This is a genomic window from Duganella sp. AC917 (genome assembly GCF_979258245.1).
In genome coordinates this window covers 57,672-115,217 of sequence record NZ_OZ409848.1, presented here as the reverse complement: position 1 = coordinate 115,217, position 57,546 = coordinate 57,672, and the positions used below count along the sequence as shown (strand labels likewise).

49 protein-coding genes (2 of these 49 running past the window's edge) are annotated in these 57,546 nt (G+C 64.7%); 24 read left to right on the top strand and 25 right to left on the bottom strand.

Features of this window, described 5'->3' with window-relative positions; translation table 11 throughout:
• The 3 genes from ACZ0BA_RS00495 to ACZ0BA_RS00485 form a co-directional block, all read left to right on the top strand.
• Positions 1-638, top strand: partial view of a bifunctional 2',3'-cyclic-nucleotide 2'-phosphodiesterase/3'-nucleotidase gene (locus ACZ0BA_RS00495; RefSeq protein ID WP_463449424.1) — the end only. 1,468 nt of this gene lie to the left of the window's left edge; 638 of the gene's 2,106 nt are visible here — the last part of the coding sequence; its start codon lies beyond the left edge, outside the window; its stop codon occupies positions 636-638.
• A 15-nt stretch (positions 639-653) separates the two neighbouring features.
• Positions 654-1,400, top strand: a complete 747-nt coding sequence (locus tag ACZ0BA_RS00490; RefSeq protein ID WP_463449423.1) for a tetratricopeptide repeat protein — start codon at positions 654-656, stop codon at positions 1,398-1,400.
• A 167-nt stretch (positions 1,401-1,567) separates the two neighbouring features.
• Entirely contained in the window at positions 1,568-2,077 is a 510-nt protein-coding gene (locus ACZ0BA_RS00485; RefSeq protein WP_463449422.1) for a hemerythrin domain-containing protein, read from the top strand.
• Between the two features lie 21 nt (positions 2,078-2,098).
• On the opposite strand, the gene ACZ0BA_RS00480 is transcribed toward ACZ0BA_RS00485, so the two are convergent.
• The 9 genes from ACZ0BA_RS00480 to ACZ0BA_RS00440 all read right to left on the bottom strand — a co-directional run bounded on the left by ACZ0BA_RS00480 (position 2,099) and on the right by ACZ0BA_RS00440 (position 11,835).
• The gene (locus tag ACZ0BA_RS00480; RefSeq protein ID WP_463449421.1) at positions 2,099-3,382 is read right to left on the bottom strand and encodes a ferritin-like domain-containing protein; all 1,284 of its coding nucleotides are present in this window, start codon (positions 3,380-3,382) and stop codon (positions 2,099-2,101) included.
• Entirely contained in the window at positions 3,360-4,220 is an 861-nt protein-coding gene (locus ACZ0BA_RS00475) for a phosphate/phosphite/phosphonate ABC transporter substrate-binding protein (protein ID WP_463449420.1), read from the bottom strand. Before ACZ0BA_RS00475 ends, ACZ0BA_RS00480 begins: the two co-directional genes overlap by 23 nt.
• 17 nt (positions 4,221-4,237) lie before the next feature.
• Positions 4,238-5,356, bottom strand: coding sequence for an acyl-CoA dehydrogenase family protein (locus ACZ0BA_RS00470; protein ID WP_463449419.1), 1,119 nt, complete (start codon positions 5,354-5,356; stop codon positions 4,238-4,240).
• Between the two features lie 156 nt (positions 5,357-5,512).
• The gene (gene coaD, locus ACZ0BA_RS00465) at positions 5,513-6,673 is read right to left on the bottom strand and encodes a pantetheine-phosphate adenylyltransferase (RefSeq protein ID WP_463449418.1); all 1,161 of its coding nucleotides are present in this window, start codon (positions 6,671-6,673) and stop codon (positions 5,513-5,515) included.
• A 31-nt stretch (positions 6,674-6,704) separates the two neighbouring features.
• The gene (locus ACZ0BA_RS00460; RefSeq protein ID WP_463449417.1) at positions 6,705-8,096 is read right to left on the bottom strand and encodes an ATP-binding protein; all 1,392 of its coding nucleotides are present in this window, start codon (positions 8,094-8,096) and stop codon (positions 6,705-6,707) included.
• On the bottom strand, positions 8,093-8,752 hold the full coding sequence (locus tag ACZ0BA_RS00455) for a response regulator (RefSeq protein WP_463449416.1): 660 nt from the start codon (positions 8,750-8,752) through the stop codon (positions 8,093-8,095). The genes ACZ0BA_RS00460 and ACZ0BA_RS00455 overlap by 4 nt, the downstream gene beginning before the upstream one ends.
• Before the next feature lie 47 nt (positions 8,753-8,799).
• The gene (locus tag ACZ0BA_RS00450) at positions 8,800-10,329 is read right to left on the bottom strand and encodes a DegQ family serine endoprotease (protein ID WP_463449415.1); all 1,530 of its coding nucleotides are present in this window, start codon (positions 10,327-10,329) and stop codon (positions 8,800-8,802) included.
• Positions 10,330-10,550: 221 nt separating this feature from the next.
• Complete coding sequence (locus tag ACZ0BA_RS00445; protein ID WP_090314987.1) at positions 10,551-11,009, bottom strand: Hsp20 family protein; 459 nt, start codon at positions 11,007-11,009, stop codon at positions 10,551-10,553.
• Positions 11,010-11,157: 148 nt separating this feature from the next.
• Entirely contained in the window at positions 11,158-11,835 is a 678-nt protein-coding gene (locus ACZ0BA_RS00440) for a hypothetical protein (RefSeq protein WP_463449414.1), read from the bottom strand.
• Between the two features lie 265 nt (positions 11,836-12,100).
• Between ACZ0BA_RS00440 and ACZ0BA_RS00435 the strand changes: the two genes are divergently transcribed.
• Positions 12,101-13,981, top strand: coding sequence for a M61 family metallopeptidase (locus tag ACZ0BA_RS00435; RefSeq protein WP_463449413.1), 1,881 nt, complete (start codon positions 12,101-12,103; stop codon positions 13,979-13,981).
• Between the two features lie 49 nt (positions 13,982-14,030).
• Entirely contained in the window at positions 14,031-14,378 is a 348-nt protein-coding gene (locus ACZ0BA_RS00430) for a hypothetical protein (RefSeq protein WP_463449412.1), read from the top strand.
• Positions 14,379-14,414: 36 nt separating this feature from the next.
• Here ACZ0BA_RS00430 and ACZ0BA_RS00425 read toward each other — a convergent pair whose 3' ends face one another.
• From ACZ0BA_RS00425 to imuA, 4 genes are all read right to left on the bottom strand, one after another.
• Positions 14,415-15,449 (bottom strand): thioredoxin fold domain-containing protein, encoded by a 1,035-nt coding sequence (locus ACZ0BA_RS00425; RefSeq protein ID WP_463449411.1) that lies wholly within the window; start codon positions 15,447-15,449, stop codon positions 14,415-14,417.
• Between the two features lie 83 nt (positions 15,450-15,532).
• The gene (locus ACZ0BA_RS00420) at positions 15,533-16,300 is read right to left on the bottom strand and encodes an alpha/beta hydrolase family protein (protein ID WP_463449410.1); all 768 of its coding nucleotides are present in this window, start codon (positions 16,298-16,300) and stop codon (positions 15,533-15,535) included.
• Between the two features lie 64 nt (positions 16,301-16,364).
• Positions 16,365-17,843, bottom strand: a complete 1,479-nt coding sequence (locus ACZ0BA_RS00415; protein WP_463449409.1) for a Y-family DNA polymerase — start codon at positions 17,841-17,843, stop codon at positions 16,365-16,367.
• Positions 17,776-18,474: a translesion DNA synthesis-associated protein ImuA gene (gene imuA, locus ACZ0BA_RS00410; protein ID WP_463449408.1), complete on the bottom strand. Its 699-nt coding sequence runs from the start codon at positions 18,472-18,474 to the stop codon at positions 17,776-17,778. Before imuA ends, ACZ0BA_RS00415 begins: the two co-directional genes overlap by 68 nt.
• A gap of 200 nt (positions 18,475-18,674) precedes the next feature.
• On the opposite strand from imuA, the gene ACZ0BA_RS00405 reads away from it, so the two are divergent.
• Together ACZ0BA_RS00405 and ACZ0BA_RS00400 are read left to right on the top strand one after the other, a co-directional pair.
• Positions 18,675-19,958 (top strand): putative Na+/H+ antiporter, encoded by a 1,284-nt coding sequence (locus ACZ0BA_RS00405; protein ID WP_463449407.1) that lies wholly within the window; start codon positions 18,675-18,677, stop codon positions 19,956-19,958.
• 113 nt (positions 19,959-20,071) lie between these two features.
• Complete coding sequence (locus ACZ0BA_RS00400) at positions 20,072-21,073, top strand: alpha/beta fold hydrolase (RefSeq protein ID WP_463449406.1); 1,002 nt, start codon at positions 20,072-20,074, stop codon at positions 21,071-21,073.
• Positions 21,074-21,282: 209 nt separating this feature from the next.
• On the opposite strand, the gene ACZ0BA_RS00395 is transcribed toward ACZ0BA_RS00400, so the two are convergent.
• Positions 21,283-22,488, bottom strand: a complete 1,206-nt coding sequence (locus tag ACZ0BA_RS00395) for an extracellular catalytic domain type 1 short-chain-length polyhydroxyalkanoate depolymerase (RefSeq protein ID WP_463449405.1) — start codon at positions 22,486-22,488, stop codon at positions 21,283-21,285.
• 89 nt (positions 22,489-22,577) lie between these two features.
• Positions 22,578-26,819: an ATP-dependent RNA helicase HrpA gene (hrpA, locus tag ACZ0BA_RS00390; protein ID WP_463449404.1), complete on the bottom strand. Its 4,242-nt coding sequence runs from the start codon at positions 26,817-26,819 to the stop codon at positions 22,578-22,580.
• A gap of 54 nt (positions 26,820-26,873) precedes the next feature.
• On the opposite strand from hrpA, the gene argA reads away from it, so the two are divergent.
• Together argA and ACZ0BA_RS00380 are read left to right on the top strand one after the other, a co-directional pair.
• The gene (argA, locus tag ACZ0BA_RS00385) at positions 26,874-28,184 is read left to right on the top strand and encodes an amino-acid N-acetyltransferase (RefSeq protein WP_315223018.1); all 1,311 of its coding nucleotides are present in this window, start codon (positions 26,874-26,876) and stop codon (positions 28,182-28,184) included.
• A gap of 34 nt (positions 28,185-28,218) precedes the next feature.
• Complete coding sequence (locus tag ACZ0BA_RS00380) at positions 28,219-28,491, top strand: Fe(2+)-trafficking protein (RefSeq protein WP_463449403.1); 273 nt, start codon at positions 28,219-28,221, stop codon at positions 28,489-28,491.
• A gap of 58 nt (positions 28,492-28,549) precedes the next feature.
• On the opposite strand, the gene rpiA is transcribed toward ACZ0BA_RS00380, so the two are convergent.
• Positions 28,550-29,227, bottom strand: coding sequence for a ribose-5-phosphate isomerase RpiA (rpiA, locus tag ACZ0BA_RS00375; RefSeq protein WP_463449402.1), 678 nt, complete (start codon positions 29,225-29,227; stop codon positions 28,550-28,552).
• Positions 29,228-29,481: 254 nt separating this feature from the next.
• Between rpiA and ACZ0BA_RS00370 the strand changes: the two genes are divergently transcribed.
• The 3 genes from ACZ0BA_RS00370 to ACZ0BA_RS00360 are packed head-to-tail and all read left to right on the top strand — an operon-like array spanning position 29,482 to position 31,463.
• The gene (locus ACZ0BA_RS00370; RefSeq protein ID WP_463449401.1) at positions 29,482-29,859 is read left to right on the top strand and encodes a response regulator; all 378 of its coding nucleotides are present in this window, start codon (positions 29,482-29,484) and stop codon (positions 29,857-29,859) included.
• A complete protein-coding gene (locus tag ACZ0BA_RS00365) occupies positions 29,856-30,482 on the top strand; it encodes a chemotaxis protein CheC (protein WP_463449400.1) in 627 nt (208 codons plus the stop codon). The genes ACZ0BA_RS00370 and ACZ0BA_RS00365 overlap by 4 nt, the downstream gene beginning before the upstream one ends.
• Positions 30,483-30,494: 12 nt before the next feature.
• Positions 30,495-31,463: a diguanylate cyclase gene (locus ACZ0BA_RS00360; protein ID WP_463454682.1), complete on the top strand. Its 969-nt coding sequence runs from the start codon at positions 30,495-30,497 to the stop codon at positions 31,461-31,463.
• A gap of 74 nt (positions 31,464-31,537) precedes the next feature.
• Here ACZ0BA_RS00360 and ACZ0BA_RS00355 read toward each other — a convergent pair whose 3' ends face one another.
• A complete protein-coding gene (locus tag ACZ0BA_RS00355) occupies positions 31,538-32,389 on the bottom strand; it encodes a helix-turn-helix domain-containing protein (protein ID WP_463449399.1) in 852 nt (283 codons plus the stop codon).
• 112 nt (positions 32,390-32,501) lie between these two features.
• On the opposite strand from ACZ0BA_RS00355, the gene ACZ0BA_RS00350 reads away from it, so the two are divergent.
• Entirely contained in the window at positions 32,502-33,929 is a 1,428-nt protein-coding gene (locus tag ACZ0BA_RS00350; protein WP_463449398.1) for a cytochrome P450, read from the top strand.
• Here ACZ0BA_RS00350 and ACZ0BA_RS00345 read toward each other — a convergent pair.
• Positions 33,920-34,432, bottom strand: a complete 513-nt coding sequence (locus tag ACZ0BA_RS00345) for a hypothetical protein (RefSeq protein WP_463449397.1) — start codon at positions 34,430-34,432, stop codon at positions 33,920-33,922. The genes ACZ0BA_RS00350 and ACZ0BA_RS00345 overlap by 10 nt on opposite strands.
• An 801-nt stretch (positions 34,433-35,233) precedes the next feature.
• Complete coding sequence (locus ACZ0BA_RS00340) at positions 35,234-35,452, bottom strand: DUF7661 family protein (RefSeq protein ID WP_463449396.1); 219 nt, start codon at positions 35,450-35,452, stop codon at positions 35,234-35,236.
• A gap of 67 nt (positions 35,453-35,519) precedes the next feature.
• Between ACZ0BA_RS00340 and ACZ0BA_RS00335 the strand changes: the two genes are divergently transcribed.
• On the top strand, positions 35,520-36,038 hold the full coding sequence (locus ACZ0BA_RS00335; protein WP_463449395.1) for a hypothetical protein: 519 nt from the start codon (positions 35,520-35,522) through the stop codon (positions 36,036-36,038).
• A gap of 12 nt (positions 36,039-36,050) precedes the next feature.
• On the opposite strand, the gene ACZ0BA_RS00330 is transcribed toward ACZ0BA_RS00335, so the two are convergent.
• Positions 36,051-36,830, bottom strand: a complete 780-nt coding sequence (locus tag ACZ0BA_RS00330; RefSeq protein ID WP_463449394.1) for an NAD(P)H-dependent oxidoreductase — start codon at positions 36,828-36,830, stop codon at positions 36,051-36,053.
• Between the two features lie 97 nt (positions 36,831-36,927).
• On the opposite strand from ACZ0BA_RS00330, the gene ACZ0BA_RS00325 reads away from it, so the two are divergent.
• Positions 36,928-37,821 carry a LysR family transcriptional regulator gene (locus ACZ0BA_RS00325; protein WP_463449393.1) on the top strand — a complete coding sequence of 298 codons (894 nt, stop codon included), beginning with the start codon at positions 36,928-36,930 and terminating at the stop codon, positions 37,819-37,821.
• Between the two features lie 724 nt (positions 37,822-38,545).
• Here ACZ0BA_RS00325 and ACZ0BA_RS00320 read toward each other — a convergent pair.
• From ACZ0BA_RS00320 to edd, 5 genes are all read right to left on the bottom strand, one after another.
• Positions 38,546-39,907 carry an AAA family ATPase gene (locus ACZ0BA_RS00320; protein WP_463449392.1) on the bottom strand — a complete coding sequence of 454 codons (1,362 nt, stop codon included), beginning with the start codon at positions 39,905-39,907 and terminating at the stop codon, positions 38,546-38,548.
• Positions 39,908-39,964: 57 nt separating this feature from the next.
• The gene (locus ACZ0BA_RS00315; RefSeq protein ID WP_463449391.1) at positions 39,965-41,065 is read right to left on the bottom strand and encodes a hypothetical protein; all 1,101 of its coding nucleotides are present in this window, start codon (positions 41,063-41,065) and stop codon (positions 39,965-39,967) included.
• Positions 41,066-41,067: 2 nt separating this feature from the next.
• Positions 41,068-42,345, bottom strand: a complete 1,278-nt coding sequence (locus tag ACZ0BA_RS00310; RefSeq protein WP_463449390.1) for a hypothetical protein — start codon at positions 42,343-42,345, stop codon at positions 41,068-41,070.
• A gap of 354 nt (positions 42,346-42,699) precedes the next feature.
• Complete coding sequence (gene eda / locus ACZ0BA_RS00305; RefSeq protein WP_090315029.1) at positions 42,700-43,323, bottom strand: bifunctional 4-hydroxy-2-oxoglutarate aldolase/2-dehydro-3-deoxy-phosphogluconate aldolase; 624 nt, start codon at positions 43,321-43,323, stop codon at positions 42,700-42,702.
• 3 nt (positions 43,324-43,326) lie between these two features.
• Positions 43,327-45,249 (bottom strand): phosphogluconate dehydratase, encoded by a 1,923-nt coding sequence (edd, locus tag ACZ0BA_RS00300; RefSeq protein WP_463449389.1) that lies wholly within the window; start codon positions 45,247-45,249, stop codon positions 43,327-43,329.
• Between the two features lie 261 nt (positions 45,250-45,510).
• On the opposite strand from edd, the gene pgi reads away from it, so the two are divergent.
• From pgi to ACZ0BA_RS00255, 9 genes are all read left to right on the top strand, one after another.
• Positions 45,511-47,160 (top strand): glucose-6-phosphate isomerase, encoded by a 1,650-nt coding sequence (gene pgi / locus ACZ0BA_RS00295; RefSeq protein WP_463449388.1) that lies wholly within the window; start codon positions 45,511-45,513, stop codon positions 47,158-47,160.
• A 13-nt stretch (positions 47,161-47,173) separates the two neighbouring features.
• The gene (locus ACZ0BA_RS00290; RefSeq protein ID WP_463449387.1) at positions 47,174-48,070 is read left to right on the top strand and encodes an SMP-30/gluconolactonase/LRE family protein; all 897 of its coding nucleotides are present in this window, start codon (positions 47,174-47,176) and stop codon (positions 48,068-48,070) included.
• 208 nt (positions 48,071-48,278) lie between these two features.
• Positions 48,279-49,751 (top strand): glucose-6-phosphate dehydrogenase, encoded by a 1,473-nt coding sequence (gene zwf, locus ACZ0BA_RS00285; RefSeq protein WP_463449386.1) that lies wholly within the window; start codon positions 48,279-48,281, stop codon positions 49,749-49,751.
• 22 nt (positions 49,752-49,773) lie between these two features.
• On the top strand, positions 49,774-50,628 hold the full coding sequence (locus ACZ0BA_RS00280) for an SIS domain-containing protein (protein WP_090315036.1): 855 nt from the start codon (positions 49,774-49,776) through the stop codon (positions 50,626-50,628).
• A 183-nt stretch (positions 50,629-50,811) separates the two neighbouring features.
• The gene (locus ACZ0BA_RS00275; protein ID WP_463449385.1) at positions 50,812-52,266 is read left to right on the top strand and encodes an ATPase domain-containing protein; all 1,455 of its coding nucleotides are present in this window, start codon (positions 50,812-50,814) and stop codon (positions 52,264-52,266) included.
• 9 nt (positions 52,267-52,275) lie between these two features.
• Positions 52,276-52,680: a response regulator gene (locus ACZ0BA_RS00270; protein WP_463449384.1), complete on the top strand. Its 405-nt coding sequence runs from the start codon at positions 52,276-52,278 to the stop codon at positions 52,678-52,680.
• Between the two features lie 105 nt (positions 52,681-52,785).
• On the top strand, positions 52,786-53,721 hold the full coding sequence (gene tal, locus ACZ0BA_RS00265; protein WP_463449383.1) for a transaldolase: 936 nt from the start codon (positions 52,786-52,788) through the stop codon (positions 53,719-53,721).
• 269 nt (positions 53,722-53,990) lie between these two features.
• A complete protein-coding gene (locus ACZ0BA_RS00260) occupies positions 53,991-55,190 on the top strand; it encodes an efflux RND transporter periplasmic adaptor subunit (protein WP_463449382.1) in 1,200 nt (399 codons plus the stop codon).
• Between the two features lie 12 nt (positions 55,191-55,202).
• A protein-coding gene (locus ACZ0BA_RS00255) for an efflux RND transporter permease subunit (protein ID WP_463449381.1) crosses the window boundary here: on the top strand, positions 55,203-57,546 show its 5' portion. Its footprint extends 809 nt past the window's final position; 2,344 of the gene's 3,153 nt are visible here — the first part of the coding sequence; the start codon lies at positions 55,203-55,205; the stop codon falls past the right edge of the window.

Below are 57,546 nucleotides of genomic sequence, written 5' to 3'. Positions count from 1 at the left end.
TGCAGGTGCGCAATCCGGGCGATCTTTACCTGTACAGCAATAACAACTTGCAGGCGGTGAAGATCAAGGGCAGCGACCTGAAGGCGTGGCTGGAGACGTCGGCCAAGCAGTTCGGCCAGATCGACCCGGCCAAGACGACCGAGCAGGATCTGGTGCCGAGCTACGGTACGATTTATAACTACGACGTGTTCTACGCCGAAAACAACGCCCTGACGTACCAGATCGACGTCACCAAGCCGGTCGGCAACCGCATCGTCAATCTGACCTATCTGGGCAAACCGGTGGCCGACGGCGACGACTTCATCGTTGCCACCAACGATTATCGCGCCGGCGGCGGCGGCGCCGTGCCCGGCATCGACGGCAGCAAGACCATCATCAAGTCGCCGGACGCCAACCAGACCGTGGTCAGCAACTACCTGGCCGCGCTGGGCGCGTCCACCGGCAAGGTCACCCTGGCCGACAACGGCAGCGCGCGCAGCTGGAGTTTCGTCAAGACGGCCACCGCCGGTCCGGTGATCCTGCGCTCGGCGCCGGGCCATCTGGCGCTGGCGAAGAGCAGCGGCATCACGGCCGTCGCCGCCGAGGGAGCGCTCGACGCCAGCGGCTTCGCGAAGTACAACATCGATCTGAGCAAATAATCAGGGAGCGCGACGATGAACAACCTTCCAGTGAAGTTGCTGGCGTCGGCGCTGGCGTCGGCGCTGCTGCTCGGCGCGCAGGGCTGCCAGATCCAGCGCGAGCCGCCGGACGCGGCGCAGATCGAGACCGTCGGCATGCAGGCGCTGCAGCAGGCCGACGCCGGCGCCGAGCGCAAGCTGATGGGGTGGGCGCGGCAGGACATGCCGGTGGCCCAGCGCGAGCTGGCGCTGCTGTATAAGAGCCGGCCCGAGCAGCGCGGCGAGGCGCTGAAACTATTCGAGCAGGCGGCGCGCGGCGGCGATGTCGAGGCGGCGTTCCAGCTGGGCGAGTTGTTGCGGCTGGGCGTGGCCGGGGTGCCGGCGCAACCGGCGGCGGCCGCGCCGTGGTACAGCGTGGCGGCGCAGCAGCGGCATGCGCGGGCGGCGCTGGTGCTCGGCCAGCTCTACAAGAACGGCGACGGCGTCGCCCGCGACGACCGGCTGGCCGCGCGCTGGCTGCAGGCGGCCAGCGACGGCGGCAACGCGCACGCGATGTTCCTGCTGTCGTACTTCTACAGCGAGGGACGCGGCGTGGCGCGGGACCCGGCAAAGGCGCGCACGCTGCTGGAGCAATCAGCCGAACACGAGTACCCGCCGGCGTTGCAGGAGCTGGCGATGACGGTGCAGCTGGGCGACGCCCATAGCGCGAAGGACGAGCGCCGCGCCGGTTACCTGCTCAAGGAGGCGACCGAGCACCGCCACAACAACTGGAACCGTTTTTGATCTAAGCTTGATCTGGCTCATGGCCGGCGGCGGCTGCGTTGAACAACGCACAGACGCTCGATTTTGGCGGTCGTAACGTGGCTATCCGACTCGGGGCGCATGGCGGTCTCCCGGGGGATTTTCCGCTGTTACGATCCGCCATTTCATTAGCCACGCAAGGAGCCGACATGAAACATACGTCCCAATCCGAGGGCAAGACGCCCCAACCGATCCCCGCCGAAACCGATCCGCAAGACGCCCTGACCCTGCTGACCGAGGACCACGATCAGCTACGTTCGCTGTTCGAACAATACGAAGCGCTGGGCAGCCGCGCCCACGCCGGCAAGCAGAAACTGGCGCTGCAGATCTGCGAGGAGTTGACCAGGCATTCGACCATCGAAGAGGAAATCTTCTACCCCGCCGTGCGCAAGGCCGCCAAGGCCAGCGGCGATCTGGTCGACGAGGCGGTCGTCGAGCACGCCGCGGCCAGGGACTTGATCACCCAGCTGATGCAGATGGACGCCGGCGACGACCTGTTCGACGCCAAGGTCAGGGTGCTCGGCGAGCAGGTGATGCACCATGTCGAGGAGGAGGAAAGCGAGATGTTCCCGAAGGCGCGCAACACCAAGCTCGACCTGATGGAACTGGGCATGCAGATGGCCCAGCGCAGGGAAGAAGTCACGCTGCCGAAAGCATGACCAACGCCAGGCCCGCTGCCGTCACATGAAGTTACGCGTATGCAGCGACGACAGATGCTGCGCGGCCACCTTGCCAAAGCCCAGCCGCTCGAGCCGGGCCTGGCGCCCCTCGGCCATGTCGCGCATCAACTGCTGCACTTTCAGATAGCCGGCCGCGATCGCCGGCACCGTCAGCTCGCCGGCCGCCAGCAGGATCAGCGCGTCGAACACCTCCTCGTTCAGGCCCGACGTGGCCGACAGCGCATCGTTGCGCGACTGTACCGCGTTGGCCAGCCGCGCGCGGAAACCGGGGTCGCTCTCGAGCCGCGCGGCCAGGTGCGTCATGCCGAAGGCGACATGGCGCGCCTCGTCGCGCGCGGCCAGCCGGGCGATCTGGCGCGTGACCGGGTCCGGCGCGTGCTCGTGCAGGAAGTGCAGCAGGCTGACAAACGTGCCCTCGCCCAGCACCGACAATAAAAACTCGGCCACCGAGAAATCCGGTTCGTCGAGCAAGGTCTTGAGCGAGGCCTGGCCGCCGGCGGTGGACAGTCCCGGCTCGCGGCCCTTGAGCCGCACGCGGCGCGTGAACACGTCGATGTGGCGGGCCTCGTCGGCGACCTGGATCGCCAGCACCGCCTGCACCTCGCGGTAGTGCGGATGCAATTGGCCCAGGAAGCGCGCCGGCACCACCAGCGCGGCCACTTCGTTTTCGATCATATAGGTCAGCACCTGCACCACCGCGTCCTCGACGATGTCGGGCAGCGCGAACGGCGCGGCCCAGTCGATCGCCGTTTGCGGGTCCCACTGCGCGGCGGCGGCTTGCGCGTACAGGTCGGCCGCGCGCTCGCCCCAGACCTCGTCGCGTTCGGCCAGGCGGAAGGCGATCGCCGGCGAGCCGGCCTCCACCGTCGCGCCGCGCGCGGCCAGGCCCCAGCGGGCGTCGGCGCGTTCGGCCAGCGCGCCGGGCAAGGCCGGATCGGCGTGGCCGGTGCGCAGCGCGCCGCGCCAGCGTCCGCCCGCGCCCGTGTGGACGTCGTTGGCGGCGCCGTTCGTGTCGCCATTCGTGTCGCCATTCGTGTCGCCGTGGCGGCGCACGGTGGCGATGTTGCCGGCGATATCGTCGCCTTGACCCCGATCCTCACCTTGCCCGAACACGCACTGGTGGCCCTGCGTGCGGCACCACGCGATCAGCTGGCCTTCCCAGCCGTAAGCGCGCCCGCGCACCTGCAACGTTTGCCCCGGCGGCAGCGCCGCCAGCGCGTGCTTGACCAGCACGTGGGCGCCGGCGTCGAAGCCGAGTTGCTCAATATCGATAGTCGCTTGCAATGATGTGCCCCGCTTGGTCGTAGAAACGCTCGTCGTCGGCGGCGCGTATCAAGGCGTCGTAGCCGCTGGTGCGGCCCGGCAGCCATTGCCGCAGGCCCTCCATCTCCAGCAGCGGGCGCACGTCTGCGTCGTCCCAGCGCATCGCCAGCAGCAGTTCGGTGAACTGTTTGATCTGCGCGGCCGGCGCGCCCGGGCTGACGGTGAAGTTGCAGTGGTCGAACGGCGCGGTGCGGGCCAGGATGCGCGTGGTGCCGGCCGCCAGCAAGCCCTCGCGCGAGAACGCCATGTGGTTGCCGTCGATCATCCAGGCAGCGTCGATCTCGCCGTCGACCAGCGCTTGGGCGGCGTCGCGTTCGCCGCCGATGTGGTCGCCATGCTTGCCGCCCAGTACGTCGAAGTGGCGCGCCATGAAGTCGCGCCCGGCCAGCAGGCCGTGGTGGCGCAGGTGGTCCAGCGGAATCAGGCGCGCCTGCGGCGAATCGATGGCGCCGAAGCCGATGGTCTTGCCGGCCAACCACGCCAGTTCGGTCACCGGCGAATCGGCGCGCGTGACCAGCACCGACGTCAGGTCGCGGTCGGTATCGCGCATGGCCACCGTGTCAAGCGTCAGGCCGCGCGCGGCGGCGATGCGCTCGGCGCGCACCCAGGCCAGCGGCGAGTTCCACGCCAGGTCGATGGCGCCGTCGAACTGCGCCTCGACCTGGCGCTCGTAATTGGAATACAGGATGTAGTCGAAGGCCAGGCCGTGGCGGCGGAAGTATTCCTTGAAGCCTTCCCAGATCGTGACGACCTTGGGCGCGTAGGCGACCGCGCCCATCATCAGTGGTGTGCTTGTCATGTGTGTCCCTTGATTGGTTAGCCGAACACCGGCATGCCGCACACGGCCTTGCCGATGAAGTCGTACAGCACGTCCGAGGTCGGCGCCATCACCGACGCGGCGCGGGCGTCGCGGAAATAGCGCTCGATGCCGAGGTCCTTGCGGAAGGCGGCGCCGCCGCACACGCGCATGGCGGTGTCGGTCACTTCCAGCGCGGCCTCGGCGGCGGCGGCCTTGACCTGCATCACGCGCAGCATGGCGTCGGCGCGGCCGGCCGCCAGCGCGGCGACCGTGTCGTCGCGCAAGGTGCGCACCAGGTCGGCCTGGATGCGGGCGCGCGCCAGGTAGGCGCGGATGGTCGGCAGGTCGGCCAGCGCACTGTCGAGGTGTTCGAGCTTGCTGGCGGTGACGTGGCCGCAGGCGGCTTCCAGCGCGGCGTCCATCAGGCCCAGCGAACACGACGCGGTCAACGTGGAGAACACCGGCAGCACGTTGCCGACCATGATGTCGAAGCCGCCGCCGTCGGCGCCCAGCAGCGCGGCGGCCGGCACCCGGACGCCGTTGGCGCTCAGCGGCGACGAGCGGTTGCCGCGCAGGCCGAGGCCGTCGAAGAATTTGGCTTCGCCGAGGCCCTCGCTGTCGCGCCCGACCAGCCACAGGCTGCTGACGCCGGCGCCGTCGGCCGGGCCGGTCGACCAGACGTAGGAATCGGCTTCGGCGGCCGAGGTGACCATGGTTTTGCTGCCGTCGATGACGACATCGTCGCCGTCGCGCCGCGCCGTGCCCATCGGCGCCCAGAAGTGGCTGCGCGAGCCGCTGTCGGACCAGGCCAAGGTGCTCAGGTGGCGGCCGGCGGCGATTTCGCGGCGCAGCGTGTCGGCGCCGAATTGTTCGATGACGACCGTGGCGCAGTAGTGCATGCAAACCACCATCGCGGTCGACGGGCAGGCCCTGGCGATGCGCTCGACCACCTGGGCCGCCTCGGCCAGTCCCTTGCCCCCGCCGCCGAGCGCCTCGGCGCTGATCAGGCCGAGCAGGCCGGCCTGGCCCAGCGCGGCAACGGCCGCGCGCGGGAAGACGGCGTCGCGGTCGGTCGTCTGCGCGGCCGGGGCGATGTTGGACGAGACGATGGAATCGAGCGTTTGCAGATAGGACATGGCACTCCTTCAAGGCAACGATGAGGTCGAGGCCAGTGTAGCAGAGAGCGCCGGGGCTTCGCGCGCGGTATTGCGGTATTGGTCATGGGCCGCGGGCGGCGCACGCATCGGCGGATTACGCTGCGCTCATCCGCCCGACGTGATGCAGATTGGCGCTTACGCGGGCGGCCCGGCGTGGCCCAGCGTGGCCATTTCGCGTTGCATGTTGGCGATGGCGCGCTCGTTGTAGGTGTCGGCGAAGTAGGCGTTGCCGAACAGTTGGCCGTTTTCGGCCTTGCGGCACAGGTGCGCCAGCGCGCCGCCACGGTCCTGGCGGTATTTGACGTCCGGCAGGTGGCTGTATTCGCGCCGGATGCCGCGCGCGTAGTTTTGATACACCTCGTCGTCCTGGCCGAGGATGGCCAGGTCGACGCTGAGCATGACGTCCTTGAGCCGGTGCGTGATCGACGCTTCCTGGAAGTGGTCGGTGGCGCGTATCAGTTGCGCCGTATCGTCCATTTCCTGCGCCAGGTGGCTGCCCAGCCACAATTGGGCGCTGGCTTCCTCGTTGGTGGGCTGGCCGGACTCGCCCCGGTGGCCGTATTCGGCGTCGTGGAACCAGAACGCTTGCTTGACGATGTCGACGTCCTGCGGGTCCGGCGCCGTGTTGGCGGCCCAGGCGCGGATTTCGCACAGCCCGTGCACCAGGTGGTCGAGGTTGTGGTAGTGGCGCTCGGCGCCGCCGTACGCGGTGGCGCCGGTCAGGCGCACGAACCATTGGTCGGCGTGGGCGATCGCCGGCACGTCGGCGTGCGCGTAGTCCCACAAGGTTTCCCATTCCTTGCGCAGCCAGCTGAGCACCCAGGCGTGGTAGGCCGGCCCCGGCACGAATTTTTTCATGATCCAGTTCCAGCCGATCGGCCCCTCGAGTGCCTTGACAAAGCTCGAGCTGACCGAGCCGAGGTCGCGCGGCGGCATGACAAAGATGGTCTTGGCCCCCTGCAGCACGTCGACGTTGGTTTGCTGGATCAGGTTTTCATAGTCGAAATCGGCCGTGGTGCGGATGCCGCGGATCAGGCAGTCGGCGCCGTGCTTTTTGGCCGCGCGCGCCGTGTAGTCGCCCTTGACGATGACCACCTGCACATTGTCCCAGCCCTGCTCGGCGCAGCTGAGGGCGATGATGCTCTTGCGCTCCTCGGCCGTGAACTTGGGTTTCTTGGCGGTGTTTTCCGACAGAAACACCAGCACCTCGTCCGCGATCGAGCGCGCCTCGTTGATCACCCACATGTGGCCGTTGGTGATCGGGTCCAGGGTGCCCGAAAAGCCGATCTTCTTCATACGCCGCTCCAACCGATGTCAAAGGAGCATTTTAGACCGGAGTGGGCCCGGCAGTCTCGGGAAAATCGACGGTGACCTGCAAGCCGCCCAGCCGCGCGGACTGGCCCAGGCCGAGCACGGCGCCGTGGCGCTCGGCGATGGACTTGATGATGGCCAGTCCCAGGCCGCTGCCGCCGGCCTCGCTGCCGGGCACGCGGTAGAAGCGGTTGAACACGCGCTCGCGCTCGTCGGCCGGGATGCCGGGGCCGGAATCGTCGACGCTGAGCACGACGCGCCCGGGCGCGCCCTTGGCGCCGGGCACGCGGCGCAACTCGAGGTCGACCGTGCCGCCGGCCGGCGTGTACTTGATGGCGTTGTCGACCAGGTTGCGCAGCAGGATGATCAAGGCGTCGGGCTGGCCGTGCACGGCGGCCTCGTCGGCGTGGTGCAGGCCGAGGTCGATCTGGCGCGCCTGCGCCAGGCCGGCCATGTCGCCCAGGGTGCGCTTGACCAGCTCGGTCAGGCTGAGCGCCGCGCGGCCGGTGTCGTCGACCGAGCCCTCCTGGCGCGCCAGCACCAGCAATTGCTCGACCAGGCGGGTGGCGCGCTCGATGCCGGCCGTGACGCGGCCGATGGCGACGTTGCGCGCGGCCTCGTCCTGCGCGCGGCCCAGGCTGAGCACCTGCAGTTTGAGCGCGGCCAGCGGCGAGCGCAGCTCGTGGGCGGCGTCGGCGACAAAGTGTTGCTGGGCCTCGAAGGCGGTGCGCACGCGGCCGAACAGCAGGTTCAGTTCGTGCACCAGCGGCAACACCTCGTCCGGTAAATCGTTTTCCGACACCGGCGACAAATCGTCGGCCTGGCGCGCGGCCACCTGGCGCTTGACGCGCGAGACCGGCGCCAGCGAGCCGCTGACGACCCACCACACCACCAGCATCAAAATCGGCGCCATGACGGCGATCGGCCCGACCGTGCGCAGCGCCAGCGTGCCGGCCATGCGCTGGCGCACCGCCATGTCCTGGGCCACCTGCACCGTCTGGTTGCTGGTCTGCACCGAGAAGATCCGGTAGGTGGTGTTGTTGGCCTTGACGTTGGAAAAGCCCAGCACGGCGCGCTGGGGCAGCGCCGCGCGCGACAGCGAACGGAACACCTGGGCGCCGTCGGGGGTCCAGACCTGCACCACGAGGTCGTCGTTTTCGGGATCGGCCACGGCGTCGGCGGCCTTGTTGGTCAAGGTCGCGCTCGAGCGCAGCGACATGGCCATTTGTTGCATGTGGTAATCGAAGATCTGGTCGGCGTCGCTCAGCGCGCTGCGGTAGGCGATCAGCGCCTGGGCGATGGCGGCCATGGTGATGGCCGCCAGCAGGAACCACAGCAGGCGCCCGCGCAGCGAGTGCGTGACCACCGGCACCCGCGGCAACGACGGCATCTTGACCTTCACCTTCATAGTTTGGGCACCATGTAGCCGAGGCCGCGCACGTTCTGGATCAGCTCGGCGCCGAGTTTTTTCCGCAGGCCGTGGATGTAGACCTCGACCGCGTTGCTGTTGACCTCGTCCTTCCAGCTGTACAGCTTTTCCTCGAGCTGGTGGCGCGACAGCACGATGCCGGGACGGGCGATCAGCGCTTCGAGCACGGCCCATTCGCGCGCCGACAGGTTGACCTGCTTGCCGTCGGCGATCACTTCGCGCGTTTGCGGGTTGACCGAGACGTTGCCGTGCTCGAACACCGGCTCGGCGCGGCCGGCCGAGCGGCGCAGCAAGGCGCGTATGCGCGCCAGCAACTCGTCAAGGTCGTAGGGTTTGAGCACGTAGTCGTCGGCGCCGGCGTCGAGGCCGGCGATGCGCTGCTCCTTGGCGTCGCGCGCGGTGGCCACCAGCACCGGCGTCAGTTCCTTGCGCGCGCGCATCGAACGCAGCACTTCGAGGCCGTCCTTGCGCGGCAGGCCCAGGTCGAGCAGCACCAGGTCGTAGGTTTGCGTTTGCAGCGCGGTGTCGGCCATGTCGCCGTCCTTGACCCAGTCGACCGCGTAGTGCTCGGCCCGCAGCAGGTCGAGCACCACTTCGCCGATCATCGTGTCGTCTTCTACCAGCAGAAGTCGCATAGTGTGTTCCTTTTCTTGTTGTTGTCGATTCCGCCGGCAGGTCCGGATCAGCCCAGCCGCACCGGGATGAAGATTCTCTCATCTCCGCGCTGGATCAGCAACGCCACCGACTTGCCGGACTTGTCGACCACCTGGCGCACCTGGTCGACGCTGGTGACGGCCATGCCGTTGACCGACAGCAGCACGTCGCCCGGCTGGATGCCGGCGTTGGCGGCCGCGCCGGCGGCGTCCTCGATCACCAGGCCACCGGGGATGCCGGCCTGGCGCCGTTCCATCTGGTCGAGCGGGCGCAACGACAAGCCCAGCCGCAGCTTGGCGGCGCCCTGCTCGGGACGCTCGCTGGCCACGGCGGCCACCTTGTCGTTGGCGTTGCCGAGGGTCGCGGCCAGCGGCACCAGTTTGCCGTCGCGCCACACCTCCAGGTTGATCTTCGAGCCCGGCTCGGCCAGGCCGACCATGGCCGGCAGGTCGATCGAGCTGACGATCTTCTGGCCGTTCATCACGCGCACGACGTCGCCCGGACGCAGGCCGGCCTTGTCGGCCGGGCCGCCGCGCTCGACGTTGGCCACCAGCGCGCCTTCCGGCGTCGGCAGCTTGAACGAATCGGCAAAGCTCTGGTCGATCTCCTGCACCGTCACGCCCAGCTTGGCGTGTTCGACCTTGCCTTTGGAGACGATCTGGTTCTTGATCTTGGTGGCGACGTCGATCGGGATGGCGAACGACAGGCCCTGGTAGCCGCCGGTCTGGCTGTAGATCTGCGAGTTAATGCCGACCACTTCGCCGCGGGTGTTGAACAGCGGCCCGCCCGAGTTGCCGGGATTGACGGCAACGTCGGTCTGGATGAACGGCACGTACGAGTCATCGGGCAAGGTGCGGCCCTTGGCGCTGACCACGCCGGCGGTGACGGTGTTGTCCAGGCCGTATGGCGAGCCGATCGCCAGCACCCACTCGCCCACCTTCAGGTTGTCGGTACTGGCCAATGGCACGACCGGCAGGTTCTTGGCGTCGATCTTGAGCACGGCGACGTCGGTTTTCGGATCGGAGCCGAGCACCTTGGCGCGGAATTCGCGGCGGTCGGTGAGCTTGACGGTCACTTCGCGGGCGTCGCGCACCACGTGGGCGTTGGTCAGGATGATGCCGTCGGCGCTGATGATGAAGCCCGAGCCCATGCCGTGGGTCGGCATTTCGCGCTGGCCGCGCGGCTGCTGCTGGCCCTGGAAGCGGCGGAAGAATTCCATGAACGGGTCGTCGCCGAAGGCGTCGCCACGGCCCTGGCCCGGCTGGCCATCGTAGGAGGTCTTGACGCTGCCGGTGACGTTGATGTTGACCACGGCCGGGCCGTTATGGGCGGCCACGACGCTGAAGTCCGGCAGCGAGATGCTGGGCGCCGGCACGGCCACCGGCGCCTGGGCGGCGGCGGGGGCGGTAGCGGCGGCGACAGGAGCGCCGGCAGCGGCGGCCGTCGCGCTGTTCTGGTGGACGACCACCGCACCGCCCGCGCCGATCGCGGCCAGCACGGCCACGGCGGCGACTGCGCGTTTGGCGGTTGTCGATCCGGACGAAGTAGTTTGGGACATATGCACTCCTGAATTGAATGATGTGTTGTAGATGTATTCAATATGAGGCAAAAAACTTAGACCCCACTTAACCAATGTTATCGATACAAATTCTTACAAACAATATTATTTAGATAAGATGGGTGGCGATTGCCTGGGTGGAGCGGACGTGCAACTGGCCGGATAAACCGGCCAGTTGGTCCTACTCGTGTGCCACCGAAGGCGCACACCTTACAACCGGATTACGCCGCCTGGCGTTGCTCCAGAGCCGCGACGTTGTCGCTACCGTCGATGACGATTTTACGCGGCTTGAGGGCTTCCGGAATCTCGCGCACCAGTTCGATGGTGAGCATGCCATTGTCGAAGGACGCGCCGGTCACTTTGACGTGGTTGGCCAGCTGGAAGCGCTGCTCGAAGTCGCGCGCCGCGATGCCGCGGTGCAGATAGGTGCGCTCGGTGGCGTCCTTCTGCTTGCGGCCGACCACCTGCAGCGAATCGCGTTCGAAGGTGATGTCGATTTCCGACCGGTCGAAACCGGCCAGCGCCATCACGATCCGATACTTGTCTTCGGAGACCAGCTCGATGTTGTAAGGCGGGTAGCTTGGTGCGGAATCTCCCCGCTGGGCATCGTTCAGCAGTTGTGCCAGACGATCGAAACCGATAGCGGAACGATACAGAGGAGTGAGGTCGAAAGTACGCATGATAAATATCCTTTTCAAGTTAAGCGATATGGAATCGTGGCCCCCATCTGGGCGACCACTGAGTCCGATATAGGTCGTTTTGCGGGGCTTTCAAGGCCTTGAAAAACGCCATCAAGATCCCCAGCGACACATTTTTTTGAAAATTTTTTTAGTCGAATGCGACGTCTTCAAGGCGGAAGCGGAATTTTCGGCGCTCGGGCAAGGTCCATCCGGCGCCGGGAGTCGGATCGCGCGGGGCGGCCGGCGGCGCGGCATCGGGCGCTGGCGCCGGCTGGTACGACTGTGCCTGGGCCTGCATCGCGGCGATCATCGCCATCACCGTGGCTTCGGGAATCATCGCGGCCGGGCCTGCCGACGGCGTCGGTGCCCCGTCTGCCGCCTGCTCCGCCCCCTGCCCTGCCGCCTGCTCGGCAAGTTGCTGGCGCAAACGGCACGCCAGCGTGAAGCGCTTGTCACAAGGACGGCGGACATACAAGTCGGTCCAGGCGTTGCGCGTGGTGCGTGCGAACGATTGCGCGAACTGGTTGGGCGACACCGGTTTGCCTTCGTGGATAATCTGGTCGCCCTCGACCCGGGCATAATTGTGATCACCGTAGCTCCATGAGCGCAGCACGGTTCCCTCCGGCAGGAACAACGATTTCCACTGGTAGCCGCGGGCGCTGGCCGGGTCGCATCCGGCGGATAGTTGGGCTTGCTCGGCCAGCCAAAATTCGATGGCCGACCCGACGCCCTCGGACACATCCTGCTCACCGCCAAGCTCGCTCAGGCGGCTGATCAGCTTGAGCAGCGTGGTGGTTTGCAGCTGCACGATCACTGTAGATTTCATTCTATTTTTCCTTCTATTTTGTTCTGCTTTCTTCTATTTTGTTCTGCTTTCTTCTAGTTAGACCTGCTTTGGCGCCTGGTGGTTCCCTCGCTGCGAAAGCAGAGAAGAATAGAAAAAAATAGAAGGAAATAGAAGGAAATAGAAGAATAAATAGAAGACTTCCTACATGGAGCCGGTGGGGCCTACCCCATCATGTATTCGCGGAGCATTGCCAACTTAGCCGCGTGCTAAACTCTTTCTCTTGTCCAATCTTTTACGCCGCCTCATGTCCCCTACCCGTGCCGCACTCGCCGTCCTGTTGGCCACCGCCTTCAGCGTTCAGGCAGAAACGATCTCCGAGCAGCCCTACCCGGGCACCATCGTGCTCAAGGTCGACGCCAGCAACTTCGCCCAGCAAATTTTCCGCGTGCGCCAGACCATTCCGGCCAAACCGGGCAAGCTGACGCTGCTCTATCCGCAATGGGTGGTGGCCAACCACGGCCCCAGCGGCGCGCTCAACCAGTTCGCCGGCCTGAAGGTCAGCGCCAACGGCAAGCCGCTGGACTGGAAGCGCGACCCGCTCGACGTCTGGGCCTTCGGCATCGACGTGCCGGCCGACGCCAGCGCGGTCGAGGTGGAGTTCCAGTATCTGTCGCCGGTCGAGGCCAACCAGGGCCGCACCACGTTTACCGCCGACATCCTGGGCGTGCAGTGGCAGTCGCTGGCGTTGTATCCGGCCGGCTATCGCAGCCGCAACATCACCGTGCAGCCGAACCTGACCGTGCCGCCAGGCTGGCAGTTCGGCAGCGCGCTGGAGACGGCCGCGCGCAACGGCGACGAGATCGCCTTCAAGCCGCTCGACCTGGAAACCTTGCTCGATTCGCCGCTGTTCGCCGGCCGCTATTTCCGCCGCGTCGACCTCGACCCGGGCGCCAAGGTGCCGGTGCACCTGAACATCGTGGCCGACAGCGCCGAGCAACTGGCGGCCACGCCGGAGCAGATCGCGCCGCACCGCGCGCTGATCCAGCAGGCCTATATACTGTTCGATTCCAAACACTACCGTCACTACGACTTCCTGTTTGCCATCAGCGACGAATTCGGCGGCATCGGCCGCGAACACCACGAGTCGAGCGAGAACGGCGTCAAGCCGGGCTACTTCACCGAATGGGCCAAGTACGAGGCGCGGCGCGAGCTGCTGCCGCACGAATTCGCGCACTCGTGGAACGGCAAGTTCCGCCGTCCGGCCGGCCAGGACGTGCCCAACTTTAATACGCCGCTAGACAACTCGCTGCTGTGGGTGTACGAGGGCCAGACCCAGTACTGGGGTGCGGTGCTGGCCGCGCGCTCGGGACTGATCAAGCCGGAGAACACGCGCGATTTGCTGGCCGCCTCGGCCGCGCGGCTCGACAACGTCAAGGGCCGCGAGTGGCGCGCGGTGCAGGACACCACCTACGATCCGATCGTCAACGCCCGCCGTCCGCAAGTGTGGAACAACTGGCAGCGCGGCGAGGATTACTACCAGGAAGGCCAGTTGATCTGGCTCGACGCCGACACCCGCATCCGCGAGCTGTCCGGCGGCAAGCGCTCGCTGGACGATTTCGCCCGCGCGTTCTTTGGCGTCGACGACGGCGCCCGCGTCGCCAAGCACTACACGTTCGACGAACTGGTGGCGGCGTTGAACGCGGTGCAGCCGTACGACTGGGCCGAATTCCTGCGCAGCCGCGTGGAAAGCCACGGTCCCGGCGCGCCGCTCGACGGCCTGACGCGCGCCGGCTGGAAACTGGTGTACGCCGAGCAGCAAACACCGTTCCTCAAAGCCCAGGAAGACTTGAGCAAATCGGCCAACTTCCAGTATTCGCTGGGGTTCTCGGTGGGCGCCGAAGGCAAGCTCGAGGCGTTCATGTGGGAAGGCGTCGGCTTCAAGGCCGGCATGTCCGGCGGCTCGACCTTGCTGGCCGTCAACGGCCGCGCCTACAAGGCGGAGGTGCTGCGCGAGGCGATCACGGCGGCCAAGGCGGGCAAGGCGCCGATCCAGTTGCTGGTCAAAAAGGGCAACCTGTACCAGACCTACGGACTCGACTATCACGGCGGCCTGAAGTACCCGCGCCTGGAGCGCATCCAGGGCACGCCGGACCGGCTCGAGGCGATCCTCAAGCCGCTCAAGTAGCGTCCCGCAGCGCGGCGGACGTGGGCGGTTTTGGTGTATGCTGACGGCTATGAACAAAGACACCGACATCCAACTGAGCGGCCCCTTCAAGGCCACCGACGGCTCCGGCCGTGCCCACGACGCCAAGGCGATCCGCATCTTCGACGAAGGCTACGGCGCGATCGATGTCTACGTCGATTTCGCCGCCTCGATCAACGGCTTGCACAAGGACAAATCGCTGATCGACGCGGTCGTCGCGCAGCTGCGCACGGTCGGCTACAAGGGTCCGGCGCTGACGGCCGGCGATCCCGTGCTGCAAGAGAGCAAACTGCTGGTGCTCGAATCGCCCGACGAGTTCAACACCTTTGCCGCCGGCAAGGGCTGGAAAGACCTGGCCGAGGAATTCGGCGACGAGTGACCGAAGGCAGCGTCGGGCACAACATCGTACGCGCGATCAGTTGAACAGGCTTTTGAGGGCGTCGTTGAGTTTGATTTTCTTCGGCCCCTGTTGCGAGGCGGGTTGCTGTGCGGGTTGCTGTGCGGGTTGCTGTGCGGGTTGCTGTGCCGCCTGCTGTCCCGGCGCCGCCTCATCGGCCAGTTGCGGCGCGCCGGCCACCAGCCAGCGCTGGGCATCGGCCGGCACCTGCGCCACGCTGTCGCGCCCAAACGCCTGATTCATATAGGCCGCGTCCATGTTGAGGTGGTTGTTGATCACCGTGCCGTCCTCGCGCACCATCGACGGCGTGCCGCGCACCGGCGCGCCGGCCACGCGCAAAATCTCCGTCAAGTAAGTGCGTTGCGCATCGGCCGTCTTGGGGTCGAACGCGCACTGGCGCGACTGCGCCGGCGCCTTGAGCGTGCTCCAGTAGGTTTTCCAGGCGGCCGCGTTGTCGTCGGCGCACCAGATCTTCGACACCGTCTGCCACTGCGCCATGCCGCCGGCGTCGATTTTTTTCAAGCCGGACGGCAGCACATAGAACGTCGTGTTGACCTTGTTGCCATACTTGGCGAATTCCTGCTCGAAGCGCTGGCAAAAGCCGCAATCGACCGCCGACAGCAAGATCAGCTTGCGCCCGCCGCCATCGCCGTAGCTCACCTTGATCAGCTTGTCGTAGGCGATGGCGTTCATCACTTCGCCGCGCCATTCGGTGACCTCGGCCGGCGTCATCTGGCGCATGGTTTCACCGGCCCTGGCCGGCATCACCTTCATGCCGGTGTAGTCGCCGCGCAAGGTGCCCGCCTCGTTGATGTAGCCGGCGAAACCGCCACTGCGATCGAACATCGCGTACATGCCTCGGATCAAGGTCGGCTCGACCCGCACGTCCTTTTCGGTCAGGCCGATGCCCAACCCCGCGCGTTGCAGATTGCCGAACAGATTGTGCACGGCGGATTGCCCGTCGGCATGGGCCGGCGCGGCCGCCGCCAGCGTCGCGGCCAGCGCGGCGGCCGTAAAACCCCTGAATGCAACCCCTGTCGACAACTTGCGCATGGCGAATCCCCAATTAATTGAATAAATTCAATTATTGCATAGGTAACAAAAGGTTGTCATCCGATACACATCGTGGGTTGGCTTCAGGCGAGGTAGCGGCTGCTCCAAACGGCGATCAGGTCGGCCACGTAGACGGCGTCGTCGCGCCGGGTCAGCAGGTGGTCGGCGCTGTCGAGCGAGACGAAGCTTTTCGGATGCTTGGCGGCCGTGAAGATATCGACCGCGTTGCTGATCGGCACGGTGTCGTCGCCCGGCGCGTGCATCACCAACAGGGCGCGCCGCAGCGCCGCGATCTTCAGCTTCAGATTGTGCTCGCCGGCGTCCTCGACAAACTGGCGCTTGATGCGGAACGGGCGCCCCGCCAGCTGCACCTGGGCTTCGCCGTCGCGCGCGATCTGGTCCAGGTGCGCGCTGAACAGGCCGGTCACATGGGACGGGTCGCTGGGCGCGGCCACCGTCACCACGGCGGCCACCTCCGGCATGCGCTCGGCCGCGGCCAGCACAGCCGCGCCGCCGAGGCTGTGGCCGATCAACAGGCGCGGCGCCGCGTGGCGCGCGCGCAAAAAATCGGCGGCGGCCACCAGGTCGGCCAGGTTGGACGAAAAATTGGTGTTGGCGAACTCGCCCTCGCTCGCGCCCAGGCCGGTGAAGTCGAAGCGCAGCACGGCGATGCCGTGGGCGGTCAGCGCCTGGGCGATGCGGCTGGCCGCAAACACGTCCTTGCCGCACGTGAAACAGTGGGCGAACAAGGCATAGGCCCGGATGGCGGCGTCGTCGCCGTCGGGCGCGTCGAGGCGCGCGGCCAGCATCGCGCCGTCGGCGCCGGGGAATTCCTGCCGTTGTGATCGCATGTGGGCTCCCTGATGAGTTCCGCCAAGAATACAGCAAAGCGGCGCGCCGCAGCGGCCGGCCGGGTCACCCGAACAAGCCGTGCAAATACCAGCGCGTGACGGCCTCGGCGTCGTTGCCGCCGCGCTCGCGGTACAACCAGTAATGGGCGTGGTCGGCCCCCTCGGCCATGAAATAGTCGCGCGTCTGCATCTCGGCCCACCAGCCGGCCTCGATGCGCTCGCCGGTCGAGACGATCTTCAGCGGCGAGCCGTAGAACGGCCTGTGCTCGCGCATCAGCAAGGCGATCGGCTTGGCCAATAGCCACGCCGGACGCGGCAAGCCGGGCATGTCCGGCGGCAATTGCGCGCGGGCGTCGGCCGGGCGGATCTTGTCGTGCACGCCGACCCAGGCGTTGGCGTGCTCGGGCCGGTAATCGGCGCGCGGCGCCGCCTGCAGCACGTTGTCCGGCCCCAGCCGCGCGGTCAGCAACTCGAGCAGGCGCTGCCAGTCCTCCTTGCTGCCGCCCGGCTCGGGAAACAGCGACTCGCTCGGCGGCGCCATCGGCCGCACCTGCGGCGCCTCCAGGCACAGGCCGATCACCGGCGCCTCGAGCGTCAGCTTGGCCAGGCGTTCCTTGAGCAGGCGCACCAGATGCTCGTCGCGCCACGTCGGCGCGGCCAGCACCACCTCGATCGCCGTGGGCGCGCGCGCCACCCGGCCGCGCTCGTGCTCGAGCAGCAAGACGATGCGCTCGACGGCGAACTGGTGGGCGCTGAGCCACCCGGTCAGCTGCAGCAGCAGCCGGTGCGCGCCGCACAGCAGCGCCTCGGCGTTCTCGACCCGGTCGAACAACTCGAGCTTGGCGCGGAAACTGGCCGGCGCCGCCAGCCATTGGTGCATTTCGGGCCGCTCGCCGTGGGCGTCGTCGAGCATGTCGAGCAAGGCGCGCCCGCAGCGGCGCTGCAGGCCCGGGCGCGGCAGCGCGCGCGCCGCGCCCACCGTCAGGCAGCCGATGCCCTCGAGCCAGGCCAGGTAGGGCCGCGCCGGCGGCAACAGGCCCAGCGGCAGGCGCGCCAGGCGCCGCACCATCGTCTCCATCGTCAGCGCGCGCCCGGCATTGGCGCGCGCCAGCAGCCAGGCGCCGCGCGCGCTCGGCGCGCAACTGAGCACGGCGGTGAAGCCGAGCGCGCGCAGGCTGGCGGCGATCCGCCGGCACAGCGCGCGCACGCCGCCGAACAGGCGCAGGCTGGCGCCCACGTCCAGCAGCAACGTGGCCTCCTCGGCGCGCGCCAGTTGCGGCGTGAACTGCAGCAGCGCCATCGCCGCCGCCTGCAGCGCCTCGGCCTCGCGCTGCGGCGCGCGCTGCTGGAAGCGCGCGTGTGGCGCCAGCATCAGCGCGCCGCCGCGCCGCATCGCCGCTTCGACGCCGGCCGCGCGCGCCGCGTCCGACATCGCCGCCACCCGCTCCTGCTCGAGCACGACGGTGCAATTGTCGTCAGACCAGCGCGGGCAAAACACTTCGAGCGGCAACCGTGGCAGGTGCAGGGCGATCCAGAGGCGCATGGCGTTGTAGTAAAGAAGGCGTTAAAGGTAAAAACAAGGGGGTGTCCCGCTGCGGCCCGCGCCGCTTGACGAAACCGATGTCGACGCCGCCGGCGGCGGCCGTCAGCGACAGGCGCAGCGGCGCCGGCGATGCGTCCTGCGCGGCCGCCAGCGGGCGCAGCATGCAAAACAGCGTGTCCGCGCTTTGCGCGGCCAGGTGCAGCCGGCGCAACGTTTCGCCGCGCGCGTGGGTCTGCCACATCAGCAACGCGCCGCAACAGCCGCTGCGCAGCACTTGCTCGGCCGCCCACAAGGCGTCGCCGCCGCCCTTGCCATGGGCCGCGCCGCCGCGGATCCAGATCAGCTGCGACGGTTCGATCCCCAGCGCGGCCAGCGCCAGCGCCTGCGGCGCGTGCGGCGGCTGCAACAGCACGATGGGACGCTTGCCCAGCCCGGCCAGCGCCGGGCGCAGCAATCGCAGCTCGCCGATGCCGGGCTGCTGCACCAGCAAGTCGATCAGGGTGCCCAGCGGCCAGCCGCCGCCGGGCAACTGCGCCGACAGCGCGGCAAAACCGGTGTCGACGCAGCGCGTGGCGCTGTGCGCCAATTGCGACGCCCGCCACAGCGACGGATGGACGGTTTCGGGCGCCATGGCGGCGGCGGCCGCAGTGGCGGAGGCAGAGGCAGAGGCAGAGGCAGAGGCAAGGAGACTCATGGTTTCACGAGCGCATTGTAGCGCAAATACTGTATAAATACACAGTACTATCTGCACCCGGTTTTGGCAAGGCTAAATATGTATGGCGCGCGGCATGCTGTAACATGACGTTAAAGAAACATCACCAGGAAACTATTTTGAACACGATACAACTGGTGGGCGCGGTCCTGTTCGGACTGGCCCTGCTGCACACCTTTGCCGCCAAATCGTTCGAGCGGCTGTCGCACCGCTACCCGCGCCATGCCGGCCTGTTCCACCTGCTGGGCGAGGTCGAGGTGGTGTTCGGCTTCTGGGCATTCATCTTGATCATCGCGATGGCCTTGCTCGACGGCGGCGCCCAGGCCGTCGCCTACGCCGAAACGCGCCACTACACCGAACCGCTGTTCGTCTTCACCGTGATGGTGGTGGCCGCCTCGCGCCCGGTGCTCGACATCGTCGGACGCGTGCTCGGCGCCATGGCCCGGGCGCTGCCGGTGCGCACCGAACTGGCATTGTCCTGGTTCGGCCTGGCCCTGGTGCCGCTGACCGGCTCGCTGATCACCGAGCCGGCCGCGATGACCCTGGCGGCGCTGATGCTGGCGCCGCTGGTGTTCCGCGACGGCATGCCAGAATGGCTCAAATACGGCGCGCTCGGCGTGCTGTTCGTCAACGTCTCGATCGGCGGCACGCTGACCTCGTACGCGGCGCCGCCGGTGCTGATGGTGGCGTCCACCTGGCAGTGGGACAGTACCTATATGGCGACCCATTTCGGCTGGAAGGCGGCGGTCGCCGTCGCGCTCAACGCCAGCGTGGTCTGCTGGCTGCTGCGCCCGCACCTGCGCGCGCTGGCCGAGCGCGCGGCCGCCACTGCCGCCGCCAGCGTCGACCAGCTGAGCCCGGCCCAGCCGCCGGTGCCGCCGGCCGTCACCGTCATCCACCTGGCCTTCCTGGCCGGCGTGGTGGTGCTCGGCCACCATCCGGTGCTGTTCTTGGGCATCTTCATGCTGTTCCTCGGCTTCACGACGGCGTATCAACGCTACCAAAACCCACTGATCATCAAGGAAGCCTTGCTGGTGGGCTTCTTCCTGGCCGGCCTGGTGGTGCTCGGCGGCATGCAGCAATGGTGGTTGCAGCCGATCGTCGAGAGCCTGTCGCCGCTGGCGCTGTTCTTCGGCGCGCTGGGCTTGACGGCCATCACCGACAACGCCGCTCTTACCTACCTCGGCTCGCTCATCCAGGGCATCTCGGCGCAGTCGCAATACATGCTGGTGGCCGGCGCGGTGGCCGGCGGCGGCCTGACCGTGATCGCCAACGCGCCCAACCCGGCCGGCGTATCGCTGCTGCGGCGCGGCTTCAACGACGCATCGATCGGCGCCGTCGGCCTGCTGCTCGGCGCGCTGGGCCCGACGATCATCGCGGCGGCCGCCTTCCTGCTGCTGTAGGACGGACGGTGCCGCGTGGCGGTACGTTGTCAAAAAAAGATGCCCGATCATCAAAACGATCCTATTATCTACAGCAATCTTTTACCCGCCAACTGTTAGAGACAGGATCGATGATGAAGACAACACCATGGAGTCGCCTGCTGCTGGGCGCAGCCGCCTGCCTGCCACTTGTCGCCCACGCGGCCGCGCCAGCGACCGACAGCGCGTTCGCCACACCGCAGCAGCGCGTCGACATCGGCGGGCGCAAGCTCAATTTGTACTGCAGCGGCGCCGGCAAGACCACGGTGCTGTTCGACGGTCCGGCCGGCGATGCGGGCTGGGCCTGGTTCAAGGTGCAACCGGAAGTGGCCAGGCACACGCGCGCCTGCACCTTCGACCGTGCCGGCTACGGCTTCAGCGACCCGGCCAAGCGTCCCAACACATCGCAAAACGTGGTCGAGGACTTGCACCAGGGCCTGGCCGCCGCCGGCATCCAGCCACCGTATCTACTGGTCGGCAACTCGATCGGCGGCGCCAACGCACAAGTGTTCGCCTACCGCTATCCGGACGAGGTCAAGGGCATGGTGCTGGTCGAACCGCAAACCGAGGACGAAACCAGCCGCACCAACAAGGCCTCGGGCGGCCTGATCGACAAGGTCTACGCGATGGTGGCCGCCCACAACGCGCAATGCCTGCGTGAAGCGACCAAAGGCTTCAAGCCGGGCGGCAAGGCCATGGCCGAATGCATCGGCGATCCGACGGACTTCTACGGTCCGGTGCTGGGCTCACAAGTGCTGGCGGCGATGAAGAAAAAGTCATACTGGACCACGGTGGTGAGCGAACACCAGGGCTTCGGCGCCAGCGACGATCAGCTGCGCGCCCTGCGCAAGCCATTCGGCGCGCTGCCGCTGCTGGTGCTCACGCGCGGCGTGAGCCCGTACGCCATTCCCGACCAGCCGCAAAGCGCGGTCAACAAGGCCATGGAGGATGAAAACGCGACGCTGCACAAGGAACTTGCGGCGCTGTCGAGCAAGGGCGTGCAACGGGTGGTGCCCGGCGCCCCGCACGCGATTCAAAGCGCGCAGCCGGCCGTGGTGACGGCGGCCGTGCTGGAGATGCTAAAACAAATCGACTAGGCGTACCGACGCCATCAGAACGGCGCGCCCTCGCGCTGGCGGCGGCGCGCCACCAGGCCCACGCAGGCCAGCAGCATACGGGGGTCAAGTCTGTCATTCGGACACGAGCTCAGCGGCGCCGTGGTTGTGTTCGTGTCCGAATGACAGACTTGACCCCCGCAGCTGTGTTCGTGTCCGAATGACAGACTTGACCCCCGCAGCTGTTGGGATCAGGCGCGCTGGTGGCGGTTGAAGAATTCCATCATCATCTTGCTGGCGTCCGGGCCGGCCTTGGTGTTGTAGGCCAGCGTTTCGTCGCCACCGCTCCAGGCGTGCTCGAGCTGCTCGATCTGGGCCACCCGCAGCAACAGTTTTCTGCCGTCGTAGAAGTCGTCGATGCGGTGGGCGTTGTGGCGACCGCCCCGCCCCTGCGACTTGAGCGTGGTCTTGGGCCGCGCCACGGCGCCGATGCCGTTGAGCGCCTGGCTTTGGCGGACGAGCTGGGCCTGATTGATCGGGCGCACCACGCTGTCGCCCTCTCCCTGGAGCAGTATCATCGGCATGCCGGGGAACGTCGGCTGGCGCATCAGCACTTCGCGCACCGCGACGTCCGCGCGCAGGCCGCCGCCGTGCTGCATGACGCCCAGCGCGCCGATCTGGCTGTGGCCGGCGCCGAACACCGGGCCGGAATGCATGCCGACGGCGGCGAACAATCGCGGGTGGTTGAGCGCGACGATGTTGGCCATGCCCGCCCCGGCCGAGATGCCGGCGATGTAGACGCGTTTGCGGTCGATCGGGTATTCCGTCATGACCTTGTTGACCATGCCGACGATCATCGGCACGTCGCCGCCGCCCTCCTGGGTGGCGCGGTCGTACCATTTCCAGCAGCGCTGCGCGTGCGCACTGACCGATTGCTGCGGATACAGCACGGCGTAGCCCATCTGCTCGGCCCACTGGTTCATGCGCGTGCCCTGCGCGAACTGGGTCGCGGTTTGCTGGCAGCCGTGCAGCATCACCACCAGCGGCAAGCCCTTGCGGGCCGCCTGTTCGGGGATATTGTTGGGCAGGTAGAGCCAGTAACCGAGGCGATGGGCGGGCGTGCCGACGCCGGCCGGCACCACATGGTGCGCGGCCAGCCACTTGCCCGGCGCCGGCGGAACGTGCGGCGCGGGCTTGGCAGCTTTGGCCGCGCGGGGTTTGACGGCGGCGGCGCCCGGCGCGGCCGCCCTCGCCGGCGCGACCTTGACCGGTTTGGCGGCCACCGGCGCGGCCTTGGGCTTGACCACCTTGGCCACCTTGGCCGCCGGCGCCCGTTTTCGCTTGGGCGCGGGCGGTGTGGCGGCCTTGAACAGCGCCGTCATCAGCTTGTTGACCGAACGACTCTGTCGTGTGCCGGTACGCACCAGACTACGCAGCAAACCAGCGGCACTTTTCATCGGATAGACCTCCTGTTGCTATAAAGTCTACCCCGAAAACCTCATCCGCTTGCGTTCGCCAGCTCGCTTACCGGCCCAACGGTGCAACATCAACGCAACATCGACTCCCACACCTTCTGCAAGCGCTTGGCCGACACCGGCATCGGCGTGCGCAACTCCTGGGCGAACAGCGACACCCGCAATTCCTCCAGCATCCAGCGGAATTCGACCATCTTCGGATCGGTGTTCTTGCCGGCCGACTTGTCCTTGTTGGCACGCTGGTACAACGCCGCCGCCGACTGCCATTCGGCCATGAGCTTGGCGTCGCGCGCCGGGTCGCCGCGCAGCTTTTCGATGCGCACGTTGATCGCCTTCAGATAACGCGGGAAGTGCGCCAGCTGGCTGTACTCGTTGTCCGACAAGAAGCGTTTATTGACCAGCGCCTGCAACTGCGCCTGCATGTCGGCGGCGGCGGCCGGCGGCAGCCCCTGCAAGCGCTTGGGCAGGCCATGGAACTCGGTGAGCACCTGCGACAACAGGCGCGCGATCTCGTTCACCAGCAGCACCAGGCGCGACTTGCCCTCGTCCTTGCGCTTGGCGAAACTGGCGGCATCGAGCGGCAACGGATCTTGCAGGCAGGCGATATCGAGCGCCTTGTTGATGATCTGTTCGCGCAGCTCCTCCTGGGTGCCCATGCTCATGAACTGCATGCCCATTTGCTGCAGGCCGGGGATGCCTTTTTCGATGAACTTGATCTGGTCCTTCATCTGCAGCGCGAACAGCCGGCGCAGGCCGATGCGGTGCGTGCGCGCCGCCACCGTCGGATCGTCGAAGACCTCGAGGTCGCAGTGCGTGCCCTTGTCGACCAGCGCCGGGAAGCCGATCAGGGTCAGCTTGCCCTGGACAATCTCCAGCAGCTCCGGCAGCTCGCCGAAAGTCCAACTGGTCAGGCCCGTCAGGGTGATGCCGCTGGTGGCGCTGGACGCTGCCTTGCCCGCGCCGTCCTTGCCGGACGCCGACGCCGGCGCGGCCGGGGTTTTGCCGCCGCCCGCGCGCGCGGCCGCAGGCGCCGGCGCCGATGGCGAACCGCCCCCGGTGCCCAGCGCCCGCATCGTCACGCCCTGGGTGCCGGACGTCTCGGCCATCTTCTGGAAGCTCTCGCGCGCCTGCGCGCCGAATTCGGCCTGCAAGGTGGCCAGGTTGCGGCCCATCTCCAGTTGGCGTCCGTGTTCGTCGATCACCTTGAAGTTCATGAAGTGGTGGGCCGGCAGGGTCTCCGGCTTGAAGTCGGTGGTCAGCACCGAGATCGTGATCTGCGAGCGGATGTCGGCGATGATCGCGTCGATCAAGTCGCCCCGGCCGAAGATGCCCGCTTCGTGCACGCGCTCGCAGAACTTGGCCGCGTAGTCCGGCAGCGGCACGCAGTGGCGGCGCAGCTTTTGCGGCAGCGATTTAAGCAGCAGGTGCACCTTCTCCTTCAACATGCCCGGGACCAGCCATTCGCAGCGCTCGCGCGGCAGCTGGTTGAGCGCGAACAGCGGCACGGCCATCGTCACGCCATCGCGCACGCTGCCCGGCTCGAAGTGGTAGGTCAGCGCCATTTCCAGCCCCGTCACCGACATCGTCTTCGGGAACAGGTCCGTGGTGACGCCGGCCGCCTCGTGGCGCATCAATTCGTCGCGGTTCAAATACAGTAGCTTCGGCTCGGCGGCGGTGGCGTCCTTGTGCCACTTCTCGAAGCCGGCGCCGTTGACCACGTCGGCCGGTATCAGCTTGTCGTAAAAGGCGGCGATCAGTTCATCGTCGACCAGCACGTCGAGGCGGCGCGACTTGTGTTCGAGGTTCTCGATCTCCTTGATCAACTTGTGGTTGTGGGCGAAGAACGGCGCCCGCGTTTCATAATCGCCGCCGACCAGCGCGTCGCGGATGAAGATCTCGCGCGCTTCGGCAGGATTATGCAGCGCGTAATTGATGCGGCGCTGGCTGTACACCACCAGGCCATACAAGGTGGCGCGCTCGGAGGCGCTGACCTGCGCGCCGCGTTTTTCCCAGCGCGGCTCGCCCCACGATTTTTTCAGCAGGTGGCCGCCGACCTTCTCCAGCCATTCCGGCTCGATGCGGGCGACGCAGCGCGCGTACAGGCGCGTGGTGTCGACCAGTTCGGCCGCCATGATCCACTTGCCCGGTTTTTTGAGCAGCGAGGAGCCGGGCCAGATATTGAACTTGATGCCGCGCGCGCCCAGGTAGCCGGCGCCCGGTTCGTCCTCGCTCTTGAAACCGATGTTGCCGAGCAGGCCGGTCAGCAGCGCCAGATGCAGGTTCTCGTACGTGGCGGGCGCCTCGTTGATGCGCCAGCCCTGCTCCTTGACGATGGTCAGCAGCTGCGAATGCACGTCGCGCCACTCGCGCAGGCGCAGTTGCGACAGGAAGTTGGTGCGGCAGTTGTCCATCAGCTGACGGTTGGTCTTTTTGTGCTCGATGGCGTTCTCGAACCACTGCCAGATCTTGATATAGCTGATAAATTCGGAGCGCTCGTCGGCGAACTTCTTGTGCGCCTCGTCGGCCGCCTGCTGGTGTTCCATCGGGCGGTCGCGCGGGTCCTGCACCGACAAGGCGGAGGCGATGATCAGCACCTCGTTCAGGCAGACGTTGTCCAGCGCGGCCAGGATCATGCGGCCGACCCTCGGATCCAGCGGCAGCTTGGCCAGCTTGTTGCCCAGCGCCGTCAGCTGGTTGTATTCGTCGACCGCGCCCAGTTCCTGCAGCAGCTGGTAGCCGTCGGCGATGGCGCGCGCCAGCGGCGGTTCGATGAACGGAAACGTCTCGACATCGGTCAGGTGCAGGGACTTCATGCGCAGGATCACGGAGGCCAGCGACGAGCGCAGGATCTCCGGTTCCGTGAATTTCGGCCGCAGCAGGTAGTCCTGCTCCTCGTACAGGCGGATGCAGACGCCGTCGGCGACGCGGCCGCAGCGGCCGGCGCGCTGGTTGGCGGCCGATTGCGCGATCGGCTCGATCTGCAGCTGTTCGACCTTGTTGCGGTAGCTGTAGCGCTTGACGCGCGCCAGGCCGGCGTCGACCACGTAGCGGATGCCGGGCACCGTCAGCGAGGTTTCGGCGACGTTGGTGGCCAACACGATGCGGCGCGCGTTGGTCAGCTTGAACACGCGCTCCTGCTCCTCGGCCGACAGGCGGGCGAACAGCGGCAGGATTTCCACATGCGGCGGGTGGTGCTTGCGCAGCGCCTCGGCGGCGTCGCGGATTTCGCGCTCGCCCGGCAGGAACACCAGCACGTCGCCGGAGCCCAGCCGGCACAGTTCATCGACGCCGTCGACGACGGCGTCCATCAGGTCGCGCTTTTCGCGGGCGGCGGCGGTGCGCTGGCCCTTGCCCTCGGCGTTGGCGATGGCGGCCGCGTTGCCGACCCGCTGCACGTCGCTCTCGATCGGGCGGTAGCGCACCTCCACCTTATACAGGCGGCCGGAAACCTCTATCACCGGCGCCGGCTTTTCCGGCGTGCCGAAATGGCGCGAGAAGCGCTCGGCGTCGATCGTCGCCGAGGTGATGATCACCTTCAGGTCCGGGCGGCGCGGCAGCAGCTGCTTGAGGTAGCCGAGCAGGAAGTCGATGTTCAGACTGCGTTCGTGCGCCTCGTCGATGATGATGGTGTCGTAGTTCTTCAGCAGCGGGTCGGTCTGGGTCTCGGCCAGCAGGATACCGTCGGTCATCAGCTTGACCGACGCGCCCTTGGTCAGCGTGTCGGCAAAGCGCACCTTGAAGCCGACCGTCTCGCCCAGCGGCGTGCCCAGTTCCTGGGCGATGCGCTTGGCGGTGGACGAGGCGGCGATGCGGCGCGGCTGCGTGTGGCCGATCAGCGCCTTCTGGCCCCGTCCCAGCTCGAGGCAGATTTTCGGCAGCTGGGTGGTCTTGCCGGAGCCGGTTTCGCCCGAGACGATGATGACCTGATGCTTTTGCAGCGCCTCGGCGATTTCGTGGCGGCGGCCGGAGACCGGCAAGTCCTCCGGGAACGTGATCGGCGGCAGCGGGTTGCGGAACGCGCGCTCGGCGGCGCGGGCGGCCTGCTCCTCGGGTGTCAGACGGGGCTTGGGCTCCCGGCGCGGCTGGGCGCGCGAACCGCCCTCGCCGTCGGGACGCGGCGCGCGCGCCTGCGGCGGACGGCCACCCTGGCCCGGCTGGCCGCCTTGGCGGGCCTCTCCCTGCGGACGCGGTCCGCCCTGCCCTTGCCGGGCGCCGGGCGCTTGCGGGGTGCGGGACGGGGCGTTGCGGGGGCTGCGGGGCTGGCCAGGCGTGCGGTTGTCGGCGGTTTTCGGTTTATTGCTGGCTTCTGACATTGTTTTTTACAAGATTGGAGCGCGGAACTCGCGCACCGAATTATAATGCGGCTAATGGAAAACCCTACCCAATTCGTCCAATGGCTGCGTTCCGTCGCGCCCTACATCCACGCCTTCCGTGGCAAGACCTTCGTGGTCGCCTTTCCCGGTGAACTGGTCAGCGCCGGCGCGCTGCAGGTGCTGGCCCACGATTTGTCGCTGCTGCACGCGCTCGACATCAACGTCACCGTGGTCTACGGCTCGCGCCCGCAGGTGGCCGAGCAGCTGGCCCTGCGTAACGTCGAGGGCCGCTTCCACAACGGCGTGCGCATCACCGACACGGCCGCCATGGAGTGCGCCAAGGAAGCCGCCGGCGAGCTGCGCCTCGACATCGAGGCCGCCTTCAGCCAGGGCTTGCCGAACACGCCGATGTCGAACGCGGCCATCCGTATCATTTCAGGCAACTTCATCACCGCCCGTCCGCTGGGCGTCATCGACGGCGTCGACCTGGAACTGACCGGCGTCACGCGCAAGGTCGACGCCGAGACGATCCACTCGATCCTCGGCTCCGACGGCCTGGTGCTGCTGTCGCCGCTGGGCTTCTCGCCCACCGGCGAGGCGTTCAACCTGACCATGGAGGACGTCGCCTGCAGCGCGGCCATCGCCTTGCACGCCGACAAGCTGGTATTCATCACCGAGACCGACATGATGGTCGACGCGGCCGGCACCGAGATCCGCGAGCTGTCGTCGCACCAGGCCGAGGCCGTGCTGCAGGCCGGCTTCCTGCCCGATTCAACCGCGTTCTACCTGAAACACTGCATCAAGGCCTGCGACAACGGCGTCGAGCGCTCGCACATCGTGCCGTTCGCGATGGACGGTTCGGCCCTGCTCGAGCTGTTCACCCACGACGGCGTGGGCACCATGATCTCGCACGAGAACCTCGAATCGCTGCGCAAGGCCACAATTGAGGACGTCGGCGGCATTATCAAGCTGATTGAGCCGCTGGAGGCCGACGGCACCTTGGTCAAGCGCGGGCGCGAGCTCATCGAGCGCGAGATCGATTATTTTTCCGTCATCGAACACGATGGCGTGATCTTCGGCTGCGCCGCGCTGTACCCGTTCCCCGAGCAGAAAATGGCCGAAATGGCATGTCTGACCGTCAACCCCGAGGTCCAGGCCCAGGGCGACGGCGAGCGCATCCTGAAGCACATGGAAAACCGCGCGCGCGCCATCGGCGTGACCAAGCTGTTCGTACTGACCACGCGCACGTCGCACTGGTTCCAGAAGCGCGGCTTCGTGCCGACCACGGTCGACTCGCTGCCGAAAGACCGTCAACGCATGTATAACTGGCAGCGCAAATCCCAGGTCCTGATTAAATCTCTATAATCACGGTTTATCGACAGTTTTAGGAGCAACACAGATGGCCCGCACCGTGCAATGCGTCAAACTCAACAAGGAAGCCGAAGGACTGGACTTCCCGCCGTACCCGGGCGAACTGGGCAAGAAGATCTACGAGACGGTCTCCAAGGAGGCGTGGGCCGCCTGGCTCAAGCATCAAACGATGTTGGTCAACGAGAACCGCCTGAACCTGGCCGACCAGCGCGCGCGCAAGTATCTGGCGCAGCAGATGGAAAAGCATTTCTTCGGCGACGGCGCCGACGCGGCCATGGGCTACGTGCCGCCGACCGAGTAAGCAACGCCAATATTACGGCTGGCAATACAAAACCCCCGGCGCGACCGGGGGTTTGTTTTTAGAACGTCAGTGTCTTGACGCCTTCGGCCGTGCCCAGCAGGCAGACGTTGGCGCCGCGCGCGGCAAACAGGCCCACCGCGATCACGCCGACGATCTGGTTGATCTTCGCTTCCAATGCCACCGGATCGGTGATGGCCAGGCCGGCCACGTCGATCAGCATGCCGCCGTTGTCGGTGATAAAGGCCTCGTCCGTGCCCGGCTTCAGGCGCAGCTTCGGCTCGCCGCCCAGCTTGGCCAGTTCGCGGGTGACCGACGCGCGCGCCATCGGCAGCACCTCGACCGGCAGCGCGAACTTGCCCATCACGTCGACCAGCTTGGAGCCGTCGGCGATGCAGACAAAACTTTTAGCCACCGAGGCGACGATCTTTTCGCGCGTGAGCGCTGCGCCGCCGCCCTTGATCATGGCGCCGCTGTGCGTGATCTCGTCGGCGCCGTCGATGTAGACGGCGATCTCCGGCACGTCGTTGAGGTCGAACACCGCGATGCCGTGGCCGCGCAGGCGGGCGGCGGTCGCTTCGGACGACGCCACGGCGCCCTTGATGTCGGCCTTGATCTTGGCCAGTTCGTCAATGAAAAAGTTGGCGGTCGAGCCGGTGCCGACGCCGATGATCTCGTTCTTGACCACGTAATCGATGGCGGCGCGCGCCACGGCTTGCTTCAGTTCGTCTTGAGTCATGATGATGCTATTTCTATATCAAAAGGGAAAGTGGTGTGGCCGCAAAGTGTGCCCGCAATGCCGCCATTTTAACGGATCGCCCCCGCCGCCCCGCTATTTCCGCTAAAAATTGCGCATGGACAACACCAACCCGGCGCCGGTGTAGCAGAGTTGCACATGGGCGGCGCGGACGGCAATAAGCTCGTCGTTGGCGCTGCCGAGTGTGCGAGAATGAAGCCAGCTGATCCCATCCAAACGCTCGTCCGGGGAGTTCCATGCCGCAAGCTAAAACAGTCTTGATCGTCGACGACAGCCGCGTCTCACGCCTGATGGCGCGCCAATACATCACCGGCCTGCACCCGGACTGGATCGTCGAGGAGGCCGGCACCGGCGAGGAAGCGCTGCTCAAGTCGCGCGACGTGCACCCGCACCTGGTGCTGATGGACGTCAACATGCCCGGCATGGGCGGCATCGCCGCGGCCGAGCAGTTGCGGCGCGAGAACCCCGCCCTGCCGATCTCGCTGCTGACGGCCAACGTGCAGACGGCCACGCGCGAGGCGGCCGAGGCGATCGGCGTCGGCTTTGTCGAAAAGCCCATCACCGAGGCGCGCATCGCCCGCCTGCTGTCGCCGCTCGAGGAGAGCGCGCCATGATCGTGCTGTCCGAGCTGGAGAACGACGCGCTGGTCGAGATTTTCAATATCGGCGTCGGCCAGGCGGCCGCCTCGATGAGCGCCATCGTCAACGAGGCGGTGCGCATGTCGGTGCCGTCGATCACCTTCATCCACCGCGCCGAGGCCGCGCGCCTGCTGCGCAACCAGGTGTTCGAGCCCGAACGCATCTGCGGCGTGAGCCAGCACTACGAGGGCGCCTTCGAGACCGAGGCGATCCTGATGTTTCCCGAGGATAAAAGCCTCGAGATCGTGCGCCTGATGGTCGGCGAGAGCGTGCCGCTGGCCGAGCTGACCGACATGGAGCAGGAGGCCATGTGCGAGATCGGCAACATCATCCTGAACTCCTGCGTCGGCACCTTGGCCAACATCTTCCAGCACGAGCTGCGCGGCTCGCTGCCGGCCTACCACGTGGGCACCAGCGAGGAGATCCTGACCGCCTCCGGCAGCGAGCCGGACGCCGTGGTGCTGATGCTGCACATCGACTTCGTGCTCGAAAAGCACCAGATCCAGGGCTATGTCGCCTTTGTGCTCGACCTGTCGGCCATGCACGACCTCAAAACGCAAATCAACCAGTACATCGCGCGCGCGATGGGACAGGCCTGAGCCGTGCGGGCGATGGACGACAAGCTGCCCGAAGCGCACCGGCTCAAGGTGCTGCGCAGCGTGCTTGGCGCGGTCAACCTGGGCGCGGTGGTGATCGACGCCGACGGCCGCGTGGTGCTGTGGAACGCCTGGATGAGCCGCCATTCCGGCCTCGCGCAGCAGGACGTGGTTGGCGCCCAGTTCCTGGCCGCCTGCCCGGAGCTGCGCGGCGGGCGGGTCGACTCGGCGATCGGCCAGGCGCTGCGCGACAACTTCGCCTCTGTGCTGTCGCAAAGCCTGAACAAGGCGCCGTTCGCGCTGCACGCCAGCGCGGCGGCGGCCGCGCGCGGCGAGCGCCTGCAGCAGGCGGTGGAGATCACGCCGATCGAGGTCGAGGGCGCGCCGCGCCACTGCCTGGTGCAGATCAGCGACGTCAGCGTGGCCGTCGCGCGCGAAAAACTGCTGCGCGAGCAGGCCATGGTGCTGCGCTCGCAGACCTTTGCCGACGGCCTGACGGGCATCGCCAACCGCCGCCACTTCGACGTCGCCATGGAAAAGGAGCACCGGCGCGCCAAGCGCGGCGGCGCGGCGCTGTCGCTGCTGATGATCGACATCGACCATTTCAAGGCCTACAACGACCACTACGGCCACCAGAAGGGCGACCAGTGTTTGATCCAGGTGGCCGCCGGGCTGGCCGGCATGCTCAAGCGCCCGTGTGACCTGATGGCGCGCTACGGCGGCGAGGAGTTCGCGGTGATCCTGCCGGAGCTCGACCTCGACCAGGCCGGCCAGATCGCCGAGACGATCCGCGCGCGCGCACAGGAACTGGCCATCCCGCACGAGCGCAACGGCGCGCTGCCGTATGTGACGGTCAGCATCGGCATCACCTCGCAGCCGCGCGGCGCGCAGGTCGACATCGAAGCGCTGATCGGCGCCGCCGACCGCGCGCTGTACGAAGCCAAGAACCAGGGCCGCAACCGCTGCGCCGCGCGCCTGCCCTGAGACTCGGACGCACTGCGGCGCACGTATGGCGGATTAGGCGGCACGCCGTAATCCGCCAAGCGCCGCCGCTCCCCTCACATCCAGATACGATAAATCCAATACCGCTCGTCGCCCGAGCCGAGCACGCGCGCCAGTTCGCGCGGGGTATGTCCGGTGATCTCGCGCGCCTCGCGACAAAAATGCGACTGATCCGCATAGCCGCCGCGCGCGGCCACATCCGACCACACCACCCTGCCGGCCAAATAATCGTCGCGCGCCTCGAAGAACGACTGCTCCGCGCGCCGCAGCCGCAGCAGCTTGCGCAGCGGCTGGCCGGCGCGCGCCTTGATGCGCCGCTCGACGCTGCGCAAGCCCCGCCCGAGCGCGGTGTCGGCGGCCTGCCAGGCCAGATGGCGCACCCAGTCGCGCGCCATGTCGCCCATGCCGGCCGCCCGCGTGGCACGCCACAGCGGCGTCAGAAACGCCTCCAGCACCGCCATCCGCGCGTCGTCGTCGGCGGCGGCCAGCACCGCATCGGACATCGCCGCCCACTGCGGGCCGAGCGCCTGCTCCACGGGCGCCGCGCGGTCGACCCACTCGGCGATATCGATCGCGCCCAGCGCGTGCATGGCCTGCGGATAGAACAGCACCACGAATACCCGCACCGGCCCGGGGTTATAGGTCAGCATGGGCCGCGTTTGTGGCCCGCAAAAGGCCACGCGTACCGGCCCTTTCGGAAAGTCCGCCGGCTGCAGGACCTCCACTTCGCCCTCCATGTAAAAGCTGATGGAACACAGCGGCGTCGCCGGGAAATGGTTGAAGCGGTCGCCCTCGGCCAGTGGCGCCTCCACGGTGCTGCGCGTAACGCAGGCGCGCACGCAGGACGCCAGCGCCAGTGGCGGCACGATCAGGCGCGTGGGGTCGAGGGCGGGAACGGTGCTGGACATGGCCAAAGTCTATACCAAAGCGTGGGCGCGCGCGGCGTGTCGTAAACGTTCAATACACGGCGTCGGCGACACCGCATAGTGGGACAATGCAAACCATGGATGGAGAGACCCGATGATGGAGAACACCTTGACGCTTGCCGCACGCGAGATCGCCGACCTGCCCGGCCCCGCCGCCTGGCCGCTGGTGGGCAACCTGCCGCATATCAAGCCGCTGCGCATCCACCAGGACGTCGAAGCGTGGAGCCGCCAGTATGGCCCATTGTTCAAGATCCGTTTCGGCCGCACCGACATCGTGGTGCTGGCCAGTCATGAGCTGGTCGGCGCTGCGCTGCGCGACCGACCCGACGGTTTCCGCCGGCCGGCGATCACCAGCGACGTCGGCGAGGAGATGGGCGGGCGGCCGGGCGTGTTCGTGGCCGAGGGCGCGACCTGGCGCGAGCAGCGCCGCATGGTGATGGCGGCGTTGTCGCCGCACGCGGTCAAGGCTTACTTTCCGGCGCTGGTGGCGGTAGCGCTGCGGCTGCGCGCGCATTGGCGACGGGCGGCGGCCGGCGGCCACGCGATCGACCTCACCGACGACCTGAAACGCTTCAGCGTGGACGTCATCGCCGGGCTGGCGTTCGGCACCGATGTCAACACCATCGACGGCGGCGAGGACGTCATCCAGCGCCACCTGGACATCATCCTGCCTGCCGTGGCGCGCCGTACCATCGCGCTGGTGCCTTACTGGCGCTACGTGCGGCTGCCGCAGGACAGGCAGCTCGACGCCAGCGTGGCCGCCCTCAACGGCGCGATCGACACGCTGATCGCCTCGGCGCGCGCCCGTCTGGTGGCCGAGCCGGCGCGGCGCGAACGCCCGGCCCACCTGCTCGACGCGATGATCTGCGCGGCCGACGAGGGCGCCGGCATCGACGACCGCGCCATCGCCGGCAATGTCATGACGATGCTGCTGGCGGGCGAGGACACCACCAGTCATACGCTGGCGTGGATGCTGTATCTGCTGCAGAAAAATCCGGCGGCGCTGCGCCGGGCGCGCGACGAGGTGGCGCGCGTGGCGCCCGATCCGGCGGCGCTGACGATCGCGCAGATGGACGGCCTGGATTACCTCGACGCCTGCGCCCAGGAGGCGATGCGACTCAAGCCGGTGGCGCCGTTCATCCCGCTCGAAGCGTTGCGCGAAACGGTGCTCGGCGGCGTGCGCATCCCCAAGGGGGGATTGATCTGGTGCGTGATGCGCCACGACAGCGTCGACGAGCGACATGTGCCGCGCGCGGATGCCTTCGAACCGGAGCGCTGGCTGCGCGGCGGCGACGGCGCGATCGACAAGCACCTGTCGATGCCGTTCGGCGCCGGCGTGCGCACCTGCCCCGGGCGCTACCTGGCGCTGCTGGAGATCAAGCTCGCCAGCGCCATGCTGCTGAGCAGCTTCGAGATCGCGTCGATCGACACGGTGAATGGCAAGGAGCCGGAGGAGTTGATGGGGTTTACAATGTCGCCGATTGGATTACGCATGCGTCTCGGGCGGCTCAATCAGGCCTGATTGGCGCTGCCCCTGACGTTCTCACATTGCACTTCCGACGTCTTGGGGAGTGGCTTTCCTGCCAGCCGAATCCTTCTAAAAAATTTGAATGGACGGCTTACGCTGGTGGGCTCCGAGATTATTGGGATCGCAAACTCTTCCTTTGAAAGCAATGTCAGCGTCCACAATACGCCATCGAAGAACTGAAATCGAACGGTATTTGGCTCCGTCAAATCCAACGCTGAAAATATGCCGGTCGAGTACATGGCGCCCATGCGAGCCGAGTCCACGACAGTCAGATCCTGGTCAAGCAGATACATGCGCAGCGTGTCCTCAAATGGGACGTCATCAGTGAGGAAAAGTAGTACAAACTCGCCCCACCTCAACGCAGCTCTCAGTATCGCACCAGCGACGACTTTCCCGGTGCGCAAGCCAGCAACCATAATTTCACTCTGCGGCGTCAATTCTGGCGTCGGTGCAGTAATTACGCGGATTGAGTACTCTGCGGCGGGGATCAATTTCATGGCAGCTCTACCAGATATAACTTGTTCCTAGGGCAGCAAACGCGCCACCTACAAACGCCCCCACTGTAACGCAAATCGGAGCAGCAGGGCCACATGCAAGTCCCGCTAGCGCGCCACCGGCGATTCCGCCCGCGACGCCCGCGCCGTTGCTTACGACCTCCTTTTTAAACGCTACAATCGGATTACTTCCATGATCAGATTTCGAGTTTCTTGCGCTTGCCGAGCCGCATCGGCCCAAGTAATTCTGCGCGCAATGGCATCAGCTCGTAGCCTATGGGACATGCGCTTGATCTCTATCGTGTACGTGAGCCGTGCCTTGGAGTCGATGGTCAGGTGAGCTCCAGCGCTGGTAATCTGGGCCTCCAAAGATAGCATAGTACGATCAAAAAGAATTTCGTCGTCGCTGCGTGTGACTGCATTCATATGCTCGCCATTGAGATTGGGTTATCGACGTAGGATAAGCTCAATGCTCGCTTAGTCGATTGTGGCGCCGCAATAATGGTGGCGGCGCTACTCGGCGCTACTGGGGATCAAGCTCGCCAGCGTCGTGCCGCTGAGCAGCTTCGATATCGAATCAATGGAGACGGTGGACGGCAAGGAGTCGGAGGAATTGATAGGGTTTACAATGCCGCCGACTGGATTAAGATGCATCTTGGACCAATGAAAACCGCTCGATGAAGAGGAAAAAGATGTCCTCCGAAAAAGATAATTTTGAACGCGACTTGCTTGAATCGGTAAAACAAATGCGCACTGGAGCGTTCGCGCGAGTCACCGTCGTCGATACTGGGCAGAACGGCGATCTCAGCCTATCTGCGTTACAGAATGATTTCGCGGCGTCGCATCCTCGTGAAACAGATCGAACAGGTATTCGCACAACTCCTCGTCGGCGACGTCGTCGGGAACGATGAAGTCCGCCGGGCGACGCTTGCCCTCCGCGCCAAGTTCGAACGTGCGCCGCTCACCGGCTTCGCCGCATATCGCGATCAACCGCCCGAATACATTGAAGCGAAACTCCTTCATTTGCGCCCTCCCCTTTTGATAGAGAAGTATATACTCGAGCGTCGCCCAGTATGATTCAAAGGAAAGTATGAAGATGTTGTCTCGCGTTGACGCGAACCTTGCAGAACAAATTAATAAGCAATTCCCCAACCTGAACGACATCTGGCAGCTCGGCGCCGATGGCGGCATGCAGCGCGTGGCCATCTCCGTGTTCGACCACTGGCTCGACGACGAATCCGAATGGCACCTGATGGCCTGTTTCGAGGGCGAGGAGCGCGAACGCCGGAATCAGAAAATGTTGGCCCACTGGGCCGCGCTGTACGCCCTGACGCCGGTGTACACGCTGCGCTATCGCGGCCGCTGGCCCGCCAAGGCCAAAACCGTCATCAAACGCTACACCAACCGCGACGGCTTCCTGATCCAGTCACGCTACGACAAACACCATCCGCCGTCCCAGTTCCTGATCATGCCGGAACTAGGCTGCATCTGCGCGGCCGGTTGGGACGACACCAATATCCTGTACTTCCACGACAAGGCGCAAGCCGCGCCGGTGCTGGAACTGGCCAACAAGGCCGGCCTGTTTGTCCTCGAGGGCGACGCGGTCTGACCTGGCGCGGCATCACGCCTTGCGGTGCGCGGCGAACCCGGTTAGGCCGGGAGCCACGTCATCGCGCAAAGTGAGTTCTGGGATCGAGTAATCGCCGCCATTCTGCGGACGGAAGGCGATTGGCGCGGTCGTCGCCAGCGTGTCGAGGCGCCGTCCCAGCTCCTCGCGGATAGTATCGAAGCGCGTCTCGTCCACATTGCTGGTGCGGTACACCACGAACGGCGGCAGCACCTCGAAGCCCGGGTAGTACAAAATGCCGTGCTGGATCGGGAAAAGGATGTCGTCAATCGGGCCGTTGATGCCGCGCGGGCTGTAGTGGGATTCCCAGCCGCCGGTGGTAACGACCAGCATCGCGCGCTTGCCCGCCAAGCTGCCCTCGCCATAGCGGTCGCCCCAACGCAGGTCCGAATGCTCGCCCACGCCGTAGGCGAAACCATGGGCGTAGACCCGCTCGACCCAGCCCTTTAAAATCGCCGGCATCGAGAACCACCACATCGGAAACTGCAGGATCACGGTATCTGCCCACATCAGCTTTTGCTGTTCGAGGGCGATGTCCGCGCTTTGCCGTCCGCTGTCGAAGGCGCGCTTGGAATCGAGCGCGGCGTCGAAGCGTTCGGTCGCCGCGCCATCCAGGCTGTCGTTGGCGTCGAGCGCGGGTTTCCACTGCATCGCATACAGATCCGACACCTGCACGGCATGGCCGGCCGCTTCGAGACGTTCGACCGTGAAGTTTTTGATTGAGCCGTTCAGGGACAACGGCTCGGGATGGGCGAAGACGATAAGGACGTTCATGACGGTGGCTCCTGATGGAAAGCACACAGCGTAGGCCCGCCTCAGGTATATTGGAAATGAATTCCCAACATAGCAGGTATCAACAGGAATAATTTCGATGGATAGTTTACGGCGGCTCGACCTCAATCTGCTGGTGACGCTCGACGTCCTGCTCTCGGAGCACAACGTCACCCGCGCGGCACGGCGGCTCAATTTTTCGCAGCCATCGATCAGCGTGCACCTGGCCAAACTGCGCGACATCTTCGGCGATCCGCTGCTGCTGCCCGGACCGCGCGGCATGAAGCCGACCGCCAGGGCGGAGGAGCTGCGCGAACCGTTGCGGCAGGCACTGGAAGCGCTCGGCCGCGCGGTATCGCCCGCGCAGCCCTTCGAACCGTCGAAAGCGGATCAAACCTGGCGCGTAGCCGCGACCGACTACGGGGAATCGACAATCCTGCTGCCGGTACTTTCCGAGCTGCGCGCCCTGGCGCCGGGCACCCGGCTGGCGGTGCTGGAGATGAACCCGGCGCGCATCGCGCGACAAGCGGAGCAAGGAGAAATCGACCTCGCCTTCCACACCGTCGCAGGCTCGCCCCCGGGCATGCGACGCCGCACCTTGTTCGCCGAGCGCTATGTGCTGGCCGGCCGCGCCGATCATCCGCGCCTGAAGCGCAAGCCGACCCTGAAGCAGTTTTGCGCGCTGGAGCACGTGCTGGTATCGTCCGATGGCGGCGGCTTTCATGGCGTCACCGACGCGGCGCTGGCGCAAGTCGGCCTGTCGCGCCGTGTGGCGATGTCGGTGCCGCACTTTCTGTTCATGGTGTCGGCCCTGCAAAGCACGGACCTGGTGGCGATGCTGCCGGAGCGGCTGGTGCGCGACAACGCGGCGCTCAAGGTAATCGAGCCGCCGGTCGACATCCCCGGCTACGAAATGGCGATGCTATGGCACGAACGCTCGCACCGCGACCCCGCCCACCAATGGCTGCGCGAGCAGATCCATAAACTGGTCTGATAGGGAGACCGTGACGAGGTTTAGCGGCGCGATTGCCACAGTCCGTCTGCTTCGATTTATCGAGCAAGACGGAGGCAATCAAACTCATGAATAAGAGTGCGGTGAAGCACTTGAAAAACAAAATATGTTCGCATTGCAGAAATACCCTAAAGATACCTCCACAAACTTTAAACTACATCGGAGTCTGCATCAGTATCAGTCTGATACGCTCTACCACTACCCGCCTCTTCGCCGAGGAACCCGCAATGGTGCCGCTGGTTGATAAGCTTTCAGCCCCTGATCACCCGTGATAATTTCAACGTGATAGCCTGCGCGCCCGTAATGCTCAGCAACATCTTTAATAGTAGCATCCCCAATTGACGTCCCCCCTGCCGCGAGCGCGGGCCAATTATCTGCTAGAAGGCGGAGTTGCTCAGGCTTCCAGAGTGACGACTGATCGGTAAAAGCCGCCCAAGGACTCTGCTCATCCGTAGCACTACGCAAATGCTCCGCCAATCGGCCCGCGCGTTGAAAGCGATTAGCATCGGGGGCCTGAGCAATGTGATTCCCTGTCTCAATAAGCGTCGCTATAGGCAGGACAAACGTGCTGCCCTTGGCACCTTCAGCCGTAAGCAAATCATTGATGCGTTGATAGTTCCATCGATCATCTGCCGGACCCGCCTCTTCCTTTCCCGGGATTTCCAACCAACAGCACAAAACTGAAGTGTCAATAATAAGCACTCGCTTACCCATGCGGCGCCCCACCAATCAATTCACTGACCCGCCTTTGAACATCGTCACTAGATGAAAAATCAAGTTCATGTTGTGAAAAACGGGGCACGCTAACAGTGCGGGTTCGGCCGGTGACGGCGGCCTCTATCAGACCTTGGCTTGACAAGGTTCCGACTGTGCCTCTGGCAAGTAACTTCGGCAACGGTCCCACGTCTTCGAGGAGGGTCAACTTGCTGTAACCGACTGTTTGATCACGATGAGCAACGGTAATGAACGGCACCATCTCTGTACCCATCGCATCCAAAAGAGCCGGGTTGTGCGTTGTGACTAAAACGTCGACGCCGCGCACGCTCCCTACGTCCGTTAGCATCGATAACAGCAACTTTGCGCGTGATGGATGCAGGCCATTATCAACCTCTTCCACGACCAGTAAACTATCTTTCGGTCGGGTCAAGAGAGCCGTCAGAATTGCAAGAAATCGCAAAGTGCCATCCGACATCCCTCTTGCATCGATAAGGTGGGGTTGGTTATTTTCGAGCCAGCGTTCCTCACAATAAAGCATCGCATCCGACTTGAACTTCCCGACAGTCTCTGCATAAACCCGTCTAATATCTCGCTCCGGCAGTTGACTGGCATATCGAGTTAAAACAGTTTCAATTTCAGACTGTTTCTCCGCTGGAAGCGCAGCCAGTACTCCAGCTATATTGCGAGCATCAGACTCAAGCCGTTCAGAAAGTGAAGAATAATTTCGCATGTGCGAAGGAATCGGATCCAGGATAAAAATTTCTCGCAGTGTTTCAATTACAGAAGTGACACCATCCTGGATTTCCTGACGCAACTTTTGTCCGTATAGTTGAAATAGTCCTGTATGAGCCCTACCGAGTTGACGTGGCGTTCCCTGTTTCTCGTTATACAACCGAGCGACGATTGTAGGTGACTCATCTGCGCAAGAATCAGTTCTAAACAATTTAATTTGACCTACCGCTGATCGGCGTAGTCCGTCCTTACCCAAACGATACTTCGTTCTTAGCAATTGCTCTGCTAGGACATCGCAGCGACTCTCTTGAATTCGGCATTCGAAGGTATATTCGTAATCTGTTATCTCATCAGCCCTGCAAATTACTCCTAGCGAGAAGATGTCCCCTGGCCGACGCGCCGCCCATTCAACGCCTCCACGAATCGGAACAAGGGAGCCGTCCCCTTGAAGCGCCGCAGTTAACATAGTGCCGTTAGCAGTCCGGTTTAGTAAGGATAGAGCATCTAAGGCATTCGACTTACCGCTAGCATTCGTCCCAACCAATACAGAAAGACGATCAATGAAGAGCGATGAAGCTTCGTAGCTCTTCCAGTTACCCATGTTTAATTGAACAATCATCCGTATCTCCGAATCATTATGTCTTCTAGAATTACTCTGATGCAACACTACTCTACTTCAGACTAGGAACCCCTTGGATGAGAGATCCATCGCTAGGTCCGAATAAATATGCCCGAACTCGGGCGGCAGTCGAGCCGCACGTTGCAGATATTCCGCAGCAATCACTACAAACTTTGAAGCATACGGTGACTCCGAGTTAATCGACTCTTGCAGAGGCGAATGACGTTTCCTGACCAATAAGGAAAAACTCATTTCACGAGCTAACAAAGATGCAGGCAATGCTTGCTGAGGAGCTTGCAATAGTTCTCTAACCAGACGTTCAAATCTTTTAGTTTCAGGAAAGATCGGAATCTCGTCTGCGGAAGCGCCTCCTAAAGTAAGCCGCCTAATCTTTTGCGCAGCATCTAAATTCTCATATCCACCATATAGCAGGGCCAAAAGTGACGAAATAAACTCTTCCTGCGAGGATGGACGAATCAGCACAAGAAAGAGACGGTTTGCCAGTTCTGACAGAGATAACAAGAACAAGCATAATGCATCCCCAAAGATAGCCAAATGCTCCGGCTTCGCCGGGTCCATTTCAGCAGCAATCGCACGAAGTTTCGCAACGGTCTTTCGACATTGCTCCCCCGCATCTTTAGTCATCCAAAAGCTAGAACGAGAGAAATCAATGTATTCCGACAGCGCCCCGTACTTCGACTTAATTGCAAGAAATTTATCCCAAACATCAATATCTGCTGCGGCGGACCCTAAGTTTTTGATCGTTCCACCGACGCATTGAGCAAGATCTTCAAGCTCTGACTCGTGCAACAAAGATACCGACAAATCAGCCGCACTGATTCGATGATCGTGTTCGATAGCGACCTTTTCATTAAGAATGATAAAGCCTTGAGAAGCGTTAGCTTTGGTCATAACACCACGCAGCCAAAATGCCCTACCTATTGCGGACTCTCTGACCCCGCTCTTACAGTCAAAGATTATCCGCACCTGTCCCTGAATCGGCGACGGCGCGATTGCTAGCACATCGATGTCAGTTAGCAAGAACTTAGATTTCTCCAAGCGTGCAGATGCTTCAATTTCCACCTCTAGTTGCGGCAGCCACCTCTTAGAGATACTGAGCGCCAATGCGGACGCCTTTTGGGCACGGTCTTTCAACATCTTTAGCTTCCTAGCAAAATCTGGCTAATTTCAAATTGCTTCTCTTCAGGAAGCACGATTGTTTCTCTGTCTCGCATAAGCCTTGAGCTAACCAGCGACTCTACGTACTCCCGGTCTCCAGACATCGCGTTCATAGCCTCTTGATCAACAACCAGGTCGGGGGGAGTATCTCCTTGAACGAGCTCATACGCAATCTTCAACGATTCCCTGTTCTCAGGGGTATCGATAATTTTAAGCTGACGATACCCATTACTCTGTTCCTCCAATCTGGCAATGCGGGTATGCACCAAATTCTGATACTGCTGTGAATAGTCGCTGGTGGGGTTGAGTTGGAGTTCCGTCTTAAGTTTATAAAGGACCGCACCGGGGCTGCGGATACGGAAACGATTTGGCAAAAGCTGCCCTTGACGCACGGCTGAAACAATCGCCAGTGAGCGTTCGTAGATCTCCCGCTTCAGCGGGCTGACCTTTACAAACTTTGGCGTCGGGGTAAAGATGAATTGGCTTTGTCCCGCGTACGTCGTGTTGATGGCAGGCGGCTTAATGGCACCGTCTTGCGCTAAGCGCTTGAGCAACAACAGGTCATCAGCATCTATTTTGGTGCCCGCTATCTCCATCTGTTTTTCAATCAAGGACAGCGGCCAGCCCTGCGCAGACTGAATTAGCTTCAGCGTTTTCTGCACGCCCTTCGCACCACAGTTTGCGACGTGATCTGCGAACACATCGGCATTTTCTGAGAAATAGGTAGGATTCAATAGCACCGTCTTCGACCGTGCCCTGCGGCTTACCAAGAAGCTACCCTTCGTTCCGATTTCAACGCTGGTATCAAATGTCTTACGCTCTATACCAATTTTTCCAGCTAAGGCATCAACGTTATGGGGCGCGTTCGCAAGCCGGTCCACGATCTCCAAAGTCAAATTTTCAAACTCGTCGGGCTTCGCGACGACCTGTAGGTACTCACCGATACCGTCGTAGAGCTCATCAAAATAAGGGACTGTCGGCAGAACAGCCCGAATCCTCTTGCCGTCGCGCTGGATACGAACAAATTCAATTTCCCCCAGCAATTCAACAATCCTGTCAACGGCCAGTCGAGGAATGTGCAGCATAGTGGAGGCCACCAGCTTCAGCAACTCATAATCGATGACCGGTAAGCCGCGAATATGAAGAGCAAGCTGAACCGCCATTCCAATCACCGGAATAGTTTCGAAAAGGGGAACTTCTTTATCCTTGATTGCCAGTTGGATCTCGTGGCAACGTGCTACCGCAATCTTCTTGTCCATGTTCTCACCCATAAGCCAACCTCATCACCGTAACAGCCGTGCACGAGGTACTCATGCCGTTACGCAACAGTCTTACAGGATACACAAAGCTTGGTACAAAAGCCATTCGGGCCGAAGCCAGACGAAAGCCTCCTCTGGCGGCACTTCTCTTAGCGCCGTAACTAGAACGATACCACTGGGGCAGGAGCTAATGATAGTTTCGCCTTCCACCTCGGAACCACCCGACCGGAGTATCGCTCTAGTTAAACTGCTGTGGGGGGCACGCTGGCCGGTCTGGTGAGTAAGGCGAAGAGGCAAAAAAAAACCGCCCGGCTTAAACCGGGCGGCATTGACGCGCAAGCGTCGTTTCAGGTGTTAGCGCAAACCGCTGGCCGCTTTGGCCAGGTCGGTGATGCGGCCCCAGTCGCCGGCGGCGATGGCGTCCTTCGGCGTCAACCACGAGCCGCCCACGCAGGCGACGTTTTTCAGCGCCAGGAACTGCGACGCCGTCTCCTGCGAAATGCCGCCCGTCGGGCAGAACGTCACGTCCGGCAGCGGGCCGTTGATCGCGTTGAGCATGCCGATGCCGCCGGCCGGCACCGCCGGGAACAGCTTCAGTTGACGGAAGCCCTGCTCGCGCGCGGCCATCACTTCCGACGGCGTCATCACGCCAGGCAGCAGCGGCAGGCCGCTGCTCTTGGCGGCGGCGATCAGCGCGGCCGTCAAACCAGGCGAGACGCCGAACACCGCGCCGGCGTCACGCGCGGCGGCGAATTCTTCCGGCTGCGTCAACGTGCCGACGCCGACGATGGCGCCTTCCACTTCCGACATGGCGCGGATCGCGCCCAGGCCGTGCTTGGTGCGCAAGGTCACTTCCAGCACGCGGATGCCGCCAGCCACCAGCGCGCGCGCCAACGGCACGGCGTGTTCAGGTTCGTCAATCGCGATCACCGGGATCACGGCCGAGGTACGCATAATATCCAGCAAAGTCATAGTCATGATTTACGCTTCTTTCTTCATCGAGAAATCTTCATCGGAACCCGGCACGGTGTTGCCGACCGGGTCTTTGTCATGCAGGCCGACGATCGTCGGTATCGGCGACGGCAGCGGGAACGTGGTCGCGCCCTTCTCCGCCTCGCACACACTGTTGCGGAACATGGCGAACAATTCGCGGCCCATGCCCACGCCGTTCGGCGTCAGGTCGGCCGTGGCCTGTTCGCGCGCGTTCCACACGGCCGGCTCCACCAGCGCTTCCAACGAGCCATCCTTGGCGCAGACGCGGATGATGTCGCCGTCGCGCACGCGGCCCAGCGGACCGCCGGCCAGGATCTCCGGCGACACGTGGATCGCCGCCGGCACCTTGCCGGACGCGCCCGACATACGGCCGTCGGTCACCAGCGCCACGTGGCGGCCGGCGTCCTGCAGGTTGGCCAGCGCCGGCGTCAGCGCGTGCAGCTCCGGCATGCCGTTGGCGCGCGGACCCTGGAAGCGCAGCACGGCGACGAAGTCGCGATCGAGCTGGCCGGCCTTGTAGGCGTCCATGAAATCTTCCTGGGAGTTGAACACCAGCGCCGGCGCTTCCACCGTCTGGTGTTCGGCCTTGACCGCCGACACCTTCATCACCGCGCGGCCCAGGTTACCCTTGACCAGCACCGTGCCGCCGTCCGGCGAGAACGGCGCGGTGATCTTGCGCAGCACCGCCTCGTCGCCCGATTCGGCCGGCGCGTCGCGCCATACGACGCCCTGTCCACCTTCGCCGAGGAACGGCTCGGTGCAGTGCGCGCGCAGGCCCTTGCCAAGGATGGTGGTGACGTCGTCGTGCAGCAGGCCGCCGTTGAGCAGTTCGCGGATCACGAAGCCCGTGCCGCCGGCGGCGTGGAAGTGGTTCACGTCGGCGTTGCCGTTCGGGTAGATGCGCGTCAGCAGCGGCACCACCTTCGACAGCTCGTTGAAGTCGTCCCAGTCGATGACGATGCCGGCCGCCTTGGCGATGGCCACCAGGTGCAAGGTGTGGTTGGTCGAGCCGCCGGTCGTCAGCAGCGCGACGATGGCGTTGACGATGGCTTTTTCATCGACCACGTGGCCGACCGGCAGGTACTCGCTCGATTGCGCCGTGATCACGGCAGCGCGGCGGGCGGCGGCCTTGGTCAGTTCGTCGCGCAGCGGCGTGTTCGGCGTGATGAACGCGGCGCCCGGCAGGTGCAGGCCCATGACCTCCATCAGCATCTGGTTGCTGTTGGCGGTGCCGTAGAAGGTACAGGTGCCGGCGCCGTGGTAGGACTGCGATTCGCCTTCGAGCAGCTCGGCGCGTCCGACCTTGCCCTGCGCGTACAGCTGGCGGATCTTGGCTTTCTCGGAGTTCGACAGGCCCGTGGTCATCGGACCGGCCGGCACGAACACCGCCGGCAGGTGGCCGAAGTGCAGCGCGCCGATCAGCAGGCCCGGCACGATCTTGTCGCACACGCCCAGGTAGACCGCCGAATCGAACATATTATGCGACAGCGCGATCGCGGTCGCCATGGCGATGGCGTCGCGCGAGAACAGCGACAGTTCCATGCCCGGCTGGCCCTGCGTGACGCCGTCGCACATGGCGGGCGTGCCGCCGGCGTATTGCGCCACCGCGCCCACTTCGCGCACGGCGTCCTTGATCAGCGCCGGGAAGCCTTCGAACGGCTGGTGCGCCGACAGCATGTCGTTGTAGGCCGAAACGATCGCCACCGACGGCTTTTTCAGTTCCTTCAACGACAGCTTGTCGTTGGCGGGAAACGCTGCGAAGCCGTGCGCCAGGTTCGTGCACGCCAAGGTGCCGCGCTGGACGCCCTTGACGCGCGCCGCGTCCAGGTGCGCCAGATAAGCGCCGCGCGAAGGTTTGCTACGCTCGATGATGCGAGCGGTGACAGTTTCCAAGACCGGATGCAACGCCATGATTGTTCCTTATGAATGAATTCCGTGAAATTTTACTACAAAATCTCAAAACCGACCGTTTTTTCTGATTTTTAGCTGGCAAACGCTGGCAAACGCCGGCACCGGAAACGCATCCCTGGCACGCAGGAAAAACCACCTCCAGAGCGATAAAAATTCTATTCTTTCAACAGTGTCGTAGTGAATTTACCGGGTTTTCCTGTATTATTCACTCAGCTTGTTTATGCATCCATCCTACCCATCAGACGAAGACGCCCGACTATTATGCGCCAGCCCGCCCTGACCACCACCGCCAGCTTCAAAGCCCTCGAATCCCACGCCGTCGACGCCAAACACTGGCAATTGCGCCAACTGTTCGCGCACGACGCGCAGCGCTTCCCGACCCTGACGGTCGACGCGGCCGGCCTGTTCCTCGACTATTCCAAGAACCGCCTGACCGCCACCACCATCGACCTGCTGCTCGATCTGGCCCGCGAACGCGGCGTCGAGGCCCAGCGCGACGCCATGTTCAATGGCGAGAAGATCAATATTACAGAACATCGCGCCGTACTGCATACCGCGTTGAGATTGCCGCGCGGTAAAAGTTTGACGGTCGACGGCCAGGATATCGGCGCCGACGTCCACGCCGTGCTCGACCACGTCAAGGAATTCACCGACCAGGTCCGCTCCGGCGCGTGGCTGGGCCATACGGGCAAGCCGATCACCGACGTCGTCAACATCGGCATCGGCGGCTCCGACCTGGGCCCGAAAATGGCCGTGCTGGCGCTGCGCTCGTACGCCCACCCGCGCCTGAAGATGCACTTCGTCTCCAACGTCGACGGCCACGACATGGACGCCGCGCTGGCCCTGGTCGATCCGGAAACCACGCTGTTCATCATCGCCTCCAAGACCTTCGTCACCGCCGAGACCATGCTTAACGCCGGCACGGCCCGCACCTGGTTCCTGAAAACGGCCAAGGAAGAAGATCTGACGCGCCACTTCGTCGCCGTCTCCACCAACACCGAAGCGGTGAAAGCGTTCGGCATCGACCCGGCCAACATGTTCCCGTTCTGGGACTGGGTCGGCGGCCGTTACTCGGTATGGTCGGCGATCGGCCTGGCCGTCGCGCTGGCGGTCGGCTACGGCTACTTCAGCGACTTCCTGGCCGGCGCCCACGCGATGGACGAACATTTCCGCACCGCGCCGCTGGCGCAAAACATGCCGGTGCTGCTGGCGATGGTCGGCTTCTGGAACCGCCAGTTCCTCGGCGCCGGCTCGCTGTCGATCGCGCCCTACCACCAGGATCTGAACCGCTTCCCGGCCTACCTGCAGCAGCTCGACATGGAAAGCAACGGCAAGCGCGTCACGCGCGACGGCGCCGAAGTCGACACGCCGACCTGCCCGGTGGTCTGGGGCGAATGCGGCACCAACGCCCAACACGCCTACTTCCAGCTGCTGCACCAGGGTACCGACGTCACCCCGATCGACTTCATCGCCACCCTGCGCGCCACCCACGACCTGCCGGGCCACCACGACTCGCTGCTGGCCAACTGCTTCGCCCAGTCGGAAGCCTTCATGACCGGCAAAACGGCCGATGAAGTGCGCGCCGACCTGACCGCGCAAAAGCTGGACGCCGACGAAATCGAAGCGCTGGTGCCGCACAAGACCTTCCCCGGCAACCGCCCGTCCAACACCATCCTGATGGACCAGCTGACGCCAACCACCCTGGGCGCGCTGATCGCGCTGTACGAGCACAAAACCTTCGTCCAGGGCGTGCTGTGGGACGTCAACAGCTTCGACCAGTGGGGTGTGGAGCTGGGCAAGGTGCTGGCCAAGAACATCCACGCCGAACTGACCGGCGAGGTCCAGCCGGACCGCCACGACAGCTCGACCAACGGTTTGATCGTCATGGCCAAAGCGGCCCAGCACATTTAAGCCAGGGATGACCATGAGCGCACCGCATATCGAAGTGGCCTACGACGCCGTCATGCAAACCGGCGAATGCCCGCTATGGCACGAGGCGGAACAGGCGCTGTACTGGGTCGACATCCCCGCCTTCACCGTGCACCGGCTGGAGCCGGCCAGCGGCGCGCACCGCGCGTGGCGGCTCTCGAGCGAGCCGGCCAGCCTGGCCGTCAGCGACAACGGCGGTTTGATCGTCGCCATGCGCAGCGGCTTCTATCACCTCGACACCGGCGCCGACGACGTGCGCATCACCGAGATCGCGCCGGCGCCGTACGACACCTCGCTGGCCCGCTTCAACGACGGCCGCGTCGATCCGGCCGGACGTTTCTGGGTCGGCACCATCTACGAACCGCGCGACCGCCAGGCCGCCGAGATGTTCGTGCTGGAACAGGGCGAGGTTCGCAAAGCCTGGTCGGGCGGCATGACCAACTCGAACGGCCTCGGTTTCAGCCCGGACGGCAAAACCATGTACCACGCCGACACCACCGCCCACGTGGTGCGCCGCTTCGATTTCGACGTCGACAGCGGCACGGTGGAAAACCAGCGCCCCTTCATGCAGTTCTCGGCCGACAAGTCCAACAACTACGGCGGTCGTCCGGACGGCGCGGCGATCGACAGCGACGGCAACTACTGGTGCGCGTTGTTCGAAGGCGGCCGGCTGCTGAAGCTGTCGCCGGACGGCGAGCAGCTCGACGAAATCAAGCTGCCCCTGCGCTGCCCGACGATGCCGGCCTTCGGCGGCCCGGATCTGCGCACCTTATATGTCACCAGCGCCGGCGAGCGCCCGGAGGCCGAGCTGGCGCAATACCCGCTCAGCGGCAAGCTCCTGTCCATTAAAGTCGATGTCGCGGGCCGCGTGAATCCAGCGTATAAAAACTAATCCGGACAAAGCAGGGCGTGGCTTGAACGGCGTCGTCGGCGCGCCGGCAAACCACCCCTGAATGTAGTAAAATTTCTTGCATTTCACTGCTTAGCGTAGTAAATTTACACAATAAAAATACACCGCCGGTTATAGTGTCAACCCGGCGGCGGCGCTCTGCAGCGACCACCCATTCAGGCACAACCAACTCTTGCGACGACTCTCAATTATGGCTCTTACCGATTTTGATCTGGTTCTGTTCGGCGGCAGCGGCGATCTGGCGATGCGCAAATTGCTGCCGGCGATGTACGCCCGCGACGTGGCCAACGATCTGCCCCCGACCGCGCGCATCATCTGCGTCGGCCGCGCGGACGCCAGCCAGGAAGACTTCCTGCACACGGTCGAAACCACCTCCAAGCCACACATCAAGTCGCCCGCCGTCACGCCGGCCGCCTGGACCCGCTTCACCGCCCGCATCGTCTACGTCTCGCTGAACGCCACCGACACGGCCAGCTACAAGAACCTGGTCGAAGCGCTGCGCAAGGACGACGCCATCACCCGCGTCTACTACCTGGCCACGCCGCCGGCGATCTTCTCGCAAATCTGCGACAACCTCAAAGAAAACGGCCTGGTCACCAAGAACTCGCGCGTGGTGCTGGAAAAGCCGCTCGGGCGCGACCTCGCATCGGCCAAGCAGATCAACGCCGAAGTGGGCAAAGTCTTCGAGGAATCGCAGATCTACCGGATCGACCACTACCTCGGCAAGGAAACCGTGCAGAACCTGCTGGCCCTGCGCTTCGGCAACATCCTGTTCGAGCCGCTGTGGCGCCGCGAATGGATCTCCGACGTGCAGATCACCATCGCCGAAAAACTCGGCGTCGGCAACCGCATGGGCTACTACGACACCTCCGGCGCGCTGCGCGACATGCTGCAAAACCACCTGCTGCAACTGCTGTGCATTGTTGCCATGGAGCCGCCGACCTCGATCGCCCCTGACGCCGTGCGCGACGCCAAGCTGCAGGTGCTGCGCTCGCTGAAAAAATTCACGCCGACCACGCTGGCGCAAAACATCGTGCGCGGCCAGTACCGCGCCGGCCACGTCGACGGCAAGGCCGTACCGAGCTACCGCGACGAGCCGGACGCGCCGGAACACTCGCGCACCGAGACGTTCGTCGCCATGAAGGCGGAAATCGACACCTGGCGCTGGGCCGGCGTGCCGTTCTACCTGCGCACCGGTAAGCGCATGGCCGACGGCCTGGCCGAGATCGTCGTGCGCTTCAAGCAGATCCCGCACTCGATCTTCGCCCAGCCGACCAACAGCTTCCAGCCCAATTCGCTGGTCATCCGCCTGCAGCCGGACGAAGGCCTGCGCATGAACCTGATGGCCAAGACGCCCGGCGACGGCATGCGCCTGAAGCAGGCCGAGCTCGAACTGGACTTCCGCGAATCGTTCAAATCGCCCCGCATGGACGCCTACGAGCGCCTGTTGCTCGACGTGCTGCGCGGCCAACTGACCTTGTTCATGCGCGGCGACGAGCTCGAAGCGGCCTGGGAATGGGTCGAACCGATCCTGAACAACTGGGAAGCCGACGACAGCTACCCGATCCCGTACGCCTCGGGCACCTGGGGTCCGGCCGCCGCCTCGGCGCTGATCGGCCGCGACGGTCTGCAGTGGCGCGAAGAAGCGCTGCCGGAAGACTAACCGGCCCACCTGTCCGCCACCGATGCTGCTCGACTCCATCCGCACCCAGCTCGACTCGCTCTCCAAATCGGAGCGCAAAGTCGCGCTGGCCGTGCTCGACCACCCGGGCCAGACGGTCAGCCAGAACATCACCGCGCTGGCCAAAAGCGCGCAGGTGTCCGAACCGACCGTCGTGCGGTTTTGTCGCACGCTGGGCTACGACGGCTGGCACGAGTTCAAGCTGAAACTGGCGCAGGGGCTGGCGCTGGCCCTGCCGGGCCTCAACGAGCAGCCGACCCAGGACGACCTGGCCGCCGACCTGGTCAACAAGATCTGCAGCCGCTCGATCAACACCCTGCTCGACCTGCGCAACAACCTGGACCCGGACGCCATCCAGAAAGCGCTCGACATCCTGGCCAAGGCCAACAAGATCGAGTTCTACGGCCAGGGCACGTCCGGCATCGTCGCCGCCGACGCCCAGCACAAGTTCTTCCGCTCCGGCGTGCCGACCGTGGCCTACGCCGACCCGCACATCCACAGCATCGCCGCCGCCCTGCTGCGCACCGGCGACGCCGTGGTCGCCATTTCCCAGCGCGGCAACAGCCCGTCGCTGGTGCGCTCGATCAAGCTGGCCCGCCGCGGCGGCGCCGATGTCATCGTGCTGGCGCCGTCGGGCACGCCGCTGGCCGACCTGGCCACGGTGCTGATCCCGATCGACCTGATATTCAACATCGACCCCTACACGCCGATCTCGGCGCGCCTGGCCTATCTGGTCGTCATCGACGTGCTGGCCGTCGGCCTGGCCTTGCAACGCGGCCCCGAATTCCGCAAAAAGATGCAAAACGCCCAAAAGGCGCTGCAAGAGTTCGACTTGCAATTCGACTCCTTCATCGGCTAAGCTCTCGCTCTTACAAAAAGCACCACTGCTTGCGTCCGTGGGTGTGCTGGCGTACGTGGGCTGCGCACCACCCCCCCTATAATCATTGCTGTGCTACAGTGTGTATGAATTTTTCGCATCTGCAACATTGCCGTTTGCACACCTAGTACGTTCGTGGGTGCCGAGCCCCCGCTGAGAGTGGACATGACTACCTTTACCTCCTATACCGCCCAACCTGCAGTGCGCATGCCGCTGCTGCAGACCGGCGTGTCCGGTTTCGACCAGATCCTCGGCGGCGGCTTTCCGGCCCACAGCCTGTATCTGATCCAGGGCCTGGCCGGCAGCGGCAAGACCACCCTGGCCTGCCAGATCGGCTTCCAGCACGCCCACCAGGGCAAAAAAGTGCTGATCCTGACCTTGATCGCGGAAACCCACGGCAAAATGCTCAACCACCTGAGCAGCTTTTCCTTTTTCGACGAGAAACTGGTCGGCGAGCGCATCATCTTCCTCGGCGCCTACAACGAACTGCTCAAGGGCGGCCTGCGCGAGCTGCTCAAATCGATCGCCGCCACCCTGGCCGACCAGCGCCCCGACATCATGATCATCGACGGCTTCCGCACCGTGCGCGAGGCCAAGCCGTCGGACGTGGCGCTGTCCGAGTTCATGCTCTCGCTCAATTCGCTGGTGGCGACCATGCAGTGCACCACCTTCCTGCTCTCGCCCACCGAGGGCAACGTGGCCGATTCCGAAAACACGCTGGTCGACGGCTTGATCGAACTGAGCCAGTATGAGCAGGGCTTGCAGCTGATCCGCGAGATCAAGGTGTTTAAGTTGCGCGGCAGCAAGCATCTGCTGGGGCGCCACGTGTTCGAGGTCGGCGTCGACGGCGTCGCCATCTATCCGCGCCTTGAGGCGGTCACCACCGTCTCGCGCGCCACGCCGGCCGTCTCGCGCCAGCGCCTCGGCTTCGGCATCGAGGGCTGGGACAAACTGACCAACGGCGGCGTCGCGCGCGGCTCGACCACGGCGCTGCTGGGCAATCCTGGTGTCGGCAAGACGCTGATGGGCCTGCATTTCATTTACGAGGGCCTGCGGCGCGGCGAAAACTGCCTGATCGCCGGGTTCTACGAGTCGCCGTTGCGGCTGCTGGAAAAGTCGATCAGCGTCGGCATGGACATGACGCCTTATTACAACAGCGGCGCGCTGGAAATCATCTGGCATCCGCCGCTCGAAGTGCTGGTCGACGCCATGGCCGAGGACATGCTGCGCAACGTCGAGCGGCGCGGCGTGTCGCGCCTGCTGATGGACGGCCTCGACGGCCTGCGCGAGATCGTCATCCACGAAGGGCGCTCGCGCTCGTTCCTGGCCGCGCTGGTCAACGAACTGCGCTGCCGCAACGTCACCAGCTTCTTCACGCAAGAGCTGCCGTATTTCGGCAACGGCCCCGCGCACAGCGAAGTGTCCGCCTCGATGTTGTTTGAAAACATCATCTTGTTGCGCTATGTCGACGTCCGCGGCGTCAACCGGCGCCAGATCGGCGTGCTCAAGCTGCGCGAGAACAGCTACGACGCGGCCAACCACATCCTGCTCATCACCGACAACGGCATGACGATCGAGGGCGCCGTCTCGGGCTCCGTCGCGCCGCCGCAGACGCTATAGCGAGATGACATGAGCGACTTCCCGGCAATCATGGACGCCAACCCGGATGGAAAGATCATCCTGGTGGTCGACGACGAGTTCGACGTCTTGTCGGCGTACACGATGCTGTTCGAATACCGCGGCTACCGCGTGCGCACCGCCGGCAACGGCGCCGAGGCGCTGGAGGCGGCCGCGCGCGAACGCCCGGACATCGTGGTCTCCGACTACATGATGCCGGTCATGGACGGCGCCGAGCTGTGCCTGCAATGGCGCGCCGACCCGGCCCTGGCGGACATCCCCTTCATCCTGGCCAGCGCCGGCATTCCGCGCAAGGACGAGGTGCTGCCGTACGACACCTTCTTCCGAAAACCGATCCGCTTTGAAGTGTTGCTCGACGAAATCGCCCGCCTGATCGCCGTCCGCGCGGCCGGCTGATGTCCTGGCGGCTGACGCCGTTCCGCCTGATCCGCGCTACGCAAACCGGCCGCCCTTGAGTACAATAAGACAACGCAATCCTCTTACCTCAGATTGGCAACGAACATGAACCAACTCGAACAACTGAAGCAATTCACCACCGTGGTGGCCGACACCGGCGACTTCCAGTCGATCCAGGCCTACACCCCGCACGACGCCACCACCAACCCGTCGCTGATCCTCAAGGCGGTGCAAAAGGACGAATACAAGCCGCTGCTGGAAAAAGCCGTGCGCGACAACCTCGACCGCTCGATCCCGGACACCATCGACCACCTGCTGGTGGCCTTCGGCAAGCAGATCCTGCGCATCATCCCGGGCCGCGTCTCGACCGAGATCGACGCCCGCCTGTCGTTCGACGTCGAGGGCTCGGTGGCCAAGGGCCGCGACCTGATCAAGCTGTACGAAGCGGCCGGCATCGAGCGCGAGCGCGTGCTCATCAAGATGGCCGCCACGTGGGAAGGCATCCGCGCCGCCGAGATATTGGAAAAAGACGGGATCCACTGCAACATGACGTTGCTGTTCTCGCTGGGCCAGGCGATCGCCTGCGCCGACGCCGGCGCCCAGCTGATCTCGCCGTTCGTCGGCCGCATCTACGACTGGTACAAAAAATCCACCGGCATCGACTACACCGGCGCCGAAGATCCGGGCGTGCAGTCGGTCAAGCGCATCTACAACTACTACCGCAAGTTCGGCTACAAAACCGAGGTCATGGGCGCGAGCTTCCGCAACACCGGCCAGATCCTGGAACTGGCCGGCTGCGACCTGCTCACCATCAGCCCGGACCTGCTGCAAAAGCTGGCCGACACCGACGCCCCGGTCGAGCGCAAACTCAGCGCCGAGAAAGTACCAACCTCGGGCATCATCAAGCTGACGCAGGACGAAAAAACTTTCCGCTTCCAGCTCAACGAAGACCAGATGGCATCCGAGAAGCTGGCCGAAGGCATCCGCGCGTTCTGCGCCGATTCGGGCAAGCTGAAACAAATCATTTCCGGCATGCGCTGATGCCGGCGTGACGGGCCACCAAGGGCGGGAGCGCGGCGGCAGCCGTCCTCCCGCCCTTTTTGCTTTTATGACCGGTTGCGGTAACCGCCGGTCGGGATTTCAGTGTCGCCAAGGGACGATCTTGCACCAAAATGCAGCAATGTCGCCCAAATTGATATAAATAGAACTATACAAAACGTTACATAACTGACTGTATTACAATGTTGCAGCCTCGGCCGGCACCCGCTCCGGTCGACAACGTCCAACACTATTCTTTTCAGAGACATCCAATGAGATCCGTCCCTCGTTCCACCACATTCGCCTGCACCGCCCTCACCCTTGGCCTTGGCCTTGCGATGCTCAGCGCTTGCGGAAAAAAAGACGCCGCGCCCGCCGCCCCGCCGCCGCCGAAAGTGGCGGTCGTCACGGTGGCGCCGGCCAGCATCACGCTCACCAGCGAACTGCCGGGCCGCACCGAGGCCTCGCGCATCGCCGAAGTGCGCGCGCGCACCGCCGGCATCGTGCTGAAACGGGTGTTCAAGGAAGGCGGCGACGTCAAGGCGGGCGAGGTGCTGTTCCGCATCGATCCGGCCAGTTTCCAGGCCTCGTATGACAGCGCCCAGGCCGCCGTCGGCCGCGCCGAAGCCAACCTGGCACAGGCCGACCTGCGCGTCAAGCGCTACACGCCGCTGCTGGCCGCGCAAGCGGTCAGCCAGCAGGAATACGACGACGCCGTCACCTCGCAGAAGCAGGCCCGCGCCGATCTGGCCACCGCCAAGGCGTCGCGTACCAACGCCGGGCTGACGCTGGGCTACGCCACCGTCACCGCACCGATCTCCGGCCGCATCGGCCGCGCGCTGGTCACCGAGGGCGCGCTGGTCGGCCAGGGCGAAGCCACGCCGATGGCCACGGTGCAGCAGCTCGATCCGATCTACGTCACCATCACCCAGTCGTCGACCGAGCTGCTCAAGCTGCGCCGGGCGCTGGCCGAGGGCAAACTGAAAACCGCCGGCAAGGACGAAGCGCGGGTGTCGCTGGTGACCGAGGACGGCCAGACCTATCCGCAGACCGGCAAGCTGCTGTTTGCCGACGTCTCGGTCGACCAAACCACCGGCTCGGTGTCGATGCGCGCCGAATTCCCCAACCCGAACCGTATTCTGCTGCCCGGTATGTACGTGCGCACGCGTCTGGATCAGGGCGTCAACGAGGCCGCCATCACCGTGCCGCAGCAGGCCGTGGTGCGCGGCACCGACGGCGCCACCGTGCTGCTGGTCGGCGCCGACAACAAGGTCACGGCGCAGCCGGTCAAGGCCGACGCCGCGCAAAACGGCAGCTGGGTCATCAGCTCCGGCCTCAAGGGCGGCGAGCGCGTCATCGTCGAAGGCTTCCAGAAGGCCAAACCCGGTGCGACCGTCACGCCGGAGGCCTGGAAGGGTCCGGTCGGCAAGGCCGCCGCGGCGCCAGCGCCAGCGCCAGCCGCCACCAAATAATCGGGAGACCAGATGGCAAAGTTCTTCATCGATCGCCCGGTTTTCGCGTGGGTGATCGCCCTGTTCATCCTGATCGGCGGCGCGCTGTCGATCACCCTGCTGCCGGTGGCGCAATACCCGACCATCGCGCCGCCGTCGATCGTCATCGACGCCACCTATCCCGGCGCCACCGCCCAGATCCTCGATGACGCCGTCACCAGCGTGATCGAGCAGGAAATGAACGGCGCCGACGGCCTGCAATACGTCGAGTCGGTCAGCGAGGGCAACGGCTCGGTGTCGATCACCGTCACCTTCCTGCCCGGCACCAATCCGGACCTGGCCGCCGTCGACGTGCAAAACCGCATCAAGCGGGTCGAGTCGCGCCTGCCGCAGGCGGTCACGCAACAAGGCGTCAACGTCAACAAGGCGCGCAGCAACATCCTGATGTTCGTCGGCATCTCGTCGACCGACGGCAAGCTCGACACGGCCGCCATCGGCGACTACGCCGCCCGCAACATCGTCAATGAACTCAAGCGCCTGCCCGGTGTGGGCCAGGCCCAGCTGTTCGGCACCGAGCGCGCCATGCGCGTCTGGGTCGATCCGGCCAAGCTGCTCGGCCTGCGCCTGACGATGGCCGAGGTCACCGCCGCCATCCGCGCCCAGAACGCCCAGGTCACCGCCGGCACCCTGGGCGATCTGCCGTCGCCCGAAACCCAGGCCTACGCCGCGCCGATCGTGGTGCAGGGCCAATTGACCTCGCCCGAGGAATTCGGCAAGGTGGTGCTGCGCGCCAACACCAACGGCTCCTTCGTGCGCCTGTCCGACGTCGCCCGCATCGAGATGGCCGGCGCCAACTTCAACCGCAGCTCGCGGCTGGACGGCAAGCCGTTCGTCGCGGTCGCCGTGCAGCAGTCGCTGACCGGCAACGCGCTGGCCACCGCCACGCTGGTGCGCGCCAAAATGGACGAGCTGTCCAAGTTCTTCCCGCCGGGCATCAAGTACACCGTGCCGTACGACACCTCGACCTTCGTCAAGATCTCGATCGAGGAAGTGGTCAAGACCCTGTTCGAGGCGGTGCTGCTGGTGTTCATCGTCATGTACGTGTTCCTGCAGAACCTGCGCTACACCCTGATCCCGACCATCGTCGTGCCGATCGCGCTGATGGGCACGCTGGCCGTGATGCAGGTGGCCGGCTTCTCGATCAACGTGCTCACCATGTTTGGCATGGTGCTGGCGATCGGCATCCTGGTCGACGACGCCATCGTGGTCGTTGAAAACGTCGAGCGCATCATGAGCGAGGAAGGCCTGTCGCCGCGCGACGCCACCCGCAAGGCGATGTCGCAGATCACCGGCGCCATCGTCGGCATCACCTTGGTGCTGATCGCCGTGTTCATCCCGATGGCCTTCTTCGGCGGCGCCGTCGGCGCGATCTACCGCCAGTTCTCGCTGTCGATGGTGTCGGCCATGGTGTTCTCGGCGCTGATGGCGCTGACGTTGACGCCGGCGCTGTGCGCCACCATCCTCAAGCCGGTCGAAGCCGGTCACCACCACGAGAAGAAGGGCTTCTTCGGCTGGTTCAACCGCAAGTTCGCCGTCACCGCCACCGGCTACCAGGGCCTGATCGCCAAGATGATCAAGCGCACCGGCCGCTTCATGATCGTGTTCCTGCTCATCTGCGGCGTGGTCGGCTGGCTGTACGCGCGCCTGCCGTCGTCGTTCCTGCCGAACGAGGACCAGGGCTACATCATCGCCAACGTCCAGCTGCCGCCCGGCGCCTCGCGCAGCCGCACCGAGGCCGTGCTGGCCCAGGTCGAGGACTACCTGCACAAGCAGCCGGCCGTGGCCCGCACCATCGCCGTGGCAGGTTTCAGCTTCTCGGGCGCCGGCCAGAACGTCGGCCTGGTGTTCGTGCCGCTCAAGGACTGGAGCGAGCGCGGTCCGGACGACGCCGCCGACAAGATCGCCGCGCGCGCGCTGAGGGCCTTGTCCGGCATCGCCGACGCCGTGGTCTTCCCGCTCAGTCCTCCGCCGATCCGCGAATTGGGCAACGCCACCGGCATCACCGCGCGCCTGCAGGACCGCGCCGGCGCCGGCCACGCCGCCCTGCTCGACGCCCGCAACCAGTTACTCGGCCTTGCCGGCAAGAGCGACGTCCTCAAAGGCGTGCGTCCCGAGGGTCTGGAAGACGCGCCGCAGCTGCAGATCGACGTCGACCGCGACAAGGCCAACGCGCTGGGCGTGGCCTTCGCCGACATCAACAGCCTGCTGTCGGTCGGCCTGGGCTCGAGCTATGTCAACGACTTCACCAGCAGCGGACGACAGCAGCGCGTCATCGTGCAGGCCGACGCGCCGCAACGCCTGCAACCGGAAGACCTGC

Coding starts and splice junctions, on each gene's coding strand:
- ACZ0BA_RS00490 (WP_463449423.1), top strand. CDS start 654: ATGAACAACCTTCCAGTGAAGTTGCTGGCGTCGGCGCTGGCGTCGGCG.
- ACZ0BA_RS00485 (WP_463449422.1), top strand. CDS start 1,568: ATGAAACATACGTCCCAATCCGAGGGCAAGACGCCCCAACCGATCCCC.
- ACZ0BA_RS00475 (WP_463449420.1), bottom strand. CDS start 4,220: ATGACAAGCACACCACTGATGATGGGCGCGGTCGCCTACGCGCCCAAG.
- ACZ0BA_RS00470 (WP_463449419.1), bottom strand. CDS start 5,356: ATGTCCTATCTGCAAACGCTCGATTCCATCGTCTCGTCCAACATCGCC.
- coaD (WP_463449418.1), bottom strand. CDS start 6,673: ATGAAGAAGATCGGCTTTTCGGGCACCCTGGACCCGATCACCAACGGC.
- ACZ0BA_RS00460 (WP_463449417.1), bottom strand. CDS start 8,096: ATGAAGGTGAAGGTCAAGATGCCGTCGTTGCCGCGGGTGCCGGTGGTC.
- ACZ0BA_RS00455 (WP_463449416.1), bottom strand. CDS start 8,752: ATGCGACTTCTGCTGGTAGAAGACGACACGATGATCGGCGAAGTGGTG.
- ACZ0BA_RS00450 (WP_463449415.1), bottom strand. CDS start 10,329: ATGTCCCAAACTACTTCGTCCGGATCGACAACCGCCAAACGCGCAGTC.
- ACZ0BA_RS00445 (WP_090314987.1), bottom strand. CDS start 11,009: ATGCGTACTTTCGACCTCACTCCTCTGTATCGTTCCGCTATCGGTTTC.
- ACZ0BA_RS00440 (WP_463449414.1), bottom strand. CDS start 11,835: ATGAAATCTACAGTGATCGTGCAGCTGCAAACCACCACGCTGCTCAAG.
- ACZ0BA_RS00435 (WP_463449413.1), top strand. CDS start 12,101: ATGTCCCCTACCCGTGCCGCACTCGCCGTCCTGTTGGCCACCGCCTTC.
- ACZ0BA_RS00430 (WP_463449412.1), top strand. CDS start 14,031: ATGAACAAAGACACCGACATCCAACTGAGCGGCCCCTTCAAGGCCACC.
- ACZ0BA_RS00425 (WP_463449411.1), bottom strand. CDS start 15,449: ATGCGCAAGTTGTCGACAGGGGTTGCATTCAGGGGTTTTACGGCCGCC.
- ACZ0BA_RS00420 (WP_463449410.1), bottom strand. CDS start 16,300: ATGCGATCACAACGGCAGGAATTCCCCGGCGCCGACGGCGCGATGCTG.
- ACZ0BA_RS00415 (WP_463449409.1), bottom strand. CDS start 17,843: ATGCGCCTCTGGATCGCCCTGCACCTGCCACGGTTGCCGCTCGAAGTG.
- imuA (WP_463449408.1), bottom strand. CDS start 18,474: ATGGCGCCCGAAACCGTCCATCCGTCGCTGTGGCGGGCGTCGCAATTG.
- ACZ0BA_RS00400 (WP_463449406.1), top strand. CDS start 20,072: ATGAAGACAACACCATGGAGTCGCCTGCTGCTGGGCGCAGCCGCCTGC.
- ACZ0BA_RS00395 (WP_463449405.1), bottom strand. CDS start 22,488: ATGAAAAGTGCCGCTGGTTTGCTGCGTAGTCTGGTGCGTACCGGCACA.
- hrpA (WP_463449404.1), bottom strand. CDS start 26,819: ATGTCAGAAGCCAGCAATAAACCGAAAACCGCCGACAACCGCACGCCT.
- argA (WP_315223018.1), top strand. CDS start 26,874: ATGGAAAACCCTACCCAATTCGTCCAATGGCTGCGTTCCGTCGCGCCC.
- ACZ0BA_RS00380 (WP_463449403.1), top strand. CDS start 28,219: ATGGCCCGCACCGTGCAATGCGTCAAACTCAACAAGGAAGCCGAAGGA.
- rpiA (WP_463449402.1), bottom strand. CDS start 29,227: ATGACTCAAGACGAACTGAAGCAAGCCGTGGCGCGCGCCGCCATCGAT.
- ACZ0BA_RS00370 (WP_463449401.1), top strand. CDS start 29,482: ATGCCGCAAGCTAAAACAGTCTTGATCGTCGACGACAGCCGCGTCTCA.
- ACZ0BA_RS00365 (WP_463449400.1), top strand. CDS start 29,856: ATGATCGTGCTGTCCGAGCTGGAGAACGACGCGCTGGTCGAGATTTTC.
- ACZ0BA_RS00360 (WP_463454682.1), top strand. CDS start 30,495: ATGGACGACAAGCTGCCCGAAGCGCACCGGCTCAAGGTGCTGCGCAGC.
- ACZ0BA_RS00355 (WP_463449399.1), bottom strand. CDS start 32,389: ATGTCCAGCACCGTTCCCGCCCTCGACCCCACGCGCCTGATCGTGCCG.
- ACZ0BA_RS00350 (WP_463449398.1), top strand. CDS start 32,502: ATGATGGAGAACACCTTGACGCTTGCCGCACGCGAGATCGCCGACCTG.
- ACZ0BA_RS00345 (WP_463449397.1), bottom strand. CDS start 34,432: ATGAAATTGATCCCCGCCGCAGAGTACTCAATCCGCGTAATTACTGCA.
- ACZ0BA_RS00340 (WP_463449396.1), bottom strand. CDS start 35,452: ATGAAGGAGTTTCGCTTCAATGTATTCGGGCGGTTGATCGCGATATGC.
- ACZ0BA_RS00335 (WP_463449395.1), top strand. CDS start 35,520: ATGAAGATGTTGTCTCGCGTTGACGCGAACCTTGCAGAACAAATTAAT.
- ACZ0BA_RS00330 (WP_463449394.1), bottom strand. CDS start 36,830: ATGAACGTCCTTATCGTCTTCGCCCATCCCGAGCCGTTGTCCCTGAAC.
- ACZ0BA_RS00325 (WP_463449393.1), top strand. CDS start 36,928: ATGGATAGTTTACGGCGGCTCGACCTCAATCTGCTGGTGACGCTCGAC.
- ACZ0BA_RS00320 (WP_463449392.1), bottom strand. CDS start 39,907: ATGATTGTTCAATTAAACATGGGTAACTGGAAGAGCTACGAAGCTTCA.
- ACZ0BA_RS00315 (WP_463449391.1), bottom strand. CDS start 41,065: ATGTTGAAAGACCGTGCCCAAAAGGCGTCCGCATTGGCGCTCAGTATC.
- ACZ0BA_RS00310 (WP_463449390.1), bottom strand. CDS start 42,345: ATGGACAAGAAGATTGCGGTAGCACGTTGCCACGAGATCCAACTGGCA.
- eda (WP_090315029.1), bottom strand. CDS start 43,323: ATGACTATGACTTTGCTGGATATTATGCGTACCTCGGCCGTGATCCCG.
- edd (WP_463449389.1), bottom strand. CDS start 45,249: ATGGCGTTGCATCCGGTCTTGGAAACTGTCACCGCTCGCATCATCGAG.
- pgi (WP_463449388.1), top strand. CDS start 45,511: ATGCGCCAGCCCGCCCTGACCACCACCGCCAGCTTCAAAGCCCTCGAA.
- ACZ0BA_RS00290 (WP_463449387.1), top strand. CDS start 47,174: ATGAGCGCACCGCATATCGAAGTGGCCTACGACGCCGTCATGCAAACC.
- zwf (WP_463449386.1), top strand. CDS start 48,279: ATGGCTCTTACCGATTTTGATCTGGTTCTGTTCGGCGGCAGCGGCGAT.
- ACZ0BA_RS00280 (WP_090315036.1), top strand. CDS start 49,774: ATGCTGCTCGACTCCATCCGCACCCAGCTCGACTCGCTCTCCAAATCG.
- ACZ0BA_RS00275 (WP_463449385.1), top strand. CDS start 50,812: ATGACTACCTTTACCTCCTATACCGCCCAACCTGCAGTGCGCATGCCG.
- ACZ0BA_RS00270 (WP_463449384.1), top strand. CDS start 52,276: ATGAGCGACTTCCCGGCAATCATGGACGCCAACCCGGATGGAAAGATC.
- tal (WP_463449383.1), top strand. CDS start 52,786: ATGAACCAACTCGAACAACTGAAGCAATTCACCACCGTGGTGGCCGAC.
- ACZ0BA_RS00260 (WP_463449382.1), top strand. CDS start 53,991: ATGAGATCCGTCCCTCGTTCCACCACATTCGCCTGCACCGCCCTCACC.